The organism is Streptacidiphilus fuscans (assembly GCF_015690355.1).
Taxonomy (GTDB): domain Bacteria; phylum Actinomycetota; class Actinomycetes; order Streptomycetales; family Streptomycetaceae; genus Streptacidiphilus; species Streptacidiphilus fuscans.
Genome location: NZ_JADPRT010000004.1, coordinates 246001 through 303671 on the forward strand (window position 1 = coordinate 246001; position 57671 = coordinate 303671).

Sequence of the window (57671 nt, forward strand, 5' to 3'; positions counted from 1 at the left end):
GCGGACGGTCGGGCCCTTGTCCGGTCTGACGCCGCAGGAGACCCAGATCGTCCGCCTCGCCGCGCAGGGGCTCTCCAACCGGGACATCGCCGCCCAGCTCTTCCTGAGCTCCCGGACGGTCGGCTACCACCTCTACAAGGCCTATCCCAAGCTGGGCGTCGCCTCCCGGGGCGAGCTCGCCGCGCTGGTCTGACTGCCGGGCTGACCACGGGTCTGACTGCTCGTCTGACAGGAGCATCGACGGATGGACGACGCGAGCGTGACGGTTCGCCCTGCCCGCCCGGACGACGTCCCGGCCCTGGTCCGCCTCCGGCTGGCCAACGCCGAGCGGCACGTCGCGCTGGCGCCGGAGATCTACCGGCTCCCGCGCGAGGAGCTGGTGCGCGCGCACTTCGAGGAGCTGCTGGCGGCCGCGCCGGATTCCGCGCCCGAGTCGCCGCGCAGGATTCTGATATTCGTCGCCGAGCTCGCTGAAATCGCTGAGCTCGCCGAAATCGCCAAGCCCGCCGGTCAGGTGGTCGGGATGACCGAGCTGGTCCTGCTGCCCGACCCGCCGGACCATCAGATCCTGATCCCGCGCCGGGCGGCAGAGATCCACACCGTGGTCCTGGACGGGCACCGCGGCAACGGCGTGGGAGCCGCGCTGGTCGCCGCGACCGAGCGGCTGGCCGCCGAGTACGGGATCGAGATCCTCTACGCGGGCATCTTCACGCCTAACGCCGCTGCCACCCGCTTCTACAGCGCCGCCGGTTTCGGCCCGCGCGGCACGCTCCTGAGCAAGACGCTCGCGCCTGGACTCGCGTGACCGTGCGACACGACCGGGACGATGCAATGGCGTGCCGGAACGGGGACGGCGGGCGATGATCGGAGGGTGTCCGCCCCCTCCAGCGACCCTCGGCTCGACGGCAGCGTCGTCGCGATCGACGCGGGTCACCAGGCCGTGTGCTTCTACCGTCACTACCCGCACCCCGTGGCCGAGGTCTGGCTCCAGCTGTCGCGCCCGTCGCTGCTCCGGCACTGGCTCGCCGCGGCCGACCGGCTGGACCCGGCCGAGGGCGGCTCGGTGGTGCTCCGCTGGCTGAACACGGACCCCGAGGGGCGCACCGTCATCGCCACCGGAACGGTCACCGCCTTCGACCCGCCGTCGCTGCTGCAACTCGACCTCGACCCGCACGGCCGGGTCCGCTTCGAGCTCACCGACGAGGGCGGCGGCACGGCGCTCGCCTTCAGCGCGAGCCTGCCCGCGCCCATCGACGAACCGGCGCAGGTCCTCGCGGGCTGGCACCTCCACCTCGACTACCTTGCCCAGGCGCTGGCGGGCGGCGAGGTCGACTGGCAGGCCTGGGACCAGGCCACGGAGTGGGAGCCGCTCCGCGCCGCCTACGCCGAGGCGCTCGGCGCCGGCTAGGCCCGGACGGTCAGGCCCTTAGCCCCGCGTCCCTGCGGAGAGTTCGCGTTCGAGTGGGGTGCGGAAGCGGGGCGTGACCGTGGTCCCGGCCAGGAACGCGCCCATACGGTCGGCCTCCGTGGTGACGGCCGCCTCCGCCTCCCGGCCGACGTCCTCCAGGAGTCGCCAGACGACGGCTCCGTCCGGATCCTGTGCCCAGCCACCGACGACGCGACCGTCCCACCAGACGGTCGGGCCGATGTTGCCCGTCCGGTCGAAGAGCTGTGCGGCATGGTCGGGATCGGTGTACCAGCCCCGCTCGCGCCACCCCATGGCGGTCGGGTCGAGCGCGGGCAGCAGCGCCGCGCGGGGCTCCGGAGCGGGGGTGGGCTTCGCGTCGCCGGGCAGCACCCACCCCTCGACGGACCCGCCGGGCCCGCCGGACGCGTCATGGCCCTCCGTCAGGGCGACCTGCTCCGCGCCGACCCCGGCGAGCGCCTTGCGGACAGCGCCGAGCGTCCAGCCCGTCCACCACTTCAGGTCGTCCTCGGTGCCCGGCCCGTACGCGGCCAGCCAACGGCGGACCAGTTCGGCGCGCGCCTCCTCGACGGGCAGGAGCGGCAGCGGCGTGGCGGGGACCCAGCGGTAGGCGCTCGACGTCCAGCTTCCGCGCGGCCGGTCGCGCCGGATCCGGTTCTCGGCGGCGAGCACCCGCAGCACGCGCGAGGCCACGGTCTGCACCGCCTCGTACGGCTTGCCCACGCCCACCGTCACCCGCTCCTGCAACGCGGGCACGGCCGCGCCCAGTTGCTGGCCGGTCGCGGCCCCGAGCCGCTCCAGCGCCGCCAGCGTCGACTTCTCGGCCCCCGCGAGCCAGGCGGCGTCCCAACCGCCGCCCTCGCGCAGGAACTCCAGCAGCTTCTTCCGCTCCTTGGCGGCGATGTCGCGTGCGGTCGAGGAGTCGACGACGGGCGCGACGTCCACGGGGACGACGAAGAGCGTGCGGCGCATCGACAACAGCCGGACCAGCGTGACGTCGTCGTACAGAGCCTGCTCGACCAGCCCGACGCTGGGCTCCCGCAGCCGTGCGGCGAGCGAGAGGAAGACCGTCGCCGCGTCGGTGGCATGGAGCCCGACGACCGCGTCCGCAGCCTCCAACGGCGTGTCCCACCGGACGAGTTGCCGCGCCTGGATCCGTCGTCGCCGTTCGCCCGTGTCGATCTCAGCGGTCGCCATGGTCAGCACAGTACGGCCCGCCTCTGACAGTCGCCGTCGGCGGCGACCGTGTCGGCGACTGTGTTAGCGTCGAAGAGACGGAGGGATACTCCGTTCCGGACGAGGGCGTCGTACCCGGCAAGGACAAGACGACGCAGCAAGAGCGGTGCACCGAGCACCGCCCCCTACTGCGAGAGGTGTTCTGCCGTGGCCTGGCTGGTGCTCGTCGTCTCCGGCGTCCTCGAGACCGTCTGGGCGGTCGCGATGCAGGCGTCCAAGGGTTTCTCCCGCCCCCTCCCGACCGCCGTCTTCGGCGTCACCGTCGTGTTGAGCATGTGCGGACTCGCCTACGCCCTCCGTTCCGTCCCGCTCGGGACCGGCTACGCGGTCTGGGTGGCCATCGGCACGCTCGGCACCGCGATCTACGGGATGGTGGCGCTCGGCGATCCGGTGACCGTGGCCCGGGTTGCCTTCCTCGCCATGATCATCGGCGGTGTCGTCGGTCTGAAGATGGCCCACTGAGCGACCCGCTGCTCACAGCCGCCGCACAAAATCGCTTGGCCCGAGGCCGCCTCATGTTTGATCATCCACAGGTGATGGACCAGACCGTGCAGCAGTCCCTCGTCCGCGCCGCCGCCCGCAACAACGCCGACTGGTGCGAGGCGATGTGCCGTGCCCACGGCCTGCGCGGTGAGTACCGACTCGACGCCTGGACCAGCCGGGAGCGCACCCCGCGCTACTACCCGGACGCCGTCACCCTCACCGACCGGCTCGACGTCGACGACCTGCTCGCCCGCGTCGACCGCACGGCGCCCGGAGTCTCGGTCAAGGACAGCTTCGCCGCCCTCGACCTGGCCGGACACGGCTTCCAGCCGCTGCTCGACGCGTACTGGATCGCCCGCGAGCCGGAGCTTCCCGCCGCCACCTCGCCGTGGCAGCGGCTGCGCACGGCGGGGGAGTTGGCGGCGTGGGAGATCGCCTGGTGCGGCGAGGTGGCGGACCTCTTCCTGCCTCCGCTGCTGGAGGACCCGTCGGTGCTGGTCATGGCTGCCCCGGACCTTTCCGCCGGGGCCCTGCTCAGCCTCGGCGCGGGCGTCGTCGGCGTCTCGAACCTCTTCGTCGCCGCGGACCTGGGCGAGGCCGGCCGCGAGGCCATGCTGTTCCGCGCCTGGCACGACTGCCTCGCCGCGGCCTCGGTCCACTGCCCTGGCCTGCCCGTCGTCGGCTACGAGCGCGGCGCGGACCTGGCCGCCGCCGAGCGGGTCGGCTTCACCCGACTCGCACCGCTGCGCGTCTGGCAGGAAGGCGGGACCTTCACAGTTATTGATGGTTCGTCAGATTCTGACTAACCTCCGCTGGGAGCTCCACGCAGCGTGCTCGGTGGTGCGCTGCTTCCGCGTTGTGCTGCACTGCTCTGCGAGGAGGATCGGCCATGCCCGAGGTATCCGTCAGCGCCACGATTCCCGCTCCGGCGGACAAGGTCTGGGCGGTGCTCACCGACTTCGAACGCTTCGGCGAGTGGAACACCATCCACGTCGCCTTCCCCAACGGCGGTCCCGCGGAGCTCGCGGTCGGCGCCGTCTACGGCGAGAAGATGACCCTGATGGGCATGCCCGCCGAGGTCAGCTGGACCATCACCGAGGTCGCCGCCGGCAGCTCCCTCACCATGGACGGCAAGGGACCGATGGGCATCAGCCTGCACCAGCACTACGCGCTCGGCGCGGCGGCCGACGGGAACGGCACCAGCGTCACCGTCGACAGCGAGTTCAAGGGCGCGGCCGTCAACATGATGGCCGCCCGGATCAAGGACGCCACCACCAAGGCGCTCAACGAGTCCCTGGAGAAGCTGACCGGCCTCGTCGGCTGAGGCGGCCCGGTCTGTCCGTCAGGACTGCCCAGGGCGGCGAGTGGCTGCGGCCGCTCGCCGCCCTCGTCGCGCGCCACGCCGTGACGCCTCGCGTCGTCCGGGCGTTGTCGTACCCCGGTGCTTTGATGGGTGCTGTCACTCTCCCACTCCGGAGGCACGCATGGCGAAGTTGAGGGCCCACAACATCTCCGTCTCCGCGGACGGCTTCATGGCCGGTCCCGACCAGAGCGTGGACGCCCCCCTCGGGGTCGGCGCCCAGCGGCTGCACACGTGGGTCTTCGAGACCGAACGCGGGCGGCGGATGATCGGTCAGAAGGGCGGCACCGAGGGCGTCGACAACGCCTTCCTGCTGCGCGCCGACGAGAACATCGGCGCGACGGTGATGGGACGCAACATGTTCGGGCCGGTGCGCGGGGGCTGGCCGGACGAGTCGTGGCGCGGCTGGTGGGGCGAGGAGCCGCCGTTCCACCATCCCGTCTTCGTGCTGACGCACCATCCGCGCCCGTCGCTGGAGATGAAGGGCACGGTCTTCCACTTCGTCACCGACGGGCTCGACGCCGCGCTGGACCGGGCCTTCGAGGCCGCCGACGGCGCGGACGTCCGGGTGGGCGGCGGCGCGTCGACGCTCCAACAGTGCATGCGCAACGGGCGGTTGGACCTGCTGCACGTCGCGCTGGTCCCGGTCCTGCTCGGGGGCGGCGAGCGACTCTTCGACAATCTGGGCACCGGTACTGCGGACGGGTACGAGTGCGTGGAGTTCGTCAGCTCGCCCAGCGTCGCGCACCTGCTCTTCGAGCGCACGGGCGCGGAGGACGCGAACTGACCAGTAGCGTGAGCGCATGCGGACAGCACTCATCACCGGCGCGAGCGCCGGAATCGGCGCGGCCTTCGCGCGACGTCTCGCCAAGGACGGCCATGGCCTGGTCCTGGTCGCCCGCGACGCGTCACGGCTGACCTCCCTCGCGGAGGAGCTCGCCAAGGCGCACGGCGTCCCCACCGAGGTCCTCCCGGCGGACCTGGCCACGGACGCGGGCATCAGCGCCGTCGAGGCACGCCTGGCCGACGGAGACCGCCCGGTCGACCTGCTGGTCAACAACGCGGGCTTCGGCTTCAAGAAGGGCTTCCTCGACGTACCGATCGAGGACGAGCTGACCATGCTCAAGGTCCACATCGAGGCCGTGCTCCGGCTGACCCGTGCCGCCGTCCCCGGGATGCGCGACCGCGGCAAGGGGTACGTCGTCAACGTGGCGTCGGTCGCCGCCTTCGTGCCGCGCGGGACGTACGGGGCGAGCAAGTCGTGGGTGGTCCAGTTCACCGCGGGCGCGGACCGCGACCTGGCCGGCACGGGCGTGCGCCTCCAGGCGCTCTGTCCGGGGTTCACCCACACCGAGTTCCACCAGCGCGCGGAGATGGACATGTCCCGTGTGGGCCGGTGGCTCTGGCTCGACGCGGACTACGTGGTCGACCAGTCCCTGCGCGACCTGGCCCGGGGCAAGAGCGTCTGCATCCCGTCCCGCCGCTACCAGGCCGCGGTCGCGCTCTCCCGCAAGGCCCCGCTGGGCGCCCTCGGCGGCTTCTCCAACCGCATGGGCCGCCGCCGCACCGGGCGCTGACGCCCGCAGCCCCGCGCCCCGCCCGCCCCGCCGCGCGACGGGGCGGGCAACGCAGAAGCGGGGGGCACCACACGCCCGGGACCCCCCCCCGGCAGGGGCCGGCGCCCAGCGCAGACGCGCCAGGCACTTCTCCCGGTGAACCCACCGGGAGAAGTGCCTGCCGCAACGCCTGCCGCAACGTTTCTGCTGAGGCGTGGGGCGGTGCGAGCCGGACGGCTCAGACCGCGTCGTCCTCGCGGACCGCGCGGCGCGCGTCCGGGTCGAGGACGCCCCAGCTGATCAGCTGGTCGACCAGCAGCGAGGCCGGCTGGTCGTAGATGACGGCGAGGGTGCGCAGGTCGTCCTGGCGGATCGAGAGGACCTTGCCGTTGTAGTCACCGCGCTGGCTCTGGATGGTGGCCGCGTAGCGCTGCAGCGGGCCGGCCTTCTCCGACGGGACCTGGGCGAGGCGCTCCAGGTCGAGGACCAGGCGCGGCGGCGGCTCGGCCGCGCCACCAGGGGTGCTGCCGGGCAGCAGCTCCTGGACCGGGACGCCGTAGAACTCGGCCAGCTCGGCCAGGCGCTGGACCGTCACCGCACGGTCACCACGCTCGTAGGAGCCGACAACCACGGCCTTCCAGCGGCCCTGGGACTTCTCCTCTACGCCGTGCAGGGAGAGCCCCTGCTGGGTGCGGATCGCGCGCAGCTTGCCGCCAAGCTGTTTCGCGTAGTCGCTGGACAATGTGTCTCCCCGGACTCAGGTGCAAAGACGAGTGCTGTGAAGCGTTGAAGCTGTGAACACGTGCTTCGTCTGGTCTCCACGGCCCGGACGGCGCGAACCCGGCACATCCTCAAGATCTTCGGGCGCTTCGTCGCCTGGCCGTAACTGAGTGTGAGGTTACGCAGAGTGATAAGCGTTCGTCAAGCCGAACGGGGCACCCGTGCGAACCCCCGTTCGGCGCAGCGGGAGACGCAGGTCGGAGGGGGTGCGTGGGAGCGCTCGGTGATCGCCCTGGTAGGGTTGACGACGGTTCCCCACGTGCGTGTCAGCCCCGGCCGACGCCACGGGAGCCCCACCCGTAGACATCCTTTAAGGCCCGTCCCGTGAGGCGGGGAAGGAGGTCGGCTTCGGCATGACCACAGCTGCCCAGCGACAGGTTCTGGACCAGGGCGACATCGCCCGATCCCTGACCCGGATCGCACACGAGATCGTCGAACGCGCCAAGGGCGCCGACGACGTCGTCCTGCTCGGCATTCCCACCCGCGGTGCCCACCTGGCCCGCCGCCTGCACCGCAAGCTCGCCGAGATCACCGGCACCGAGCTCCCGGTCGGCACACTCGACATCACCATGTACCGGGACGACCTGCGGCTCAAGCCCGCACGCGCCCTGGAGCACACCGAGATCCCCGCCGACGGCATCGACGGCAAGCTCGTCGTCCTCGTCGACGACGTGCTCTTCTCCGGTCGCACCATCCGTGCCGCGCTCGACGCGCTGGCCGACCACGGCCGCCCCCGCGCGGTCCAGCTCGCCGTCCTGGTCGACCGCGGCCACCGCGAGCTCCCGATCCGCGCCGACTACGTGGGCAAGAACCTGCCCACCTCGCTGCGCGAGTCCGTGAAAGTGAAGCTGGACGAGACCGACGGGATCGACGCCGTCCTGCTCGGCGAGCTGGAGGGCACTGCCAAGTGAAGCGTCACCTCATCTCCACCGCGGACCTGACCCGCGAGGACGCGCTGTTGATCCTGGACACGGCCGAGCAGATGGCCCAGGTCTCCGCGCGCTCCGTCAAGAAGCTGCCGACGCTGCGCGGCCGGACGGTGGTGAACCTCTTCTTCGAGGACTCCACCCGCACCCGCACCTCCTTCGAGGTCGCCGAGAAGCGCCTCTCCGCGGACGTCATCAACTTCTCCGCCAAGGGCTCCTCGGTCTCCAAGGGCGAGAGCCTGAAGGACACCGCGCTCACCCTGCAGGCCATGGGCGCCGACGCGGTGGTCATCCGCCACGGCGCGTCCGGCGCGCCCAAGCTGCTGGCCGACTCCGACTGGCTGCACGGCAGCGTGGTCAACGCCGGTGACGGCACCCACGAGCACCCCACCCAGGCACTGCTCGACGCCTTCACCATGCGCCGCCACCTCAACCCGGGCGTCGGCCACGACCTGGCCGGCCGCCGCGTGACGATCGTCGGCGATGTGCTGCACAGCCGGGTCGCCCGCTCCAACGTGCGCCTGCTGCACACCCTCGGCGCCGAGGTCACCCTCGTCGCGCCGCCGACGCTGATGCCCTTCGGTGTCGAGACCTGGCCCTGCCAGGTCAGTTACGACCTGGACGCCGCGCTCGGCAAGGCCGACGCGGTGATGATGCTGCGCGTCCAGCGGGAGCGGATGAACGCGGCCTTCTTCCCCACCCAGCGCGAGTACACGCGCCGGTACGGTCTGGACGCCCGCCGCCTGGCGCTGATGCCGGAGCACGCGCTCGTCATGCACCCCGGCCCGATGGTGCGCGGGATGGAGATCGAGTCGACCATCGCCGACTCCGACCGCGCGGTCATCGTGGAGCAGGTCGCCAACGGCGTCAGCGTCCGCATGGCCGTCCTCTACCTGCTGCTCGGCGGCTCCGAGCCAGCCATCACGACTTCGTCTGCGAACACCCCCGAGGAGACCGGCAAGTGAGCACCACGAACTACCTGATCCGCAATGCCCGCATCCTCGGCGGCGACCCGCAGGACATCCGCATCACCGACGGCGTGATCGCCGAGATCGGCGCGAGCCTGGAGGCCAAGGGCGAGCGGGAGATCGCGGCCGACGGCCTGATCGCCCTGCCCGGCCTGGTCGACCTGCACACCCACCTGCGCGAGCCGGGCCGTGAGGACGCCGAGACCGTCCTCACCGGCACCCAGGCCGCCGCCAAGGGCGGCTTCACCGCCGTCCACGCGATGGCCAACACCTTCCCGGTCGCCGACACCGCCGGTGTCGTCGAGCAGGTCTGGCGGCTCGGCCGCGAGTCCGGCTACTGCGACGTGCAGCCGATCGGCGCCGTCACCGTCGGCCTGGAGGGCAAGCAGCTCGCCGAGCTCGGCGCGATGGCCGACTCGGCCGCGCAGGTCCGCGTCTTCTCCGACGACGGCAAGTGCGTGGACGACGCGGTGATCATGCGCCGCGCGCTGGAGTACGTGAAGGCCTTCGGCGGCGTCGTCGCCCAGCACGCGCAGGAGCCGCGGCTGACCCAGGGCGCGCAGATGAACGAGGGCGTCGTCTCCGGCGAGCTGGGCCTGGCCGGCTGGCCGGCCGTCGCCGAGGAGTCGATCATCGCCCGCGACGTGCTGCTCGCCGCGCACGTCGGCTCGCGCCTGCACATCTGCCACCTCTCCACGGCGGGTTCGGTCGAGATCATCCGCTGGGCCAAGTCGAAGGGCTGGGACGTCACCGCCGAGGTGACCCCGCATCACCTGCTGCTGACCGACGAGCTGGTCCGCTCCTACGACGCCGTCTACAAGGTCAACCCGCCGCTGCGCACCGAGGCCGACGTGATGGCCCTGCGCGAGGCGCTGGCCGACGGCACGATCGACATCGTCGCCACCGACCACGCGCCGCACCCCGCCGAGGACAAGGCGTGCGAGTGGGCCGCCGCGGCGATGGGCATGGTCGGCCTGGAGACCGCGCTCTGCGTGGTCCAGTCCGCGATGGTCGACACCGGCCTGATGGGCTGGGCCGAGGTCGCCGAGCGGATGTCCGCCAAGCCCGCCGCGATCAGCGGCATCCCGGGACACGGACGTCCCGTCTCGGTGGGCGAGCCGGCCAACCTGGTGCTCTTCGACGCGGACTACCGTGGCGAGGTGAACCCGGACGCCTTCGCCACCCGCAGCCGCAACACCCCCTTCCGCGGCATGGACCTGCCCGGCCGCGTCGTCGCCACCTTCCTGCGCGGCAACGCCACAGTGCTCGACGGTGAGCTCGTATGAACCTGACAGAACGTGTCGTCCCGTCCTTGCAGATAGCGGAGACCCCGCACTCCGCGCCGGTCACCCACGCGGGCGACCTGGTCGGTTGGGTCATCGGCATCCTGCTGGTCATCGCCCTCGTCTACTGGCTGATGCGCCAGGGCTGGCAGTGGCGCAAGACCGTGCAGTCCGGACTCCCGGACCTCACCGCCATCCCGGCCAGGACGACCGAGACCATCCTGGAGTCCGAGGGCCGGTACGTCGGCACCACCACCGCCGGCAACTGGCTGGACCGGGTCGTCGCCCACCACCTGGGCGACCGCAGCCTGGTCGAGCTCACCCTGAGCGCCGAGGGCCTGAAGGTGGTCCGCCCGGCCTCGCAGGACTTCTTCGTCCCCGTCGACGACCTGCGTGGCGCGCGCCTGGACAAGGGCCTGGCGGGCAAGGTGTTTCCGGAGGGCGGCCTGCTGGTCGTCACCTGGCGGCTGGGCGACAAGGAGCTCGACTCCGGGTTCCGCGCCGACCGGTCCGCGGACCACGAGAACTGGGTCACCGCGATCGAGGTGCTGATCAAGGCACACGAGAAGGTCACCCGCACACACGACTTGAACGAGAACGACGAACACGTGGAAGGCGCATGATGACCGCACCGGCATCCCCCACCACGGCACGACGCGCGGCGCGCGTCCCTGCCGCATACGTCCTCGAGGACGGGCGGATCTTCCGCGGCCAGGCGTACGGCGCCATCGGCGAGACCTTCGGCGAGGCCGTCTTCAACACCGGCATGACGGGCTATCAGGAGACCCTGACCGACCCCTCGTACCACCGCCAGATCGTGGCGATGACCGCCCCGCAGATCGGCAACACCGGTGTCAACGACGAGGACCCGGAGAGCGCCCGCATCTGGGTCGCCGGCTACGTCGTGCGTGACCCCAGCCGGGTCTCCTCCAACTGGCGTGCCAAGCGCTCGCTGGACGAGGAGCTCAAGGCCCAGGGCATCGTCGGTATCAGCGGGATCGACACCCGCGCCCTCACCCGCCACCTGCGTGAGGTGGGCGCGATGCGCGCCGGGATCTTCTCCGGCGAGGCGCTGGCCGACGACGCGACCATGCTGGAGCGTGTCCGCCAGGCCCCGCAGATGGAGGGCGCGGACTTGTGCGGCGAGGTCGCCACCGACGAGGTCTACGTCGTCCCGGCCGTTGGTGAGAAGAAGTTCACCGTGGCCGCCCTGGACCTGGGCATCAAGGGCATGACCCCGCACCGGATGGCCGAGCGCGGCATCGAGGTGCACGTGCTGCCCGCCAACGCCACCGCCGAGGACGTCTACGCGGTCGGTGACAACGGGAACGGGCCGGACGGCGTCTTCTTCTCCAACGGCCCGGGCGACCCGGCCACCGCCGACGGCCAGGTGGCCGTGCTGCGGGAGGTGCTGGGCCGCAAGACGCCGTTCTTCGGCATCTGCTTCGGCAACCAGCTGCTCGGCCGCGCGCTCGGCTTCGGCACCTACAAGCTCAAGTACGGCCACCGCGGCATCAACCAGCCGGTCCAGGACCGCACCACCGGCAAGGTCGAGGTCACCGCGCACAACCACGGCTTCGCCGTGGACGCCCCGCTCGACAAGGTCTCCGAGACGCCCTTCGGCCGCGTCGAGGTCTCCCACGTCTGCCTGAACGACGACGTGGTCGAGGGCCTGCAGTGCTTCGACCAGCCCGCGTTCAGCGTCCAGTACCACCCGGAGGCGGCGGCCGGTCCGCACGACGCCGCCTACCTGTTCGACCGCTTCTTCGCTCTGATGGAGGGCCAGCGTGCCTAAGCGCACCGACATCCAGTCCGTTCTGGTCATCGGTTCCGGCCCGATCGTCATCGGTCAGGCGGCCGAGTTCGACTACTCCGGCACCCAGGCCTGCCGCGTCCTCAAGGCCGAGGGCCTGCGGGTGATCCTGGTCAACTCCAACCCGGCCACGATCATGACCGACCCGGAGATCGCCGACGCGACCTACGTCGAGCCGATCACCCCGGAGATGGTCGAGAAGATCATCGCCAAGGAGCGCCCCGACGCCCTCCTGCCGACCCTGGGCGGCCAGACCGCGCTCAACACCGCGATCTCGCTGCACGAGGCGGGCACGCTGGAGAAGTACGGCGTCGAGCTGATCGGCGCCAACGTTGAGGCGATCAACAAGGGCGAGGACCGCGAGCTGTTCAAGGGCGTCGTCGAGGCCGTCAAGGCCAAGATCGGCCACGGCGAGTCCGCCCGCTCGGTCATCTGCCACTCGATGGAGGACGTCCTGGCGGGCGTCGAGACGCTCGGCGGCTACCCCGTCGTCGTCCGCCCCTCCTTCACCATGGGCGGCGCCGGCTCCGGCTTCGCGCACGACGAGGAGGACCTGCGCCGCATCGCCGGGCAGGGCCTGACGCTCTCGCCGACCACCGAGGTGCTCCTGGAGGAGTCCATCCTCGGTTGGAAGGAGTACGAGCTGGAGCTGATGCGCGACAAGAACGACAACGTCGTGGTCGTCTGCTCCATCGAGAACTTCGACCCGATGGGCGTGCACACCGGTGACTCGATCACCGTCGCCCCGTCGATGACGCTGACCGACCGCGAGTACCAGATCCTGCGCGACATCGGCATCGCCGTCATCCGCGAGGTCGGCGTCGACACCGGCGGCTGCAACATCCAGTTCGCGGTCAACCCCGACGACGGCCGGGTCATCGTCATCGAGATGAACCCGCGCGTCTCGCGCTCCTCGGCGCTGGCGTCCAAGGCGACCGGCTTCCCGATCGCCAAGATCGCGGCCAAGCTCGCCGTCGGCTACACCCTCGACGAGATCCCGAACGACATCACCGAGCAGACCCCGGCCTCCTTCGAGCCGTCGCTCGACTACGTGGTCGTCAAGGTCCCGCGCTTCGCCTTCGAGAAGTTCCCGTCCGCCGACGCCACGCTGACCACGACCATGAAGTCGGTCGGCGAGGCGATGGCACTGGGCCGCAACTTCCCCGAGGCGCTCCAAAAGGCTCTGCGCTCGCTGGAGAAGAAGGGCTCGCAGTTCTTTTTCGGCAAGCACAGTGACTTCGCCACCGACGTCAGTGAGTTGGGCGACAAGGCGGAGCTGCTGGCCAAGGCCGCGATCCCGACCGACGGCCGGATCAACACGGTCATGGACGCGATCCGCGCCGGCGCGACGCCGGAGGAGGTCTTCGAGTCCACGAAGATCGACCCGTGGTTCGTCGACCAGCTCTTCCTGATCCACGAGATCGCCGAGGAGCTGGCCGAGGCCGCCGAGCTCGACCCGGAGCTGCTGCGTCACGCCAAGCGCCACGGCTTCTCCGACCAGCAGATCGGCGAGATCCGCGGCCTGAACGCCGACGTGGTCCGCGAGGTCCGGCACGCGCTGGGGATCCGCCCGGTCTTCAAGACCGTCGACACCTGCGCCGCCGAGTTCGCCGCCAAGACCCCGTACTTCTACTCGTCCTACGACGAGGAGTCCGAGGTCGCGTCGCGCACCAAGCCCGCGGTGATCATCCTGGGCTCCGGCCCGAACCGCATCGGCCAGGGCATCGAGTTCGACTACTCCTGCGTCCACGCCTCCTTCGCGCTCAGCGACGCGGGCTACGAGACCGTGATGGTCAACTGCAACCCGGAGACCGTCTCGACGGACTACGACACCTCCGACCGCCTGTACTTCGAGCCGCTGACGCTCGAGGACGTGCTGGAGATCGTCCACGCCGAGCAGCAGGCCGGTCCGGTCGCGGGCGTCCTGGTCCAGCTGGGCGGGCAGACCCCGCTCGGCCTCGCCCAGGCGCTCAAGGACAACGGCGTCCCGGTCGTCGGCACCTCGCCCGAGGCGATCCACCTCGCCGAGGAGCGCGGCGCGTTCGGCCGGGTGCTGGCCGAGGCCGGTCTGCCCGCGCCCAAGCACGGCACCGCCTTCTCCTTCGACGAGGCCAAGGCCATCGCCGACGAGATCGGCTACCCGGTCCTGGCCCGCCCGTCCTACGTGCTGGGCGGACGCGGCATGGAGATCGTCTACGACGAGGCCTCGCTGGCGGACTACCTCAAGCGCCACGCCGGTCTGATCTCCGATCACCCGGTGCTGATCGACCGGTTCCTCGACGACGCGATCGAGATCGACGTCGACGCCCTCTACGACGGCGAGGAGCTCTACCTCGGCGGCGTGATGGAGCACATCGAGGAGGCCGGTATCCACTCCGGCGACAGCGCCTGCGCGCTGCCGCCGATCACGCTGGGCGGCCACGACATCAAGCGCCTGCGCGCCGCGACCGAGGGCATCGCCCGCGGCGTGGGCGTCCGCGGCCTGATCAACATCCAGTTCGCCATGGCCGGGGACATCCTCTACGTGCTGGAGGCCAACCCGCGCGCGTCCCGGACCGTGCCGTTCACGTCCAAGGCGACGGCGGTGCCGCTGGCGAAGGCCGCCGCGCGGATCTCGCTGGGTGCGTCGGTCGCCGAGCTGCGCGCCGAGGGTCTGCTGCCGAAGGAGGGTGACGGCGGCACGCTGCCGCTGGACGCCCCGGTCGCGGTCAAGGAGGCCGTGATGCCGTGGTCGCGCTTCCGCGACATCCACGGTCGCGGCGTCGACACGGTGCTCGGCCCGGAGATGCGCTCGACCGGTGAGGTCATGGGCATCGACTCCGTCTTCGGCACCGCGTACGCGAAGTCGCAGGCGGGTGCGTACGGCGCGCTGCCGCTGAGCGGTCGGGTCTTCGTCTCGGTGGCCAACCGCGACAAGCGCAACCTGGTCTTCCCGGCGCGCGCCCTGGTCGGCCTCGGCTTCGAGATCCTGGCCACCAGCGGTACGGCGGAGGTGCTGCGCCGCAACGGCATTGACGCGACGGTCGTGCGCAAGCACAGCGAGGGGCAGGGCCCCGAGGGTGAGAAGACGATCGTCCAGATGATCCACGACGGGGAGATCGACCTGATCATCAACACCCCGTTCGGGACGGGCTCCCGGCTGGACGGCTACGAGATCCGCACGGCCGCGGTGTCGCGGTCGGTTCCGTGCCTCACCACCGTCCAGGCGATGGGCGCGGCGGTCCAGGGCATCGACGCTCTGCGGAGCGGGGATGTGGGTGTGCGCAGCCTGCAGGAGCACGCGGCCCAGCTGAACGCTTCTCGATAGTGCAACATCCGCGCGGGGGACTGTGCGGCTCAGCTATGGCTGGCCGCGCCCACGCGGCGTAGCCGCAAGTCCGCACAGCCCCGCGCCCCTGAGGTGCAACCTAAGGCCAGGCTTTCGTGTACAAGCTCTTTTTCAATCTCGTCTTCAAGCGACTGGACCCGGAGAAGGCCCACCACATGGCCTTCTTCTGGATCCGGCTCGCCTCGTCGATCCCCGGGCTCCGCAACCTCGTCGCGGCCGTTCTCGCTCCGCGCGACCCCGCGCTGCGGACCCGGGCGCTGGGGCTGGACCTTCCCGGTCCCTTCGGGCTCGCCGCCGGGTTCGACAAGAACGCCGTCGGGATCGACGGGCTGACCATGCTCGGGTTCGACTACGTCGAGATCGGCACGGTCACCGCGCAGGCGCAGCCGGGGAACCCCACGCCCCGCCTCTTCCGCCTCATCGAGGACCGCGCGCTGATCAACCGGATGGGGTTCAACAACGAGGGCTCCGCCGCCGTCGCGGCGCGGCTCGCCGCGCGGCCGAAGAGCGCGAAGGCCGTCGTCGGCGTCAACATCGGCAAGACCAAGGTCGTGCCGGAGGCCGAGGCCGTCGGCGACTACGTGACCAGCACCGAGCGGCTCGCGCGTCACGCCGACTACTTCGTCGTCAACGTCAGCTCCCCGAACACGCCCGGCCTGCGCAACCTGCAGGCCGTGGACCAGCTGCGGCCGCTGCTCAGCGCCGTGCGGGAGACGCTGGACGCGAACACCGACGCCCACGTCCCGCTGCTGGTGAAGATCGCGCCGGACCTCGCGGACGCCGACGTCGACGCCGTCGCGGACCTCGCGCTCGAACTGAGCCTCGACGGGATCATCGCCACCAACACCACCATCGGCCGCGGCGGTCTGCGGACCGACGCGGCGAAGGTCGAGTCCATCGGCGCGGGCGGCCTCTCCGGCGCGCCGCTCAAGGCCCGTGCCAACGAGGTGCTGACGCGTCTGCACGCGCGCACCGAGGGCCGGATCACGCTGGTGGCCGTCGGCGGCATCGAGACCGCCGAGGACGCCTGGCAGCGGATCCTGGCCGGGGCCAGCCTGGTGCAGGGCTACTCGGCCTTCATCTACGAGGGCCCGTTCTGGTGCCGTCGGATCCACAAGGGCCTCTCGGCCCGACTCGCCGCCAGCCCCTATGCGACGCTGGGGGACGCGGTCGGCGCTGCCGTCCGCAGCTGACCCTGCGTCCCGAGGGTCCTCAGGAAAGGCGAGCAGGCGCGATGGCACACCCGCTGCAACGACAGGCCGAGATTGTCGAACTGTCGCCCGTAGGTGCCTACCACCGGCTGGTGCTGCGGGCCGAGGACATCGCGGAGCGCGTCCTGCCCGGACACGTCGTCGCCGTCGCGGTCGGCGGGCCGGACTCGGCGATGCTGATGCGGCGCGCCTTCTTCGTCCACCGGGCCGACCCGGACGAGCAGACCCTGGAGATCGTCTTCTCCGAGCAGGGCGGCTCCGACCAGGGGCGTGGCACGCGCGAGCTGGCCCAGGCCCGGGTCGGCGGGACGCTGGACATCGTCGCGCCGCTCGGCAACGCGTTCCCCGTCCCGAACGGGCCGGTCTCGGCGCTGCTGGTGGCCGGCGGCCACGGCAGCGTGCCGCTGTTCGGGCTGGCGGACCTGATCCGCGAGCACGGCGGCTCGGTCAGCTTCATCCTGGGCGCGCCCGACGCGGGCCGGCTCTTCGGCGTCGACCGGGCCAAGGAGCTGACCCCGGACGTGCTGGTCACCACCGAGGACGGCTCCTACGGGATACGCGGTCACGTGACGCTCCCGCTGGCCGAGGCGATGAAGGCGATCGACGCCGGAGTCGTCTACGCCTCCGGGCCGACGTCCGTGCTCCGAGCCGTCACCGAGACGGCCACCAAGCTGGACGTGCGCTGCTTCACCGCCGTCGAGGAGACCATGGCCTGCGGCGTCGGCATCTGCGGCGTCGGGACCTGCCTGGCCTGCGTGCTGCCGGTGGTCGGCGACGACGGCGTGAGCCGCTTCGCGCGGGCCTGCGTCGAGGGGCCCTGCTTCGACGGGACGCGGGTCCGCTGGGACGACATCGGGACCGTCCCGCCGGACGTCGAGGGCGCCGCGGCGATGGACCTCGGCGTGACGGGAGCCTACTGAGATGACCGACGCGACCACCTTCGTGGCGCCGCTGGAGGGCGGTTCGGTCGACATGACCGCGCCGTTCGGGGGCGGCGGCACGCTGCCCAACCCGGTGACCACGGCCTCCGGCTGCGCGGGCTACGGCCGCGAGCTCGCCAAGTTCCAGCCGCTCGCCGAGCTCGGCTCGATCACCACCAGGACGGTCACGCCGCAACCCCGCTCCGGCCGCGCCACGCCGCGGATGGCGGAGACGCCCAGTGGCCTTCTGAACGGGATCGGTCTCCCGGGCGTGGGCATCGCGCACTTCGTCGAGAACGAGCTGGCCTGGCTGGCCGAGCGCGGCGCGCGGGTGGTCGTCTCGATCGCGGGGGAGCGGGTCGACCAGTTCGCCGAGTGCGCCCAGTGGTTGAACGACGGCCCGGCCGTGGTCGGTCTGGAGGTCAACCTGGCCTGCCCGGACGCCGACAACCAGGGCCTTGCCTTTGCCCGCAACCCCGCCACCGCCCACGACGTGATCCAGGCCGTACGCGAGGTCGCCGACCCGGCGCTGCCCGTCTACGCCAAGCTGACGCCGGACGTCGCGTCGGTCACCGACATCGCCAAGGCCTGCGTCCGGGCCGGGGCGGACGGACTGTCGATGATCAACACGCCGCTCGGCATGGTGATCGACACCGACACTCTCCGGCCGCGGCTGTCCACGACCGCCGGAGGCCTCTCCGGCCCGGCGATCCGACCGATCGCGGTCCGCTGCGTCTACGAGGTCCACGCGGCGATGCGGGCGGGGGAGATCACCACCGTGCCGATCACGGGCATGGGCGGGATCCGCGCCGGCCTGGACGCCCTGGAGTTCGTGCTGGCGGGGGCCTCGGGCGTGGCCGTCGGCACGGCGATCTTCCACGACCCGGGCGCGCCGCTGCGCGTCCTCGCGGAACTGCGCGAGGCGCTCGCCGCCCGCGGCTTCGCCAAGCTGACCGACGCCGTCGGTCACGCGCACCAGTAGTCCACCGCACCACAGATCACCTAGGGAGAACATCGTGACCGCCCCCTTCGGCGCCCGGCTGCGCCAGGCCATGGACGACCGCGGACAGCTCTGCGTCGGCATCGACCCGCACGCCTCGCTGCTCAGCGCCTGGGGCCTGGGCGACGACATCGCCGGCCTGACGACCTTCTCCCGCACCGTCGTCGAGGCGCTGGCCGACCGCGTCGCGGTGCTGAAGCCGCAGGCGGCCTTCTTCGAGCGGTTCGGCAGCAAGGGCGTCGCCGTGCTGGAGCAGTGCGTCGCCGACGCCCGCGCCGCCGGTGCGCTGGTCGTGATGGACGCCAAGCGGGGCGACATCGGCTCGACCATGGCCGCCTACGCCGAGGCGTTCCTGGACGGGGGCAGCCCGCTCTTCTCGGACGCGCTCACCGTCTCGCCCTACCTGGGCTTCGGCGCCCTGAAGCCCGCCGTGGACCTGGCCCGCAAGAACGGCTGCGGCCTGTTCGCGCTGGCGCTGACCTCCAACCCGGAGGGCGCGTCCGTGCAGCGTGCCGTCGGCGCCGAGGGACGGACCGTCGCGCAGTCGGTCCTGGCCCAGCTCGCGGCCGAGAACGCGGGAGTGCAGCCGCTCGGCTCCTTCGGCGCGGTGGTCGGCGCGACGCTGACCGACGTCGACGAGGCCGACCTGGCCATCAACGGCCCGTTGCTCGCTCCCGGTGTGGGCGCGCAGGGAGCGACCATGGCCGACATCCCGCGCGTCTTCGGGCGGTCGGCGCGCAACGTCGTGCCGAGCGTCTCCCGGGACGTGCTCAAGCACGGCCCGTCGGTCCAGGGGCTGCGCGACGCGGCCCAGCGTTTCGTGGACGAGGTCCGTACGGCCGTCGCCTGAAAGGCTTCTGTCGGTGCGTCGGCTCCCGGATGTTTGTCGGGTGATCACCGCTGGAAAACAAATATTCGGCAGTGGAACAGAGAGAAACAGCGGTAGATCGGCGACGGAGCGTGTGCGTGCGACCACCGAATGGTGGCGAATCGCGTCGCGCGCGCCGCAGGACTCGTGAAGATGTCGTGAATGAGCGGTGAGGGCGCTGAGCTGCGCGTTCGCCGCTCGTTCCGTTTTGTGGCGAAATTTCCGCCCGGTTCGGAGCAGAAGCGGTCCTGAGCAGGACTTTTCTGCTCTTTTCCCTGACGGAAGGCCGCAACAGGGGTAGTGTCCGGCCATAGGTCGTCGAGGAGCCTCCGCACCAAGCGCGGGTCTCGTTGCTCTCGCAGGTCAGAGCCGCTAGGTTCCTCGTCGGTCCTGCACAAGTCCTGTTCCATTCATTCGAAGTACTGAGGTGAACGGCGTGGCACTTCCGCCCCTTACCCCTGAGCAGCGCACGGCTGCGCTCGCCAAGGCAGCTGAGGCTCGCCGGGAGCGCGCCGAGATCAAGAACCGGCTCAAGCACAGCGGCGCCTCCCTGCACGAGGTCATCAAGGCGGGCCAGGAGAACGACGTCATCGGCAAGATGAAGGTCTCCGCCCTGCTCGAGTCGCTCCCCGGAGTCGGCAAGGTCCGGGCCAAGCAGATCATGGAGCGTCTCGGCATCTCCGAGTCGCGTCGCGTCCGCGGCCTGGGTACGAACCAGATCGCGTCGCTGGAGCGTGAGTTCGGCGGCGCCAACGCCTGAGGGCGCTTCCGAGTCACGCCCGTGCGCCGGTCCGTCGGGTCCGAGTGGTTCGAGAACCTCCTCGATTCCTGGATAATCGGTGCATGAGTGAACGTCCGCGGCTGACCGTGCTCTCCGGCCCCTCTGGGGTCGGCAAGAGCACGGTCGTCGCTCATATGCGCAAGGCACACCCGGAGGTCTGGCTCTCCGTCTCCGCCACCACCCGCAAGCCGCGGCCGGGGGAGAAGGACGGCGTCCAGTACCACTTCGTGGACGACGACCAGTTCGACAAGCTGGTCGCCAACGGCGAGCTGCTGGAATGGGCCGTCTTCGCGGGCAACCGTTACGGCACGCCGCGCCAGGAGGTCCTGCGCCGTCTGGGGTCCGGTGAGCCCGTGCTGCTGGAGATCGACCTGCAGGGCGCTCGCCAGGTCCGGGAGTCCATGCCGGAGGCCCAGCTGGTCTTCCTCGCGCCGCCGTCCTGGGACGAGCTGGTCCGCCGGCTGACCGGCCGTGGCACCGAGGCGCCCGAGGTGGTCGAGCAGCGTCTCGCCGCCGCCCGGGTGGAGCTCGCCGCCGAGAGCGAGTTCGACACGACCCTTGTCAACACCTCCGTCGAGGATGTAGCGGCCGAGCTGCTAGCCTTGATGCGCGTAGTCTGATTTTTTTGAGACTCTCCTTTTCTTCAGTTCGGAAGGTTCCCGCGTGTCCTCTTCGATGACAGCGCCCGAAGGCATCATCAACCCGCCGATCGATGAGCTGCTCGAGGCCACCGACTCCAAGTACAGCCTGGTGATCTACGCGGCCAAGCGCGCCCGTCAGATCAACGCCTACTACTCGCAGCTCGGCGAGGGCCTGCTGGAGTACGTCGGCCCGCTCGTCGACACCCACGTGCACGAGAAGCCGCTGTCGATCGCGCTGCGCGAGATCAACGCCGGTATGCTCACCGCCGAGGCCGTCGAGGCGCCGCAGTAGTCGGAGCCTGGCCCTTGGGCAGGCCCAAAGCTCGGAACGCCGCGGAACGTCGGATCACCCCCGATGTTCCGCGGCGTTTTCTGTGCTGTGATGGCGGTTCTGGAAGTCGTTGATCGGAGTGGGTCGGGGTGTCCGGTAAGAACGTGGTCCTCGGGGTCAGCGGTGGGATCGCCGCCTACAAGGCGTGCGAGCTGCTGCGGCGCTTCACCGAGTCGGGGCACTCGGTGCGGGTGGTGCCGACCGCCTCGGCGCTGCACTTCGTCGGCGAGGCGACCTGGTCCGCGCTGTCCGGGCAGCCCGCCTCGACCGAGGTGTGGGAAAGCGTCCACGAGGTCCCGCACGTGCGGATCGGCCAGCACGCCGACCTGCTCGTTGTCGCGCCCGCCACCGCCGACATGCTGGCCAAAGCCGCGCACGGCATCGCCGACGACCTGCTGACCAACACGCTGCTCACGGCACGCTGCCCGGTCGTCTTCGCGCCCGCGATGCACACCGAGATGTGGGAGCACCCCGCCACCCAGGAGAACGTCGCCACCCTGCGCCGGCGTGGCGCGGTGGTGATCGAGCCCGCCGTCGGCCGCCTGACCGGCGTCGACACCGGCAAGGGCCGCTTCCCCGACCCGGAGGCGATCTTCGAGCTCTGCCAGCGGGTGCTGGCCCGTGGCGCGGACGCGGTGCGGCCCGACCTGGCGGACCGTCATGTCGTGGTCTCCGCCGGGGGCACCCGTGAGCCGCTGGACCCGGTCCGGTTCCTCGGCAACATCTCCTCCGGCCGCCAGGGCTACGCGATCGCCGCGGTCGCCGCCGCGCGCGGAGCCAAGGTGACGCTGGTCGCCGCCAACACCGAGCTGGCCGACCCTGCGGGCGTTGACGTCGTCCGCGTCGGCACGGCGCTGGAGCTGCGGCAGGCGGTGCTGACGGCCGCCGCGACGGCCGACGCGGTGGTGATGGCCGCGGCGGTCGCCGACTTCCGCCCGGCCGAGTTCGCCGCCCAGAAGATCAAGAAGGTGGAGGGCGTCGAACCGGCCCCGGTCGCCCTGGTCCGCAACCCGGACGTGCTGGCCGAGATCTCCGCCGAGCGCGCCCGGCCGGGCCAGATCGTGGTCGGCTTCGCCGCCGAGACCAACGACGCGCTCGACCACGGCCGCGCCAAGCTCGCCCGCAAGGGCTGCGACCTGCTGGTGGTCAACGAGGTCGGCGAGGACCGCGCCTTCGGCAGCGCCAACAACGAGGCCGTGGTGCTCGGCGCGGACGGCTCGGAGACGCCGGTCCCTTACGGCCCGAAGGCGGCGCTGGCGGACACGCTGTGGGATCTCGTGGCGGCCCGGTTCGCGTGATCGGCGGCTGATCCGGGCCGGGTCCCGCTCGTCCACCTCGGAGCGGGCCGGTCCTCCGCGGTCGAACCGTCCCTTTGTCGTACGGTTTCGGCATTCGAGTGTCCGCGTGTGATCCAGAAAATGAGATCGGTTGGACCCAAGCCGCGCTCAGTTCGTTACACTCCGGACAGTAGTCTCCAAGTCTTTCCGGACCGCCCGGGCAATTCGGCCCGAGCGGTTTAGTCAGCAGCCGCTGCAACCCAGGGAGCGCTGTGTCTCGCCGCCTGTTCACCTCCGAGTCCGTGACCGAAGGTCACCCGGACAAGATCGCTGACCAGATCAGCGACACCATCCTCGACGCCCTGCTCAAGGACGACCCCACCTCGCGGGTCGCTGTCGAGACGCTGATCACCACCGGCCAGGTCCATGTCGCGGGGGAGGTGACCACCGCGGCTTACGCCCCGATCGCACAGCTGGTGCGCGACAAGATCCTGGAGATCGGTTACGACTCCTCGAAGAAGGGCTTCGACGGAGCCTCCTGCGGTGTCTCCGTCTCCATCGGCGCCCAGTCGCCGGACATCGCCCAGGGTGTCGACACGGCCTACGAGAACCGGGTCGAGGGCGACGAGGACGAGCTCGACAAGCAGGGCGCGGGCGACCAGGGCCTGATGTTCGGTTACGCGTGCGACGACACGCCCGAGCTGATGCCGCTGCCGATCTACCTGGCCCACCGCCTGTCGGCCCGCCTGTCCGAGGTGCGCAAGAACGGGACCATTCCGTACCTGCGTCCGGACGGCAAGACCCAGGTCACCATCGAGTACGACGGTGACAAGGCCGTCCGCCTCGACACCGTGGTCGTCTCCTCGCAGCACGCCTCGGACATCGACCTGGAGTCGCTGCTGACCCCGGACATCCGCGAGTTCGTCGTGGAGCCGGAGCTCAAGGCGCTGGCCGAGCGCGGCATCGCGCTGAACGTCGACGGCTACCGGCTGCTGGTCAACCCGACCGGTCGCTTCGAGATCGGCGGCCCGATGGGCGACGCCGGCCTGACCGGCCGCAAGATCATCATCGACACCTACGGCGGCATGGCCCGTCACGGTGGCGGCGCGTTCTCGGGCAAGGACCCGTCCAAGGTCGACCGCTCCGCCGCGTACGCGATGCGCTGGGTGGCCAAGAACATCGTCGCGGCGGGCCTGGCCACGCGCGCCGAGGTCCAGGTCGCCTACGCGATCGGCAAGGCCGAGCCGGTCGGTCTCTTCGTGGAGACCTTCGGCACCGAGACCGTCCCGGTGCTGAAGATCCAGGAGGCCGTCACCAAGGTCTTCGACCTGCGCCCGGCCGCGATCATCCGCGACCTGGACCTGCTCCGCCCGATCTACTCCCAGACCGCCGCCTACGGCCACTTCGGCCGCGAGCTGCCGGACTTCACCTGGGAGCGCACCGACCGCGTCGACGCGCTGAAGAAGGCCGTGGCCGAGTAAGGCAACGCTTGAACGCAAGGAGAGGGTGCGGGCTGATGCCCCGCACCCTCTCCTTTTGCGTGCTCAGACCCGGGAGAAGGCCCGACCGGCCAGGTCGAGCGCGATGACCCTGCCGTCGGCGTCGCGAGTGAAGCAGCCGCGCTGTCCCTTGAGTCCGCCGCCGGTGACGATGTACTCGTCGCCGTCGCCCGGGAGCAGGCCCATCGACTCCGGCGGGTAGTCCGCGGGCGCCTCGCCGCCGAGCGCGGCGCGGAGTTCCGGCTTGATGGCCGCCGCCAGGGTCATGCCCTGGTCGTCCGCGTCGAGGGTGAGGGTCATCGCGTCGCTGTCGTAGCGGCCCACCAGTTCGGCGGCGCGGGCCGGATCGTGGGGGATCGGCTCGGGGTCGCGGTCGACCAGGCCGAGGTGGTGCTCCAGGGTCCAGCGCAGGATCTCCTGGTTGGCGTTCATGCCGTCCGTCGCGTTCGCCAGCGAGACCACCGCGAAGTCGCGCTCCGGGACGATCAGCAGTTCGGACATCTGCCCGCTGGCCGAGCCGCCGTGCCCGAAGGCCCGCACCCCGCCCACCTCGCGCAGGAACCAGCAGATGCCGAACGCGTCGCCGAGGGAGCTGGCCTTCAGCTCGACGGTCGGCTGCTGCATCCGCCGCAGGCTCTCGGCGGTGAGGATCCGCTCGCCGCTCTCGGTGCGGCCGTCGCCCAGGTGGAAGCGCGACCAGCGGAGCAGGTCGGCCACCGTGGTCAGCAGGCCGCCGCCGGGGTTGTTGTAGCGCGGGCCCTTCCACATCCGGGAGACCGCGACCGCGCCGTCCGCGTCCGGTTCGTGGCCGACGACGAAGCGTCGGGTGATCACGTCGCCGACCAGGTAGAAGCTCTCGGTCATGCCCACCGGCTCCAGGACCAGCTCGGTGACGGCCTGTTCGAAGGTCTGGCCGGTGACGCGCTCGATGACGTGGCCGAGGAGGTTGTAGCCGCCCTGGCTGTAGGAGGCGCGGGTGCCCGGCTCGGCGATCATGGACAGCTCGGCCAGCCGGGCCACGAAGGCGGCCAGCGCGTCGTCGCCCTCGCCGGTGTCGATGACCAGGTTCCAGTCCAGGCCGGAGGTGTGGTTGAGCAGGTGCATCACGGTGATCCGCGCGGTCGCGGCCTCGTCCGCCAGGGCGAGCTCGGGGACGTAGGTGCGGACCGGCGCGTCCAGGTCGACCCGGCCCTGCTCCGCGAGGCGCATCAGCGCGGTGGCCGTGACGCTCTTGGAGATGGACGCGATCTGGAAGAGGGTGTGGCCGTCGACGGTGAGAGGGTTCTCCAGGCTGGTCACGCCGTGGCAGGCGTGGATCTCCAGGCCGTCCGCCCAGACCCCGACGGCGAGGCCCGGAACGCCGAACTTCTCGGCCGTCTCCTCGACGAATGCGGTCAGCTGCTGCTCGCTCATGGTGGTCCGCCCCTTGCGGTCGTGGATGCTGCTTCGTGGGACTTGCACTGTGTTCAAGTAGGACGCTACGCCGCTCTTGAACATTGTGCAAGTGATGCGGGGAGCGCAGCTTGAACATCGTGCAAGTAACATGACCCCATGCCCCGCGACACATTGACCCGCGATCAGATCGTCCAGGCCGCCGTTGAACTGCTCGACGCCGAAGGGCTGGAGGGTCTCAACATGCGCGCCCTCGGCGCGCGCCTCGGTTCGGCCGCGACCGCCGTGTACTGGCACGTCGGCAGCAAGGAGAACCTGATCGCGCTGGCCGGCGACCGGGTCTGGCACGAGATCGCGCTGCCCGACGTCGAGGCCGTCGGCTGGCGCCGGGCGGCGGAGGAGATGGCGAGCGGGCTGCACACCATGCTGGCCCGGCACGGCTGGATGGTGCAGGCCTTCGGCGCGCAGCCGATGTTCGGCCCGGGCAAGGCGCGCCACGACGACCACAACCTGGGCATCTACGAGGCGGCCGGGCTCACCGGCGTCGAGGTCGACCAGGCATCCGCGTCCGTCTTCACCTACGTGCTCGGCAACGCCCTGGGCCTCGCCGCCGCGGCGTCGCTCGCCCGCAGGCTGGCCCAGGCGGGGGACGGCGAGGCGCGGATGGCCGAGGCGATGAAGGACGCGAAGGAGGTCGCGGCCCAGTTCCCGAGGCTGCGCGCCCGTCTCGACACGTCGTCGGCCGACTACGGATCGGGGCCGGACGACGCGTTCGTCTTCGGTCTGCGCGCCCTGCTCGACGGGTTGGAGAGCCGGATTTCGGCAGACGGAGCGTAGTGCGGCGCTGACGGTGCGCAAGCCGAGGGGTGAGCCCCACCACACGCCGTAGGGGGTGTACTACCGCCGATAGGAGACCCTATGGGCTGGTTGCTGCACCGACATCCCAAAATGTCCGATTTGCAAACGATCGTGCGTCGTAGATAGGGGGGTTGCCCACCCCTCGGCAGCCCCTGCACAGTGGTGGACGTCGGGCCGCGCCGGACGGGCACAGCCCCCGGGAACGTCGGACCGACCATCTCGCAGAACCGCGACCGTAGGCACTCCCTTGCCTGCTGCGGGACGCGAGAGACCTACCCCCTAGCAAGGAGATTTGCTTCAGTATGGCTATCCGCATCCCGTCGCTGCGTACCCTGTCCGTCTCCCTCGCCGGCACCGCCGCCCTCGCCTCCGTCGCCGTCATCGGCGCCTCCGGCATGGCCTCCGCTGCCGCTCCGACCGACGCACAGTCCGTCGCGGCCTCGATCGTTCCCGCGGACCAGCTCGCTTCCTTCGACGCGATCATCTCCCACGAGAGTGGCTGGAACGTGAACGCGACCAACGCCTCCTCCGGTGCCTACGGCCTGGGCCAGGCCCTGCCGGCCTCCAAGATGGCCTCCGCCGGCGCCGACTGGCAGACCAACCCGGCGACCCAGATCAAGTGGGCGCTGAGCTACATGAACTCCACCTACGGCAGCCCGAACGCCGCCTGGTCCTTCTGGCAGGCCCACAACTGGTACTGATCGGCCCTTGCCGACGGTTCCTCCCGGTCCCTTCCCGGGGCCTTCGGAGGAGTGACTCACTCCTCCTCGGCGCAGATGGCGGAGACGAACTCCGCGACGCGCGCCTGCGGCAGATGCCGCGCCACGTCCGCCTCGCTGATCATCCCGATCAGCTTGTGCTCCGGATGATTGATCACCGGAAGCCTGCGGACCCGGTGCTGCTCCATCACCCGTAGCACCTGCTCGATGTCGTCGCTGCCCTCGATGGTCAGCGGGCGACCCCGGGCCAGCTCCCCGGCCGTGGTGACGGCCGGGTCGAGACCGGCCGCGATGCACCTCACGACGATGTCGCGGTCGGTGATGATGCCCATGAGGCGGTCGTTCTCCCCGCAGATGGGCAGCGCGCCCACCCCGCGGTCCCGCATGAGCTTGGCCGCCACGGCGAGCGACTCGTCCTCGGTGACGCACTGGGCGCCTGCGTGCATGATCTGGTCTGCTGTGGTCATGATGCGGCCTCCTGTGTCGCGTGGCCTGCAGCACTCTCCTCCGGTTCCCCCGTACTTCGGTTCCTCCCCGCACTTCTCATCGTAGGCTGGCTAGGCTCGGCCGGGTGATCACTCGTACCCCCGTCGTCCGGACCGAACGTCTGCAGCTGTTCCGCCCGACGGCGGACGACCTGGCGGCCGTCGTCGCGGTCCACTCCGATCCCGAGACCAACCGCCACAACCCCCACGGCCCCACCCCGCCGAACGCCTGCGAGCAGTGGCTGCACGCCTGGATCGAGCAGTGGGAGCAGCGGGGGATCGGCTATTTCTCGGTCGGCCTCGCCGACGCGTCCGACGAGATCGTCGGCTTCGCCGGGGTGAAGTTCGCGCCGATCCGGATCGCCGGACGCGACGAGTTCACCGCCTTCAACCTCTACTACCGCTTCCGGCCCACCGCGTGGGGGCGCGGCTTCGCCGCCGAGGCGGCGGGCGCGGCGCTGGAGTACGCGCGCCCTCTCCATCCGGACGTGCCGGTGTACGCGCTGATCCGGAACGACAACACGCCGTCGCTGCGCCTGGCCGCGCGCCTCGGCTTTCACAGCACCCAGGAGGTGGACACCGAAGGACGAGGTGTCCACCTCCTGGCATGAGCAGGGCGCGAGTGAACGGCGCACGCTGACCACTGGACGAAGACTGCTGACTCCCTGTGAATTGGCAGGGACAGAGGTGACGGACCTGCCAAAGCGGGCAGGACTTGGGGCGAATGTCCCGGTAGGTTCGCCTTTCTGATGGGTCGCGAGCTCGGGGAACTCCCAGGCTTGTCCCAGGCCCCGACAGGTCGGCGGGCCACGCTGTCGCGACATGAAGGTGCTTCCCCGGCGGCGTAGGGCCGCCCTGTCGTATGCCGTAGTGGGCGTTGTGCTGGTGGCGGGCGCGGGCGGCGCCTACGCGGCCGTGGACGACGGCAGTTCCACCGCGAAGACCCAGACCAAGACCGCGACCGTCGCCCAGGGCACGGTGGAGTCGACGGTCGACGGCTCCGGTTCGCTGGTCTCACCCTCCGACGCGGGGGTCAACTTCGTCACCGGTGGCACGCTGACCGAGGTCGCGGTGGCCCCCGGCGAGAAGGTCACCCAGGGAGAAGTCCTGGCGAAGGTCGATCCGACCACCGCGGACGAGGCGCTCAGCGCCGCGCAGACCGCGCTGACCTCGGCTCAGGCGAACCTGGCCAGTGTGGAGGCGGGCAACAACTCCACCCCGGCCACGGGTTCGGGCGCGACCGGATCCGGTGGCGGCGCGGGGGCACGTTCGGGCGGTGGGCAGGGTGGCGGGGCAGGTGGTTCCGGCGGTTCTACAGGCTCCCGCCCCGGTGGCACCCCGTCGTCCGGCCGCTCCGGCTCACCGAGGCCGCGTCCGCCGAAGCCCAGCGGCACGCCGTCGGCCGGCCCGTCCACGAGGCCGACCGCGCCCGCGTCCTCCTCCCCGTCCGCGTCGGCCTCTCCAAGCGCCTCACAGTCGGCCTCGCAGGCGGTCTCGCAGGCGGTCTCGCAGGCGGTCTCGCAGTCGGGCGCGGCCGGTGGCGTGGTCCAGGCCGCCGCCATGTCCGACGTGCTGGCGGTGACCGCCGCCAGCGCCACGCCCACCGTGAACCCGGTGCAGTTGGCCGACGCCGAGGAGCAGGTGACCTCGGCTCAGAACGCCGTGACCGCCGCGAAGGCGGAGGTGGCCGGCACGGTCATCACCGCGCCGCTGAGCGGCACGGTTGCCTCGGTGGCCGGCAAGGTCGGCCAGACCGTCTCCGGCTCCGGCGGCGGCTCCTCGTCGAGCTCCGGTTCCGGCTCCGCTTCGAGCTCACCCTCCGGGTTCGTGGTCATCACCAACCCCACCGGGATGGAGGTGAGCGCCGACTTCTCGGAGGCCGACTCGCTGAAGTTGCAAGCGGGACAGTCCGCCACGGTGACCCTGAACGCGTCCGGCGCCACGCTTCAGGCCAAGGTGCTGTCGATCAGCTCGATCCCCGTGAGCAGCAGCTCCTCCGGCTCCGGGGGCGGAGGCGGCGGCGGTGGCGGCGGTTCCTCGACCGCGGTGCGGTATGCCGCGACGATGGTCGTCACCGGTGACACCAGCAACCTGCAGACAGGCCTCAGCGCCAGCGTCCAGGTGGTCACCAGCAGCGCCGCGGACGCCCTCTATGTGCCGACCACGGCGGTGACCGGTGCCGGCGGTACCAGCGGCAGCATGGTGACCCTCGTCCGCGCCGACGGCAGCACCACCAGGGAGCCGGTCACGCTGGGCGTCGAGAGTGACACCGCGGTGCAGATCACCAGTGGCGTCAGCCTGGGCCAGAAGGTCGAGCTGACGGTGGTCTCGGCCGGCGGCAGCAACGGCTTCCCGAGCGACGCGTTCCCCGGCGGGGCCGGCAACTGAGCGGCGCGGGCGGCTGAGGGGTCGGCGGGCCGGATGCACAGCCTGATGACAGGCTCTCCGGCGTGGGCTGACAGGTGGGACTCCTAGCGTCAGGGAACGAACCACCCCCTGACTCCAGGAGACCACTGCATGTCCACCTCACTCTCGGAGCCGCTCCCCTCGGGTGCCCCGAGCCATGACCCCGGGAAGGCCGATGAACCGGGCCGACCCGTGCGCGGATGGCGTCGGCTCCTGTTCGGCTCCGGCTCGCAGCCGCGCTGGGTACGACCGGCGTTCTGGGGGCTGCTGCTGGTCACCGCGGTCCTCTACCTCTGGGGACTGGGCGCGTCCGGCAACGCCAACTCCTTCTATGCGGCGTCGGTCTGGGCCGGTACCAAGAGCTGGAAGGCGCTGTTCTTCGCGGCCCTCGACCCGAGCAACGCGATCACCGTGGACAAGCCTCCGGCGGCCCTGTGGGTGATGGCGCTCTCCGGGCGGATCTTCGGCTTCAACAGCTGGAGCATGCTGGTTCCGCAGGCGCTGGAAGGCGTCCTCGCGGTCGGGCTGCTCTACTCGGCGGTACGCCGCTGGTTCGGCCCGGCAGCCGGACTGATCGGCGGATTCGTGCTGGCCTTCACACCGGTCGCGGCGCTGATGTTCCGGTTCAACAACCCCGACGCGATGCTGGTGCTGCTGATGGTGCTGGCCTGCTGGGCGATGGTCCGGGCGGTCGAGAACGGACGGGTGCGCTGGGTGGTGCTTGCCGGCGCCGCCGTGGGCTTCGCCTTCCTGGCGAAGATGATGCAGGGCTACGTGATCATCCCGGCGCTGGCGCTGGCCTACCTCTGGGCGGCGCCGGTCTCGTTGGGCAAGCGGTTCCTGCACATGCTCTGGGGAGCGCTGGCGATCGTCGTGTCGACCGGCTGGTTCGTCCTCGCGGTCGCGCTGTGGCCGGCCTCGTCGCGCCCGTTCATCGGCGGGTCCAGCAACAACAGCGAGTGGCAGTTGGCCATCGGTTACAACGGCCTCGGCCGCGTCTTCGGCGGTGACGGCAACCCCAGCAGCGGCGGCGGGGGCGCGGGCCCCGGCGGCGGAGGCGGCGCGAGCGGCATGTTCGGCGGCGCCACCGGGATCACCCGGATGTTCAGCTCCACCTTCGGCGGCGAGATCTCCTGGCTGCTGCCGACCGCCCTGATCGCGCTGGTCGCGCTGCTGGTCTTCGCCTGGCGTGCCCCGCGCACCGACCGGGTGCGGGCGGCGGCGCTGCTGTGGGGCGGCTGGCTGGTCGTCAACGGCGTCCTCTTCAGCTTTATGAGCGGGATCATCCACCCCTACTACACGGTGGCGATCGCCCCGCCGATCGCGGCGCTGGTCGGCATCGGCGCGGCCGAGATGTGGCGTCGCAGGGACGACGTCCGGGCCCGGACGGTGCTGGCGCTGATGACGGCGGCGGCCGGGGTCTGGGCGTTCGTCCTGCTGGACCGGGACGCGTCCTGGCTGCCGTGGTTGCGGTGGGCGGTGCTCGTCCTGGCCCTGGCCGGTGCGGCGGCGCTGGTGGCGGTCGCCCAGGCGCGGCGCGCGATGGCGGTCACCGCTGTCGTGGTCTCGCTGGTCGGCGGCCTCGGCGGCGGAGCCGCGTGGGCCGTGGCCACCGCGTCCCAGCCGCACAGCGGCTCCATTCCCACCTCCGGGCCCAGCGGCGCCGGAGGGGCGGGCGGGTTCGGCGGCGGTATGCCCGGCGGCGGTCAGGGCGGCGCGTCGGCGGAGATGCGGAAGTACATCCAGGAGACGTTCGGCGGCCGCGCGGGCGGGACGGGTGGCTCGGGCGGCGCCTCCTCGTTCGGCGGCGGCATGGGCGGTCCGGACGGCGGCACCGCCAACTCCGCGCTGGTCAAGCTGCTGAAGAGCACGAACACCCGCTGGGCGGCGGCCACGGTCGGCTCGCAGCAGGCGGCGAGCCTGGAGCTCACCAGCTACAAGGCCGTGATGGCGATGGGCGGCTTCAGCGGTAGCGACAACTCGCCGACGCTGGCCCAGTTCGAGCAGTACGTGGCCCAAGGCGAGATCCACTACCTGATCGCCGGAGGCGGGATGTCCGGCGGGACGTCGGGCAGCGCGACCGGGGGCACGTCCGGCGGTGGCCGGAGCACCGGCGGCTCGACCGGAACCGCCGGCTCGACCGGCTTGCCCGGGTCCGGCGGTTCGAACGCTCCGGGCGGCGCAACGAGCGGCGCACCGTCCCGGACGGCCAGTGGGGAGTTCCCCGGCGGGCCGGGTGGGTTCCCCGGCGGCGAGGGCGGTTTCGGCGAGACGCGCGGTGGGTCGGGCGGATTGCCCGGCGGCGCAGCGGGCGGCGCGGGAGGCGGCGCAGGAGGCATGTTCGGCGGGACCAGCAGCAACCAGATCAGCCAGATCGAGTCGTGGGTGAAGGCCCACTACAAGGCGATCACGGTGGGCGGCCAGACCGTCTACGACCTGACCCAGCCCAAGAGCTGACACTGCATCACCCCAGGGGCCGGTCCGCGCACGCGGGCCGGTCCCGTCGTGTCCGCGCGCACGGCCGCTCCAGGCGGTGCCGAGGGCTGGATCAAAGGTCTGAATGGTGGTTCACTTCTTTCATGGCCTACCGCGAGACCCCCGCCGTGCGACGTCGCCTCGACGCCGCACGCGACCGGCTGGTCGCCGAGGCCACGGACGTCGTGGCCGAGGTGGGCTGGGCCGGGGCGTCGGTGACGGCGGTGGCCGCTGCCGCCGGGATGTCGGCGGGCTCCGTCTACCAGCACTTCTCGTCCAAGGCGGCGCTGGCCGTCGAGGTCTTCCGGCGCGCCTCCGGGCGTGAGGTGGAGGTGCTCGGCGAGGTGCTGCGGGACGGCGGCGGGGATCCGGTCGAGCGGCTCGCGCACGGGGTCGAGGTCTTCGCGCGGCGCGCGATGGAGCGTCGCGGGCTGGCGTACGCGCTGCTCGCCGCGCCGGCCGACCCGGCCGTCGGCGCGGAACGGCTGGAGTACCGCCGCCGCTACCGTGCGCTCTTCGCGGAGGTGGTCCGCGAGGGCGTCGCAGCTGGGCTGCTGCCGGAGCAGGACCCCGGGATCACCGCCGCCGCGCTCACCGGCGCGATCGGCGAGATCCTCGTCGATCCGCTCGTCGACCCGTCGGACGCCGCCGAGCGCCTGGTCGCCGAACTGCGTGCCCTGTCCCTGCGCTGTGCGGGCGCCTCGCCCGCCCCTGCCTGATCTCGACCGACGGAGGATCCGATGAGCACCGCCGCTGACCTGCCGCTGCGCAGCGAGCCGAGCGCCCGTACGCACGAGGTGACCAACCAGGTCCCGCCGCTTGCGGGCCATGACGTCGCCGCGGACCCGGTGCTGATCGAGGGCCTGCGCCGCGAGGGCGCGGGCTGGTACGAGGAGGACCTGCACCGGGTCGGGCGGCTGGCCGGCAGCGAGGAGGTCCAGCACTGGGCCGACCAGGCCAACCGCCACGAGCCCGAACTGCGCACCCATGACCGGTACGGCAACCGCATCGACGAGGTGGAGTTCCACCCCGCCTACCACCAGCTGATGGACGTCGCCGTCCGCGAGGGCATGGCGGGCGCGCCGTGGGTCGACGCCCGTCCCGGCGTCCATGTCGCCCGCGCCGCCGCCTTCATGACCTGGAGCACCGCCGAGGCCGGGCACGGCTGCCCGATCTCGATGACCTACGCCGTCGTCCCCGCGCTCCGGGCGCAGCCCGAACTCGCCGCCCAGTACGAGCCGTTGCTGGCCAGCCGGGTCTACGACCCCGGGCTGCGCGCCCCGCTCGGCAAGCGCGGGCTGCTGGCCGGGATGGGCATGACGGAGAAGCAGGGCGGGACCGACGTCCGCGCCAACACCACCACCGCCGTCGAGCGCCCGGACGGCACCTGGCGGCTGCGCGGCCACAAGTGGTTCACCAGCGCGCCGATGAACGACGTGTTCCTGGTCCTGGCGCAGGCGCCCGGCGGGCTCTCCTGCTTCCTGGTGCCGCGCGTGCTGCCGGACGGCAGTCGGAACACCTTCCGGATCCAGCGGCTCAAGGACAAGCTCGGCAACCGCTCGAACGCCAGCAGCGAGCCGGAGTTCGACGACACCGTCGCCTGGCTCGTCGGCCCGCAGGGGCAGGGCGTGCGGACCATCATCGACATGGTCACCATGACACGGCTCGACTGCATCCTGGGTTCCGCCTCCGGCACCCGCGCCGCGCTGGCCCAGGCGGCGCACCACGTCCGGTACCGGTCGGTCTTCGGCGCCAAGCTGATCGACCAGGCGTTGATGCGCAACGTCGTCGCCGACCTGGCGCTGGAGTCCGAGGCGGCCACCACGCTCGCGCTGCGCGTCGCGGGCGCGGCCGACCGGGCCCAGCGTGGCGACGCGGGAGAGCGGGCCTTCCTGCGGCTCGCCACCGCCGTCGGCAAGTTCTGGGTCTGCAAGCGTCAGCCCGCAGCCGTGGTGGAGGCGCTGGAGTGCCTCGGTGGCAACGGTTATGACGAGACGTCGGGAATGCCCCGGCTGTATCGCGAGGCCCCGCTCAACGGGATCTGGGAGGGCTCCGGCAACGTCCAGGCCCTCGACGTGCTCCGCGCGCTGGCCCGCGAGCCGGAGTCGCTGCACGCCTTCGCCGCCGAGATCGAGGCCGCCAAGGGCGCCGACGCCCGCCTCGACGCGTCCTGGGACGCGGTCCGCGCGGAGCTCGCCGATCCGGAGCAGGCCGAACTGCGCGCCCGCCGCCTGGTCGAGCGCCTGGCACTGACGCTCCAGGCCTCGCTACTGGTCCGGCACGCGCCGGCGGCCGTCGCCGACGCGTTCTGCGCCTCGCGGCTCGGCGCGGACCGCTCGCTGGTCTTCGGCGCACTGCCGACCGGGCTGGACCTCGCGGCCGTGATCGAGCGGACGCCGACCGGTCTGGGTGGCTGAGGCCTGAGGGCCCTTTGGCGACCGGGGCCTGGCGGTGGCCGGCCGGCGGCGGGGAGCCGGCAAGCGGGATCTGACAAGCTGTGCACCCGTGACCACCTGGAACAGGACCCTGGACGCGGCCGGGGTGCACGAGCCCGCCCTCCGGGCCGACTACACCGCGCAGCGCCGCGCGATCTCCCGGTACCGGCCTGAGGCGTACCTCGCGGTCCGGCTGCTCGTGCCCGCCGCGCTGGTACCGCATGTTGTTGTGGCGACCGCGTTCATGCACCGCAACGACGACGTGCTCGACTCGGAGGACGGGTCGGCGGACCGGGAGGTCCGCCGCGCGGAGTACGGGAAATTCGCCGCGTCCGTGCTGGACGCGCTCGCGGGCGGCACTCCGGCCGGACCGGAGGCACAGCTGCTGCGCGCGCTCGCGCACACCGCGTCCGTCCGGCCCGAACTGCGCGAGGCCGTCGAGGAGTTGCTCCGGAAGGAGCCCGTCGACCTGGACTTCGACGGCTTCACCACCGAGTCCGACTACCAGGGTTACCTCGACGCGTACGCGTTGCCCGCGCTGATGGTGATCGCCTGTCTGCTCGGTCCCGCCCCGGCCCCGCCGGACGGGCGGTTCCGGGACGCCTGCCGCACGTTCATCGACGGCAGCCAGCGGCTCGACTTCGTCAACGACCTCGCCGAGGACCTGGCCTCGGGCCGGTTGACCGTGCCGACCCAGCTGATGGACGACTTCGGCGTCACGCGTGCGGATCTGGCCGGGGGAGCGTCCTCCGGGACTGCGGCGCTGATCGCGCACCTGCTGGGGCTGGCCCGTACGACCCTGGCGCAGAGCCACGCGCTGGTCGCGCTGGTCCCGCCCGAGAACCGGCCGATGATCCGCGCGCTGATCGGTCTCGAGGAGCTCACCGCGGTCGCCGCCGCCCGCAAGGGCCCTGCGCTGCTTCAGGGTTCGGCCCGTCCGTCCGTGCCCTCGGCGCTGGCGCTGCTGCTGCGCGAGTACCGCGAGGCCAGGCGGGTTCGCAGGGGCCGATCCGGCACGCGGTAGGTTGTCCGACCGTGCGCGTCGCCGGGAGCGGCCTCGCGCACGGAGCGGAACACGAAACGGGGGACGAGTGGTGGCACGGACCAAGCCTGGGCGGACGTCGCAGAAGAAGCAGAAGAACGGGCAGCCCGAGCGCCGCGGGCTGGAGTGGGACGGCCCCGCGCGCGGGCGGAGCAGGATCCCGAGCCGGTCCGCCGCGCGTGAGGGGTTCAGCTGCAGCGGAGTCATCGCGTTCTTCGCGGTGCTGGCACTCACCATCGGCGCCTGCGTCGGCGTGGTGATCGCCGTCGAGGGCATCGGCACGCAGCTCGGCCTGCGCGAGAGCCCGGTGCTGCAGATGACGATCATGGACTGCGTGGTCGTCCCGAGCGGCAAGTCGACGACCACCAACTGCGAGGGCTCGGGAGATCCGGGCCGCAGCGGCGTCACCTCCGGCCTGTGGAAGATCGACGACGCGGACGCCGACTACCGTTTCGGCACGCGCCTCGACGTCCGGTGCACCCCTTCGGGCGACTGCACAGTGATCAGCATGGGCGGCTTCGCCGAGGACCTGGCCGGGCTGGCCGTCGCGCTCTTCTTCGCGTCGATGGGGTTGCTCAGCTGGGTGCTGCTGACCGGGAACATGTTCGCCCCCAGGCGGCTCGCGCTGGCGCGCCAGTGGCTGGGGCAGTTCCGGCGGATCACGCGCCGGGTCACGCTGGGCTGGTTCGGCGTGCTCGGCGCGATGCTGGTGGCGGCGTTCGTCCTGGGTGTGCTCGGCTGACCAGGTGTGCCGAGCTGACCGGCGCGCGTACCGTGGAGATGTTCCCGGGGGGTACGCCACCTTGGCACCACGGAAGGCGGCCCGCGATGAGCCTGCTCCACCGACACAAGACGCCCGCAGCCAAGCCCCGTGTCGACGACATCGTCGACTCCGAGGGCGGCGGCTTCCACCACGCCGCACGGCAGCCGATGGTTGACGTGGCGCCCTACGCCAGCGACGGGCGTTACCGGCTGGTCCGGCTGGGCGACCACACCGAACCGCTGGCCCGCGAGGAGTTCGTCCCGCGGATCCACCAGCTCTACCCGCAGCTCGACCTCGACGACGCCGAGATGGTCCATTGGGCCGATCGGCCCTGGGAGTGGCCGACCTGGCACCCCGGCCAGGCCTGAGGTCTCGCCGCGGCCCGGTTCACCCGTGCGGACCTGAGCGCGCGCTCGGCCCGGAGACGACGCCGTCTCCGGGCCGGGCCGTCGTGCGGCGCGTCCCGACGGCCCGACGGGAAATCCTGTGGTCACCGGCCGGGAACCCGTCCGTGCGATCTTGCCCGTGCGATCTTGTCCGAACGGGTTTCCTTGGACCGTCAGCTGTGATTCCCTGTGTTCTTCCGTGCCCGTGCGACGCGTGTTCGCACTGGTACCTGCCGGTTTCCGTGCTACCCCGATCGGCGGGCGCTCCGCGAGCGGCGTGCGGGGAAGGTGGGAAGATTGGGGAGCAGGAGCGATCTCCCCTCGGGCTCCGGGCGGTTACCTGACCATGCGATCAGACGAGCAGGGCGGCGGTCCCGGTGCCCGCCGCGCGGCGGCGGGCGGGCAGGCGCGTCCCGGTGGACTGCTGACCATCCCGATCGCCACCGCGCTGATCGAGGACGACGGCCGGATCCTGCACTGGAGCGCCGACGCCGAGCTGCTGCTCGGCTACACCGCTACCGACGCCGTCGGTCGCTACGCGGCCGACCTGCTGACCACCCCCGAGAGCCGTCCTGAAGTGGTGCAGCTCTTCGAGTCGATAGTCGCCGGACGGAGCTGGTCCGGCGTCTTCCCGGTCCGGCACCGGGACGGGCATCTGGTCAACCTGGAGTTCCGCACTCATCCGCTGACCGGCCCGAACGGGCACCCGCTCGTCCTCGCCGTCGCGTCCGACGTGCGCTCGCTGCGCCGGCTCCAGTCGAACCTGGCGGTGCTCGACAGCTTCTTCACCCAGTCGCCGGTCGGCATGGCCGTCTACGACGACAAGATGCGCTTCGTTCGGCTCAACCACGCGCTGGCCGAGATCAACGGCCTCACCATCGAGCAGCACCTGGGCCGCACCATCTCCGAGGTGCTGCCGGGTCTGAACGGCGAGGAGATCGAGGCGGTGATGCGCAGCGTGCTGACCAGCGGCGAACCCGTCGTCGATGCGCGCTCGCACGGCACCACCCCTGGTGATCCCGAGCACGAACACGCTTGGTCGGCGGCGTACTTCCGGCTGGAGGAGCCGACGTCGGGCCGGGTGCTCGGGGTCAGCTCGACCATCGTGGACGTGACCGAGCGGTACCTGGCCGAGTCGCGGGCGGGGCGGGCGCGCGAGCGGCTGCAGATCCTCTTCGACGCCAACTCCCGGATCGGCACCACGCTCGACCTGGTGCGGACGGCACGCGAGCTGGCCGACACGATGGTGCCGAAGGTCGCCGACCTGGCCGCCGTCTTCGTCCTGGAGCGCCTCGTCTCCGGCGATCCGGACGCGGACGAGGAGGGCCACGAGCCCGGCGGCGCGGGGCGGGCCCACCCGCACGCGCATCACCACGTCCACGGCGGCGACGGCGACGGGGACGACGCGGCGGTCGGATCGATCGGATCCTCCCCGCCGATCGACCGGGTACGCAGACTGGCCGTCGCCTCCGCGGGCACCGGACCGGCCAGGCAGGCGGGCTCGGCCGACATCGCCGTCTTCGACATCCCGCCCGACTCGGCCTACGCCGTCGCGATGGCCACCGGACGGACCGTCACCCTGCCGCCCGACCAGCCCGGCCGCCTGCTGGCGACACTGCTCGGCGCGAACGGCCAGCACAGCGCCGCCGCTCCGACCGGCGCCGGCCCGGCGTCCAGCAGTACCGCGTTCGGCAGCACAGCGTTCGGCAGCCCGGTGTTCGGGAGTGCGGAGCCGACCGTCGAGCAGATGGTCCGTCAGTTCGCGGACCACGCAGCAGGTTCGGCGTCGGCAGCGCAGGACGGGGACGAACTGGGGCCGGTCCGGATCACGCCGCTGGTGGCCCGGGGCTCCGTGCTCGGGATGGTCGTCTATCTGCGCCGCCCGGGCCCTGAGGCGTTCGAGAGCGAGGACGTGACCCTCGGCGACGAGCTCGCTGCCCGCGCCGCAGTCGCCATCGACAACGCCCGGCTCTACCTGCGCGAGCACCAGACCCTGCTGGAGCGGCAGCAGACGCTCGCCCAGGCCAACGCCGCCCGCGAGCGGCTGGCCCTGGTCAACGAGGCGACCAAGCGCATCGGCACCACTCTCGACCTGCAGCGCACCGCCCTGGAGCTGGGCGAGGTCGGCACCCAGGGCCTCGCCGACGCGGTCGTGGTCGAGGTGCTGGAGGAGCTGGTCAGCGACACCGGGGAGGCCGCCGGGCCGCGTGGACCGGCCGACCGCTCCGCGTTGCTGCGTCGCCTGGCGTTCCACACCCGCCCCGGCGCGGGCATGAACCCGGTGGCCCCGGTCGGCGACGTGCACCGGTTCCACCCCGCCACGCCCTACGCCTGGTGCCTGGCGCACCGGCGTCCGGTGCTGGTGCCGCAGGTGGACGAGCAGGCGCTGCGCTGGTTCGACGCCGATCCCGCCCGCGCGCAGGCCGTCCTGGACGACGGCATCCGCACCTTCATGGTGGTGCCGCTGATCGCGCGCGGCATGGCGCTCGGCGTCGCGGCGTTCTACCGGACCGTCACCGACCGCCCCTTCGACGCCGAAGACCTGGCGCTGGCAGGGGAGTTGGCGGCCCGCGCGGCCGTCTCCATCGACAACGCCCGGCTCTTCACCCGCGAGCGGGACGCGTCCCTGGCGCGCGAGCAGGCGCTTGTCGAGGCGCACGAGGCTCAGGCCAGGCTGGCCCTGCTCAACGACGCCTCCACCCGCATCGGCACCACGCTGGACCTGCAGCGGACCGCCGAGGAGCTGGTCGAGCTGGTCATCCCGCGGTTCGCCGACTTCGTCACCGTCGACCTGCTCGACTCGGTCGTGGAGAACGGTTTCGGCGACGACGAGCCGCACATCCCCGAGGACGGGCGTGTGCTGTTGCGCGCCGTGGCCGTCGGCGAGGTCAACGGCATCGACATGGTCGGGGCCGCCGACCAGGTCGGCCAGGCGTCCCAATCCGCCGCCGTCTACGCCGAGAGCCTGCGCACCGGCCGCTCCATCCTGATCGACCAGGTCGACGAGAGCGCGCTGCACCGGATCACGGCCCACCCGGACCGGGTGGAGCCCGCGTTGAAGGCGGGCGTCCACTCGTATCTGATGGTCCCGCTGCTGGCCCGCGGCGCGGTGCTGGGCGGGGCCGAGTTCATCCGGATGGTCAACCCCGTCCCGTTCTCGCCGGAGGACGTCGCGCTCGCCGAGGAGTTGGCCGCGCGGGCGGCGATCGCCATCGACAACGCCCGCCTTTACCGGCGCGAGCGCAACACCGCGCTGATGCTCCAACACGCGCTGCTGCCGCAGGAGATCCGGACCACCCCCGGCCTCGACATCGCCTACCGCTACCTGCCCGCCAGCGTGATGAGCGAGGTCGGCGGCGACTGGTTCGACGTGGTCCCGCTGACCTGCGGCCGGGTCGCCCTGGTCGTCGGCGACGTGATGGGCCACGGCATGCAGGCCGCCGCCAGCATGGGCCAACTGCGCACAGCGGCACGCACGTTGATCGCCATGGACCTGGCTCCTGACCGGGTGCTGCGCCGCCTGGACGAGACGGCGGCGGCGGTCGGCGAGGGCCAGTTCGCCACCTGCGTCGTGGCGGTCTTCGACCCGGTTGACGGCAGCGTCTCCATCGCCTGCGCCGGTCACCTTCCGCCGGTGCTGGTCGACCCGGACGGCACTGCCAGGCTGCTCGAACTGCCGACGGGCGCCCCGCTCGGGGTGGGCGGCGTGCCGTTCCGCAGCGTCGAGTTCACCCTGGCCGGGGACGCGGTGCTCTGCCTCTACACCGACGGCCTGGTCGAACGGCGCGGCCGGGACCTGGACGTCGGCCTGGACCTGCTGTGCCGGACCGTCGCCGAGAAGCGCGCCTCGCTGGAGGAGCGCTGCGACGCCGTCCTCGACGCGCTCACCGCGCGCAGCAGCGAGGACGACATCGCCGTCATCATGGCCCAGGCGCTGCGCCGGCAGACCGACTGGATCGCCACGCTCGAACTCTCCGGCGACCCCGAGGTCGTCGGCAAGGCCCGGCACTTCGTCCGCGCCACCCTGGCCGGGTGGGGCCTGGACTCGCTCTCCGACGTGGCGGAGCTGCTGGTCAGCGAGGTCGTCAGCAACGCCCTGCTGCACGCGGACCAGCCGACCCAACTGCGCCTGATCCGCGACCGGGTGCTCACCATCGCGGTCACGGACACGGACGCCCGCGCCCCGCGCCTGCGCCACGCGTCCATGGAGGACGAGGGCGGCCGGGGCATGCACCTGGTCAACGAGCTGGCCCGGCGCTGGGGCAGCCGAGCGCTCGCGAACGGCAAGGTGGTCTGGATCGAACTGGAACTGCCCCACTGGGTCACCGGCCCGACGGAGACCCCCGCAGGCGGGGACGGCGACGGGCTGGTGACGAACGGCCTGTAGGACGGACGGCCCGTGGGACGGACGGCCCGTGGGACGAGCAGCCCGTGGGACGAGCGGACGTGTCGGGGTCAGCCGTTGATCGGGGCGATGACGGCGGCCGTGCCGTAGGCGCAGACCTCGGTCCCGTTCCCGGCGGCGTCCGAGACGTCGAACCGCATCATCAGGATGGCGTTGCCGCCGCGTGCGCGGGCCTGTTCGATGAGTCGGTCCATGGCCTGGTTGCGGCTCTCGACCAGCGTCTTGGTCAGCCCGCGAAGCTCGCCTCCGGCCAGGGACTTGAGCCCGGCGCCGATCTGGGTGCCGATGTTGCGGGAGCGGACGGTGAGGCCGAAGACCTCGCCGATGATGCGCTCCACCTTGTAGCCGGGGATGTCGTTGGTGGTGACCACCAGGACATCGGGGGTGTGCTGTCCGCCGCCGTACTCGTCGATGTTCGCCATGTGCCGCATTCTTCCCCGGTCCACGCCGCTGTGGCAGCAGGCACGACGGGGACCGTGCTGGACTGTTACGGGCGTGGCAGGCGGCCGTTGCAGTCGGCCGGAGACTGAGCGCGCGTCAGCTCAGGCCGCGGAACGCGGAAATCGTGGTGCTCGACGCCGTGTAGAGGGTGGACCCGGAGAGTGCGAGAGTCCAGGACTGCGTGCCGGGACCGGACGAGCGGCTCCAACGGGTGCTGCCGTCGGAGGTGTTGAACACGGAGACGCCGCCCGAGGAGGACATGGGTGCCGCGATCAGGTCTGCATCCACGACCATCGCCGGGCCGGTCGTCCCGCCGAGCCCGAAATACTCGACCGTAGGCGTGCTGTGCCACAGCTGCCTTCCGGTCTGCAGGTCGAGCGCGAACAGGGAGCTGTCGCCGGACGAGACGATGACCTTGCTGCCCACGACCCAGGTGGTCTCAATGCCCTCGGGCGCGTCCAACGCGGTCCACAGCCGGGCACCGGTGGCAGGGTTCAGCGCGATCATCTTGGTGTCGCCGACGAGCAGCACCCCGGTGGACGCCGTGAGATTCAGGGATGGCCCTGCGGCCAGCAGGTTCGGCACGGCCCACAGTTGACGGCCGGTGCGTGCGTCGAGGGCGGAGACAGTGCCGGAGTCGTAGAGCAGGAACCGGGTGCCGTCGGAGACGACCTTCCTTTTGTCGGAGACGGTCGTACTCGACCACAGCACCCGACCGCTCGCCAGCTCCACGGCGACCAGGGTGAAAGTGAGGGTGGTGTCCAGGCCCGACAGCAGGGCAACACCTCCCGCGCTCGCCTCCAGGCGGTCGATGGTGGCGCCGTTCGAGGGGACGACGGGGCTGCAGTAGAGCTGCCTGCCACCGGCGTCGAGCGCGGCCAGACGGAGGGTGTCCGTATTGACCGTGCCGAGCAGCAGGCTGCCCGTCACGCCGAGCCAGCTCATTGCGGGGTTGAAGGAACTCGGGGGCGCGTTGATCTTTCCGGTCCAGGCGGGGGCGCCGGTGGCGGAGTGGAAGGCCTGCGCCTTCGAATCGTCCCAGCAGACCAGCACGTCACCGAGGAGTTGCAGGGCGGCGGTGTTGCTCACGGAGGCGGGTTGCTGCCACAGCGGCGCGGGCCCGGTCGAGACCGTGGGGCCGGAGTTGGCGTGAATCCCGAGCGTTCCGAGCAGCCTGTCGCCCCAGCCGGTGTTCAGCGCGTACGCCACTCCGCCGCCGACCGCGAGCAGCGCCGCGCCGCCACCGGCTGCGGCCATCCTGAGCACGCGCCGCCGATCTGGACCGGGGGCGGGGGCGGGGGCGGGACCAGGGCCGGGGGCGTGAGCCTGGGCGGGGACCGGTACGGAGCTCGGGGCCAGGGTCGAGGTGGGCAGTGAGGCGACGGGCACCGGCGGCGCGGACAGCATCCGCTCGGCATACTGCCGACGCTCGGTCAGTTGCCGCTGCAGGGCGGGGACCACGAGCGCGCCGGAGTCGATGGGGCCGAGAGCCTCCAGCAGCTGCGGGACGGTTGGGCGGCGGCTCGGGTCCTTGTCCAGGCAGGCGGCCAGGAGTGGGGCCAAAGCTGCTGGTACGCCCTCCAGTTGGGGTGGCTCGTGGACGACCCGGTAGAGCACCGCCGGGGTCTGGCCCGCGCCGAAGGGGTGCGCACTGGTGGCCGCGTGGACCAGCACGCAGCCGAGCGAGAAGACGTCCGCCGGAGCCCCGGCGGTGTGACCTGCCGTGAGCTGTTCGGGGGCGAGATAGCCGGGGGTGCCGACCGCCGCGCCGGTACGGGTGATCTGGGTGCCCCCGGAGCCGTCGACGGCCCGGCTGATGCCGAAGTCGATCACCTGCGGCCCCTCCGCCGCGATCAGCACGTTGCCCGGCTTGAGGTCCCGGTGCACCAGGCCTGCGCCATGGATCGCCGCCAACGCCTCGGCGAGGCCCGCGCCGAGCGCGCGCAGAGCCGGCTCGGCGAGCACGCCGAAATCGCGCACCACCTCGTGCAGGGTGGGCGCGGGCACGTACGCCGTGGCCAGCCAGGGCGGCACCCCCTGGGCGTCGGCGTCCAGCAACGGCGGCGTCCGGAACCCGTTCACGCGCTGCGCAGCCGCGATCTCACGCTGGAACCGGGCACGGAAGTCCGGAGTCTCGGTGTGCTCGGGGCGGATCACCTTCAGCGCCACCAGCCGCGCGTCAGGCGAACGCGCCAGATACACCTGCCCCATGCCGCCCTCGCCGAGCAGTTCGAGCAGCTCGTACGGCCCGATGCGCGTCACGACTTCCCCGTCGGCTGCCATGGCGTCGAGCGTAGCCGAAGTATCTGACAGCCCACCAACTCCGGGGGCAGGCCCGGAATCGCAGTGGATCTGCGACACGACCGACGGAACGACCGGCCTCGATGGAGCGGGCGAGATGGGAGGCTTGGGCCTCGACGGGACCACGGGACCACAGTGTCGAGGGGACGAGGGCTGCATGTCGGACGGTCAGGAACCGGCGGAGGCCGCCGCCGGTGAGGTGGGGACCGAGGAGCGCAGGCTCCGAAAGGACCTGGGGTTCTGGGGGCTCACGTCCATCGGGTTCTCCAATATCGTCGGGTCCGGATGGCTCTTTGCCGCGATGTACGCGGCGCAGACGGCTGGTCCGGCCTCGCTTCTGGCCTGGCTCGGAGCCGGGGTGCTCTGCGGGCTGGTCGCGCTCGTGATGGTGGAGCTCGGCGTGTCCCGGCCGGAGGGCGGGGGGACCGTGCGCTGGCCGCTCTTCGCCAGCGGGCGGCTGGTCGGGACGCTCATCGGCTGGTCGACGCTGCTGTCGGTGGGCGGGACCGCCGCCGAGATCAGCGCGATCATGCGGTACGCCGGGCACTACCTGCCCTGGCTGTACAGCAACGGCAGCCTCACCGGGCGGGGGCTGGCCGTGGCGCTGGGGCTGAGCGTGCTGCTCACCGCGCTGAACTGGTTCGCGGTCCGGCTCTTCGCGCGGTTCAACAACCTGGTGTCGATCTTCAAGATCCTCGTGCCGGTGATCACCGTGACCGCGCTCTTCGCGTCCGGTTTCCACTCCGGCAGGTTGACCGCCCCGGCGCACGGAGGGTTTGCCCCCTACGGGTACGCGTCCGTGCTCAGCGCGCTCGCGGCCGGCGGCATCGTCTACTCGCTCAACGGCTTCCAGGCCCCGCTGGACTTCTCCGGCGAGGCGCGCAACCCCCGGCGCACCATGCCGGGTTCGGTCCTCGCTGGGATCGGGTTGGCGCTGGTGCTGTACCTGGCGCTGCAGTTGGCGTTCCTCTACACCGTCCCCGAGCGCCTGCTGGGCCACGGCTGGTCGGGCGTCAGCTTCGACTCGCCGTTCGGCGAGCTCGCGCTGATCCTCAACCTGCAATGGCTGTCCAGCCTGCTCTACGCGGACGCGGTCGTCTCGCCGGGCGGGTCGGCCTACGTCGGGGTCGGGATCGACGCCCGCCACACCTACGCCCTGGCGAAGAACGGCACCCTGCCGCGCTTCTTCATGCGCGTCAGCGGACGCGAAGGCGTCCCGCACCGGGCACTGCTCCTCAACCTCGCCGTGATCGCCGTCTTCCTGCTCCCGTTCAACGGGTGGCAGCAGATCGTCAGTGTGATGGGCGACATGTATCTGCTGATCTACGCCGCCTCCGCGGTCGCCGTGGCGGTCTTCCGAGGTCGTCCCGACGGGCGACTGCGCGGCTGGATTCCCGGGCTCGCCTGGATCGCGCCGCTCAGCTTCATCGTCTCCAGCGAGTTCGTGTACTGGTCCGGATGGCACGATCTGCGTCTGGCGTTGCCGATGGTGCTCATCGGCCTGCCGATCTTCCTGCTGCTGCGGCCGGAGCACCGCGAGGAACCCCTGCGTGCGGAACTGCTGCGTGGCGTCTGGCTTGTGTTCTACCTGTTGGCACTGACACTGCTGTCCTGGCTGGGCTCGTTCAAGGGCTCGGACCGGCTCCCCGCGCCGTACGACTCGATCACGGTCGCCGTGGTCTCGCTGGGGGTGTTCGTCTGGGCGGTGCGGGAGGGGCGCAGTCTGCCCGTCGCGGCGCCCGAGGCCGCTGGGGAGGGGGATCAGCCGGGCTGACCGTCGGCAGCGGGGTCGTGCAGGGGGGGTGTCGACCTGCGCCGACCGATTTTGACATCTCTTTACAACCCCGCCTCTCGCTGGGTCGTCTCTCTCGTCGCTCATCCCGAATGAGAAGGAGACGCACGACATGCGCAGCAGGACACCCGCTGGAATCGCGTCCGCCGCGATAGCCCTCGCCGCCGCCGCGGTGGCGTTCGCGCCGCAGGCGAACGCCGCGACCGCGGAGGCCGCGACGGCCACGCCGCTCTGCTCGGCCTCGCAGCTCACCGCCGCGCTCGGGGGCGGCGACGCCGGAGCCGGTCAGATCTACACCTACCTGGTTGTCACCAACCACAGCTCGTCGGCCTGTCAGGTCACCGGGTACCCGGGCCTGTCCATGCTGGACGCCCACGGCGCCCAGATCGGCGTGCCCGCGACGCGCGAGAGCATGACCTACAACTCCGTCGTGCTCGCGCCGGGCGCGTCGGCGAGCGACACCATCCACACCGTCAACCGGCAGACGAACAACCCGGGCGAGTGCCTGCCGACCTCGACCGACCTGCGGATGTACGCGCCGGGCAGCAAGGTCGCGCTGACCTTCGCGGGCAAGATCACCGACTGCGACCACACGTTCTCGGTCACCCCGTTCGGCCCCGGCAACACCGGAAACCCGTCGAACGGGCCGCAGCCCACGCAGACCCCGACGGGAGTCCCGTCCGCCACGCCGACCCAGGGCGCCTCGGGCGGCAACGGCGGCGGTACCGGCACCCCGACCCCTTCGGCGTCGGCGAGTGCCGAGGTCACCGCGGTGCCGAGTGGCGCCCCGGACACCGGCTTGGCGTCGACGTCGTCCGGGAGTGGCGACACCGGGCTGATCGTCGCCGGTGCTGCCGGCGTGCTGGTGCTGGGCGGCGCGGGTGCGGCGGCGCGTCGCCGGTCGCGCTCCCGGGCGCGGGGCTGATGGCGGCTCAGTTGCGGCAGTACGGGGTGCGGGGAGCGGTCGCGGCGCTGGTCGCGGCGGCCGCCCTCGTGCTGGCCGGCTGCGGCTCTGGCTCGTCCGGCGGCGTGGCCGGGGCCACGCCGAGTGATCCCGGAGGCAGCACCATGGCGTCGTCGACCGCGCCTGCCTCCGCCGCTCCGCTCGCGCGGTCCGTCCCGGCCCGGCTGCGGATTCCCGCGATCGGCGTCGACACGTCCGTCATGCAGGTCGGGCTGAACCCCGACGGCACGGTGGGCGTGCCGCCGATCGAGGCGAACGCGCCCGCCGCCTGGTACAACGGCTCTCCGACACCGGGGCAGACCGGCCCGTCCGTGATCCTCGGGCATGTGACGGTCGGCAGCTACGGGGACGGCATCTTCCTGCACCTCGGCCGGCTGCATGCGGGCGACCAGGTGGAGGTGACGCTGCAGGACGGTGTGACCGCCGTCTTCCGAGTCGATTCCGTGCAGACCGTGGGGAAGTCCAACTTCCCTACAAATGCCGTGTACGGGAACGTCGACCACCCCGCGCTGCGTCTCATCACGTGCGGCGGACCGCACCTGAGTGGCGGCGGCTATCCGGACAACGTGATCGTCTACGCCTCTCTCAGCGGATCCTGACACCCGACCGCCGCCCGGCTCGATGTAAGGAGAGCGGTCATCGCGTCACACTCCGAGGAGGACGCAGCCGACCTGTTCCGCAGCCTCTACCCGCGGCTCGCGGGCTGGTGCCGTCGTCTGGTCGACGACGACGGCACTGCCCACGAGATCGCCGCGGAGGCGTTCACCCGGCTGTGGGCCCGCTGGACCAAGGTGGAGGAGCCGACCGGCTTCCTCTATGTGACCGCGGCCAACCTGGTCCGCGACCATTGGCGCAGACTTGAGCGCGAGCGGCGGGCACTTCGGCATGCCGGAAGGGAGGAAGCCGTGAAACAGCAGCCGGACGCGGCGGACGACCCGTCCGTCCGCATCATGGTGGAGTCCCTCCCCGAGCGACTGCGTGACCCGGTGCTGCTGTACTACTTCGCGGACCTTCCGGTGCGGGAAGTCGCGGTACGACTCGGCCGCAACGAGGGCACCGTCAAGTCCGACCTGCACGCCGCCCGCGAACTGCTCCGCGCGACCCTTGGGGGACTCCATGAACGGACCCGCTGACCCACGCGGCCACGCGGGCGACCCCGACGAGCGCGACCTTCCCGAGCGCGATCCTGTCGGGCCCGAGTCCGACCTGCCCGGGCCCGGCATGCCTGAGTCCGACGGCCCTGAGGCCGGCATCCCTGAGTCCGACGGACCGGAGCCGCTGGGTGACCTCGGTGATCCTGGCGACATCACCGACCTCGGGGACATAACCGACCTCGGCGACCTCGGTGATCTCGGCGACCTGCTGGGGCTGCCGATCGAGCCGATGCCCATCCCCGACGGCGCGTTCGCGCAGATCCGGCGGCGCGCCGTGCGGCGGAAGCGCAAGCGGGCGCTCGTCGGTGCGACCGCGTGCGTCGCCGTGCTCGGCGTCTCCCTCTACTTCGTCGGCGTACCCGCCCCGCAGGGGCCGGGAGAGGTGGTCACCCCTCCAGCCTCCGCGACCCAGGCCGCTCCCACGCCCTCCCCGGTCGCCACGTCCCCCATCCAAAGCGCGACGCCCAGCGCCACACCCACCACTGCGCCCAGCCCCAGCGCGAGCCCCAGCACCTCCGTGCCCACACCGCAGGTGAGTGCCTCGGCGACACCAGGGGTCGGACCCACGAGCTCCGGTTCCGGCGGCGGGGCGACGACACCACTCTGCACGGCCGCGCAGCTCGGCGCGGCGCTGGGCAGCGGGAACGCGGGCGCGGGCCAGATCTACACCTATCTCGTCGTCACCAACCGCAGCTCAACGGCCTGCCACGTCACCGGCTACCCCGGCCTGTCCATGCTGGACGCGCATGGCACCCAGATCGGCGCGCCGGCGACCTACGAGCACATCGCGTACAGCCCCGTCGTCCTCATGCCGGGCGCGTCAGCGAGCGACACCATCCACACCGTCAACCGGCAGACCAACAGCCCCTCGGAGTGCCTCCCCACCTCCACCTCGCTGCGGATCTACCCGCCCGGCAGCCGCGCCTCGCTCGTCTTCCCCGGCCAGGTGACCAACTGCGACAACCTCTTCTCGGTCACCCCGTTCGGCCCGGGCGTCACCGGCAACCCGCCCAACTGACAGGACGGGTGCGGTCGGTGGGGGCAGCGGTCAGAGGCAGAGCTCGAAGACGGTGTCCTCGAAATCCGGGAACGCCTGGGCAGCCTGCTCGATCACCGCTGCCGCCGACCGCTCCCGGTCGGGAGCGAAGCGCCGCGCGACCCTCGTGAACTCCTCGCCGGGGCCGGGTATCCAGTCGGCGGCCGGGGTGCCGATGGCCTCCTTGGGGCCGAAGCCCCCGGCGAACAGCCAGAGCAGGTCGGCGAGATCGCGCGCCACGACGCCGGTCTCGCCCTCCGAACCCATGAAGACGACCGGCTGGTCGGCGAGCGGGAGGCCCGGGCGGACCAGCCAGAACGCCGCGTATCCGCCGGAGCCGTCCTGGCCGAAGATGCGGAAGGCGTCGCCGTCCACCTCGGGGTTGCCCGTCCAGGCGCGGAACCAGTCCGTGGCGTCCTCGGCGGTCAGGAAGGCAGGGTAGGGCTCAAAATCGACGCCGTTGCCCTCGACGTACGCGAAGGGGAGGGCCAGGGCCGTGGCCAGCGCGGCGGGGAGGGTGAGGTCTGCTTCGGTGGAGGTCATGGCTGGACGCTAGACCCTCCCACTGACAGCACGCGCGCCGACCCCTGGAGGCCGTGCCCGAGAGGAGGAGGCACTCCACGGACACGGCCGGCTGGTGGGGGTGACGAGCAGTCAGGGGGCGCGGGCGTCCATCGCCCGCGCCCCCTGAGGCGGTGTCAGGCCGCGAGGGCCAGCGTGCGGCGGACGGAGCCGGTGAGGGCGTAGTAGAGCCCGCCGGCGACGATCAGTCCGACGCCGAAGGAGATGTCCGCGCCGCCGAGGGCCTTGGCGACCGGGCCGGTGTAGAACGACAGCGCCATGAACGGGACCATCGCCACGATGCCGACCACGTACGAGGTCAGACCTGCCGGGGACCAGCGGCCGTACTCGCCGTCCGGGTCGAAGATGGCCTGGATGTCGTAGTGCCCGCGCCGGACCGCGTAGAAGTCGACCAGGTTGACGGCCGTCCACGGGACCAGGAAGTAGAGCATCAGCAGCAGGAAGTTGTTGAAGCTCGCCAGGTAGTTCGACGGCAGCGACAGCGCGACGACCAGAACGATCAGCTCGATCGCGACGATGCCCACGACACGCGTCCGGATGGTCGGCCGGACCTTCTTGAACGCGTCGACCGCGCTCGTCGAGGTGAGCATCGCTCCGTAGGCGTTGACGCCCATGATGCCGATGATGGCCACGACCGAGACCAGTACGGCGAAGGTGCCGAAGCCTGGCAGCAGCGCGTTGCCGACGGTGCGGACCGCCGCGACCGCGTCCGCGCCGGGCAGGCGGGAGCCGAGCAGCGCGCCCAGCGACATCAGCCAGACCGCCGACCCGGCCGCGCCGAGGTAGGTCCACCAGATCACCTTGCGGGCGGGGACGTCCTCCGGCAGGTAGCGGGAGTAGTCGGAGACGTAGACGGCGTAGCTGATCTGGTAGCCGGCCGCGGCGGAGAAGACGACCAGGAACGTCGTCCAGGAGAACCCGCCGCCCGAGCCGCCCGCGTGGCCGTGCGCCCAGTGGCCGAAGACCGCGTAGACGGTGAGCACGCCGAAGACCACGATCAGGAGGTACGTCAGCCAGCGCTCGACCAGGTGGATCAGGTCGTGCCCGACCACCGCCAGCACCACGGCCAGCGCGATCAGCAGCGGGTACCAGAGCCAGGTGCCGCCCGGCAGGACAGTCCGCAGCCCCTCGGTCGCCAGCACCACGTTGAAGACGTTGAAGCCGACGTAGACGAAGACCACCGCGGCGAACGGCAGCACCGCGCCGCGCAGACCGAACTGCGCGCGGGACTGGATCATCTGCGGCAGGCCCATCCGCGGCCCCTGGTTGGCGTGGAACGCCATGAAGAACGTGCCGAAGCACGCGCCGAGGACCACGGCGAGGATCGACCAGCCGACCGGCAGGCCCAGCGTCGGGCCGAGGAATCCGGTGACCATGGTGGTCAGCACGAAGTTGCCGGTGAACCAGAACGGGCCCTGGTGCCAGACCTTGCCGTGGCGCTCCTCCGGCGGGACGTAGTCGATGGAGCGGACCTCGATCAGGCCTCCGCCACCGCCTGCGGCGCGCTGCGCGCGGGACTCGTGCGCGGCGCCGGCCGCGTGCGCCGCGTTGCCGGACGGGCGTCCGCCCGGCGCTCGGGTCTCATCGGAGACGGCCATGTGCAGCCCCTCGGGACGGTGGCCGCCTGTGGGTGCGGCCAGGATGGACATCCCGGTCGGAAATCCGCCGGTTGGCACACCTTGTCACTCGTGGCGGGTCGTGGTTCCGCTCCGTTTGGGAGCGCCTGGCCATGGAGGCGTTCCATGATGGACAGCGGCGCGTAAGAATGAATCCATGCTTACTGTACGTGGCCTGCTGGCCGAACCGGGGCTCGGACTGCGCGCGGTGGCGGGCCTGGCGGGCCTTGACAGGCCGCTCGCGTCCGCGCACGTCAGCGAGGTGCCGGACCCCGCGCCGTGGCTGCAGGGCGGCGAGCTGATGATGACCACCGGCATGCTGCTCAGCCCCGAGCATGCGGAGGGTTACCTCGGCCGGATCGCGGAGGCCGGGGCCAGCGCCGTGGCGCTCGGCCTGGGCGTGGAGCTGACGTTCCACGAGGCCCCGCAGTGGCTGGCCGAGGCCGCCGACCGGCTGGACCTGCCGCTGCTCGAGGTGCCGCAGCAGACCCCGTTCATCGCGGTCACCAAGGCCGTCTTCGCCCGGCTCGCCGAGGACCAGTACGCCGAGTTGGCCAAGGCGCACGACGCCCAGCGCGCGCTCACCGCCGCGGCGGCGCGCGGCGGCGGCCCCGCGCCCTTGCTGGCGGCGCTGGCGCGCTCCACCGAGCGCTGGGCGGTGGTGACCGATCCGCTCGGGCATCCGCTGGTCGCCGAGCCGACTGCGGCGGCGGAGCGGGCCGGACTGATCGACCCCGAGTTGGAGCGGCTGCGCGCGGCGGGCCTCCGGGGCGGCGCGGTCGTCTCCGGGCCGGAGGGCGAGGTGCGGGCGATGCCGCTCGGGGTGGACCGGCTGCTCGGCTTTCTGCTGGTCGGCGGCGTGACCGCGCCCGGGACCTACGAGCGCGCGCTCGCCGCCACGGCGGCCTGTCTGCTCTCCCTCGACGCCGAACGGACGGCCGCGGCGGAGCGCCTCGCCCGGGAGGCACGCGGCGCGGCGCTGCGTCGGCTGGTGACCGAGGAGCTCTCCGCCGAGCTGGCGGGCGGCCTGCTGCGAGCTGCGCGCGGCGGCGCTGCGCCGGAGGCGGGCGGTCCACCCGGTCGGCGGCTGCGGATCGGCGCGCTGCGCGCGGAGGACGAGGCGGGCGACACGGCACCGCTGCTCGACCGGATCGCCCTGGTCGCGCCCGGCGTCGCGGCGTTCGACCTGGTGGAGGCGAACGTGGGAACGGGTGGCAGCTCGGCGGCTGAGCGCGTCGCGGTGGCACTGCTGCCGGAGGACGGCGACATCGAGGCGGCGCTGCCGCTCGGCGAGCTCGGCGACATCCGCGTCGGCGTCAGCGCGGGCGTCCGGCCCGAGGAGGCACCGGCCGCGCTGCGGCAGGCCCGCTACGCGCTCGGCGTCGGCCGGCGTACCGGAAGCCGCGTCACGGACGCTGCGGGCGCGGGCAGTTCGGGCCTGCTGCTGTCGCTCGGCGGCCCGACGGTGCTGGCGGGCTTCGCCTCGGCGGTGCTCGACCCGCTGGAGGACATCCTCGACGGCGGTCAGACCCTCCCGACCCTGCGCGCCTTCCTCGACGCCAACGGCGCCTGGGAGACCGCCGCGGCCGACCTCGGCGTCCACCGCCACACGCTGCGGCACCGGATCCGCCGCATCGCCCAGGCCAGCGGCCGGGACCTGGAGTCGGCGACCGAGCGGATGGACCTGGCCCTGGCGTTCCTCGCCCGCGACCTCGCGGGGGAGTGAGGAGGGAGCCGGCGCGAGCTGTCAGACCGGGGTGCCAGGATGCCGTCACAAGCGCGCACGTGCCCGCCGGCACAGCGCACGAGGACATCGCCGTACATCGCACGAGGACATCGCATGAGAGCGAGCGACGCCATGACGCACCCCGCATCCGCCCCGGTCGACCTGGTCCATCTCGCCGACGAGGGCGGGCATTTCATCGTCCGTATCGTCGGCGAGCCGTCGCCGCTGACCGAACACGGCTCCCTGCGCGCGGAGGTGCTCGCCTCGGCGAGCTTCGTCGACGCCCGGCTGGACCTCTTCTTCCTCCTTCCCCGCTACCTGGACCTGTGGGAGGAGGCGCTGAGCGACCTCGTTCCGGGACGGTCCGCGGGCATCGACTCGGGGCGCGGCCTCAGCTTCGAGCTGCGCCGGCACGAGAACGGATGGGTCTCCGTGTCGCTGCACGATCCGGACCGGATAACCCTCGGCCTGGGCTTCCGGCCAAAGGGGGACTGGGTCCAGGAGCACCTCGACCGGCTGGAGCAGGTGCGCCGGTTCTGGGCTGATGCCTGACGCCCGCGGCCTCACGCTGTACGAAATGGAAGCCCGCCCCCACGCCCATGTCCGTAATGGACAGGCGCAGGGGGTCCTGTCCCTGCCTATCGTTCCCACGAGGCCGAGGCTCCCCGTCCGCCGTCGCGCGGCGGGGCGTGGTTCGGCCGTAACGTGATCGTCCGAAGGAGTGCAGCGCATGCCCTCGTCGCCCTCGTCCGCAACCCCGCCGACCGGCCCCGTGCCCGTCGGTCCCGTGGACTCCTCGACCACCCCCCGCTACGCCGGGCCCGCCACCTTCGCCCGGCTGCCGCGCCGGGACCAGGTCGAGCGGGTCGACGTCGCCGTGGTCGGCGTGCCGTTCGACTCCGGTGTGTCCTACCGGCCCGGCGCGCGCTTCGGGCCGACCGCCGTGCGTGAGGCCAGCCGGCTGCTGCGCCCGTACAACCCGGCCCAGCAGGTCGCGCCGTTCGCCAAGCAGCAGGTCGCGGACTGCGGCGACATCGCGGTCAACCCGTTCGACATCACCGACGCGCTGGCCACCGTCGACGCCGCCGTCAGCGAGCTGCTGGCCGAGGGTGCGAAGCCGATCACCATCGGCGGCGACCACACCATCGCCCTGCCGCTGCTCCGCGCCGTCTCGCGGGTGCACGGCCCGGTCGCGCTGATCCACTTCGACGCCCACCTGGACACCTGGGACACCTACTTCGGCACCCCGACGACGCACGGCACCCCCTTCCGCCGCGCCGTCGAGGAGGGCCTGCTCGACACCGACGCGCTCACCCACATCGGCATCCGCGGCCCGCTCTACGGCGAGGAGGACCTGATCGCCGACGCCAAGCTGGGCTTCGGCATCGTGTCGACGATCGACGTCGCCGACCGCGGCGTGCCCGAGATCGTCGCGGGCGTCCGCGAGCGGATCGGTGACCGGCCGCTCTACGTGTCCGTCGACATCGACGTGCTCGACCCCGCGCACGCCCCGGGCACCGGCACGCCCGAGGCGGGCGGTCTTACGAGCCGTGAGCTGCTGGCGATCCTGCGCGGCCTGGCCGGTCTCAACCTGGTCGGCGCGGACGTCGTCGAGGTCGCCCCGGCCTACGACCACGCCGAGATCACCGCCGTCGCGGCCTCGCACACCGCGTACGAGCTGATCTCGCTGCTGGCCCCGCGCTGAGCGGGTTCAGGAACTGGACGGCGGGGAGGATGAACCGGTGACCGAATCGGTGAAGCGTGTGACAGATGACGGCAGTTCGGCGACCACGCGGGTCGCCTGCTGTCAGCTCGCTCCAGTGCTGGGCGAGTCGGCGGCCAATCGCGCCGCCACCCTGGCGGCGATCGAGTCCGCGGTCGAGGCCGGGGCGCGGATCGTGATGCTGCCCGAACTCCCGGTCAGCGGCTACGTCTTCGCCGACCCGGTGGAGGCCCTCGCGCTGGCCGAGCCCGTAGACGGCCCGACCGTCACCGCGTGGGCGGAGGCCGCCGCGCGCCACGACATCGTCGTGGTCGGCGGCCTCTGCGAGGCGGCCCCGGACGGGACACTGCGCAACTCGTCGGTCCTGCTGGACCGTTCGGGCCTGCGGGCGGTCTACCGCAAGGCGCACCTGTGGGACGCGGAGAAGCTGTTCTTCACCCCCGGCGACGCCGCCCCGCCGGTCGTCGACACGCCGCACGGCCGGATCGGCATGATGATCTGCTACGACCTCGAGTTCCCCGAGTGGGTGCGCAAGTCCGCGCTGGCCGGCGCGGAACTGCTCTGCGCGCCGGTCAACTGGCCCGTCGAGCCGGTGCCCGAGGCGGAGCGTCCGGCCTGGGGTGCTCACATCCGCGTACAGGCGGGCGCGATGGCCAACCGCCTGCCGATCGCCGTTGCCGACCGCGCGGGCCGCGAGCGCGGCGTCGACTGGATCGGCGGCTCGGTCGTCGTGAACGCCGACGGCTGGCCCCTCGTCATGGCCGAGGCGGGCACGGACGCGACCCAGATCCTCATCGCGGACATAGACCTCGCGGACTCCCGCGACAAGCAGATCAGCGAGCGCAACGACGTCCACGCCGACCGCCGCCCCTGGTTGTACTAGGTCCGTTGCGGGGTGTTGGCCGATCCGCCGCCCCGCACCCTGGCCTGCCCCTCCGACACGCTGCGGCGCCGGGGCACCGGGTGACGGGCGGGCCCTCGCACCGGCGATATCGTGCGAACTGCCCGCCTGACTCGACCGAACTCCACCGAGTCCACCTGAGTCCGGCCCGTCCTTGCCCGAAACGACCGGAGGAGCGCCCGTGCGCGTCGTCATCGCCGGAGGCCACGGCCAGATCGCCCTGCAACTGGCCCGCGAGCTGGCCCGACGTGGGGACACCGCGGTCGGCCTGATCCGCAAGCCGGAGCAGGCGGACGACCTGAAGGCCGCGGGCGCGGAGCCCGTCGTGCTCGACCTGGAGCGGTCCACCGTCGAGCAGGTCGCCGCCGTGCTGCGCGAACAGCGGGCCGACGCGGCGCTGTTCGCCGCAGGCGCCGGGCCGGGCAGCAGCGCGGAGCGGAAGTACACCGTGGACCGGGACGGTTCCGTGCTGCTCGCGGGCGCGGCCGAGCTGGCGGGCGTCCGCCGCTTCCTGCAGATCTCCACGATGGGCGCCGGCCAGCCTCCGGCCGCGGGCTCGGACGACATCTGGGCCGCCTACATCGAGGCCAAGACCCAGGCCGAGGACGACCTGCGCGCCCGCGACCTCGACTGGACCGTCCTGCGCCCCGGCCGCCTGCTCGACACCCCGTCGATCGGCGACGTCACCCTGGCCGTGCCGCCGCTTCAGCGTGGCTCCGTTCCGCGCGCGGACGTCGCGCTGGTCCTCGCCGAGCTGCTCGTCACCGGAGCCGGTGCGGGGCGGACGTTGGAGCTGACGTCCGGACCGACGCCGGTCGCCCAAGCGGTGCGCGACCTGGGCTGACACCGCACAGCGGTGCCGACCGGCGAGCGGCTCGGAGCTGTCGGTGTCATCTGGTAGGACTGGTGGAGCGATGACCCACTCCGACCCTTCCCCGCCCCCACCGGATGCCGGTGACGCCGCCGACTCCGGCGAGCAGCTCGAACTGATCAGGACCGAGCTGCGGCGCGCCAAGTCGCGTCCGAAGCCCAAGCCGACGGCGGAGACGCTGCCGGTGGCGCGGGTCGTTGTGGACAAGGGCCTGTCGCACCTCGACCAGTTCTTCGACTACTCCGTTCCCGCCCGTCTGGACGCCACCGCGCAGCCGGGCGTCCGGGTCCGGGTCCGGTTCGGTGGACGGGTGGTCAAGGGGCAGGGCCGGCGCGAGGGCGGCAAGCTCGTCGACGGATACATCGTCGCGCGGCTTGCGGAGAGCGACTTCGCAGGTCCGCTCGCGCCCCTGGCCCAGGTGCTGTCCGAGGAGCGGGTGCTCACGCCCGAACTGCTCGCCCTCTGCCGCGCGGTCGCGGACCGATACGCGGGCACCCTCGCCGACGTCCTCCAACTCGCCGTGCCGCCCAAGCACAACCGACCCGAGGCCGAGCCCGCGCCCGAACCCCCGCCGCGCCCGGACGCGCCGGAGCCGGGCAGCTGGTCGCGTTACCAGGACGGCGCATCGTTCCTGCAGGCCCTGGCCGAGGGCGAGTCGCCGCGCGCCGTCTGGTCCGCGCTGCCCGGCCCGACCTGGCCCGACGAGCTGGCCCGCGCCGTCGCGGCGACACTGGCCTCCGGACGTGGCGCGCTCGTGCTGCTGCCGGACGGCCGCGCCGTCGCACGCGTCGACGCGGCGCTCAGGGAGCTGCTCGGTGAGGATCAGCATGTGGCGCTGACAGCCGAGTTGGGCGCGGAGGAGCGGTACCGTCGCTGGCTCTCCGTCAGCCGGGGCGTGGTGCGTGCCGTCGTCGGCACCCGGGCCGCGATGTTCGCGCCGGTCGCCGACCTGGGTCTCGTCGCCGTCTGGGACGACGGTGACAGCTCGCACAGCGAGCCGCACGCGCCCCAGCCGCACGCCCGCGACGTGCTGCTGCTGCGCGCCGTCGAGGCCGGTGCGGCCGCGCTGGTCGGCGGCTTCGCCGTCACCGTCGAGGGCGCGCAGCTGCTCCGCACCGGCTGGGCCCGCCCGCTCGCCGCGCCGCGCACGGAGCTACGGGCAGCAGCCCCGCTGGTCCGCACCGTCGGCGACCACGACCAGGCCGCCGACGCGGCGGCGCTCGCCGCCCGCCTCCCGACGCTCGCCTGGCGGGTCGCCCGGGACGCGCTCGCCCACGGCCCGGTGCTGGTCCAGGTGCCGCGCCGCGGTTACGTCCCCAAACTCGCCTGCGCCCGCTGCCGCGAGCAGGCCCGGTGCGCCCACTGCGCGGGCCCACTGGAGGCCCGCGACGCCAGCGGCCCGCTCACCTGCACCTGGTGCGGGCGACCCGAGGCCGACTGGCACTGCCGCGAGTGCGGAGGCTTCAAGCTCCGCGCCCAGGTCTTCGGCGCGCGACGCACGGCCGACGAGT

At 71.9% G+C, this 57671-nt stretch carries 53 protein-coding genes and 1 riboswitch (2 of these 54 only partly in view); of the genes, 45 read left to right on the top strand and 8 right to left on the bottom strand.

Annotation, left to right across the window (positions count from 1 at the left end; all coding sequences use genetic code 11):
* The 3 genes from I2501_RS11735 to I2501_RS11745 all read left to right on the top strand — a co-directional run.
* Positions 1-193, top strand: the 3' portion of a protein-coding gene (locus I2501_RS11735; protein WP_196193856.1) for an ATP-binding protein. It extends 2603 nt beyond the left edge of the window; only the last 193 of its 2796 coding nucleotides appear in the window; its start codon lies off the left edge, out of view; its stop codon occupies positions 191-193.
* Positions 194-244: 51 nt separating this feature from the next.
* On the top strand, positions 245-805 hold the full coding sequence (locus I2501_RS11740) for a GNAT family N-acetyltransferase (RefSeq protein WP_196193857.1): 561 nt from the start codon (positions 245-247) through the stop codon (positions 803-805).
* A gap of 66 nt (positions 806-871) precedes the next feature.
* A complete protein-coding gene (locus I2501_RS11745; RefSeq protein WP_196193858.1) occupies positions 872-1408 on the top strand; it encodes an SRPBCC domain-containing protein in 537 nt (178 codons plus the stop codon).
* 18 nt (positions 1409-1426) lie between these two features.
* On the opposite strand, the gene I2501_RS11750 is transcribed toward I2501_RS11745, so the two are convergent.
* On the bottom strand, positions 1427-2623 hold the full coding sequence (locus I2501_RS11750) for a winged helix DNA-binding domain-containing protein (protein ID WP_196193859.1): 1197 nt from the start codon (positions 2621-2623) through the stop codon (positions 1427-1429).
* 73 nt (positions 2624-2696) lie between these two features.
* Positions 2697-2761: riboswitch (guanidine-III (ykkC-III) riboswitch) on the top strand.
* A 48-nt stretch (positions 2762-2809) separates the two neighbouring features.
* Here I2501_RS11750 and I2501_RS11755 point away from each other — a divergent pair.
* The 5 genes from I2501_RS11755 (at position 2810) to I2501_RS11775 (ending at position 6082) form a co-directional block, all read left to right on the top strand.
* Entirely contained in the window at positions 2810-3124 is a 315-nt protein-coding gene (locus I2501_RS11755; protein ID WP_196193860.1) for a DMT family transporter, read from the top strand.
* 74 nt (positions 3125-3198) lie between these two features.
* The gene (locus I2501_RS11760; protein WP_196194134.1) at positions 3199-3951 is read left to right on the top strand and encodes a hypothetical protein; all 753 of its coding nucleotides are present in this window, start codon (positions 3199-3201) and stop codon (positions 3949-3951) included.
* A gap of 83 nt (positions 3952-4034) precedes the next feature.
* Entirely contained in the window at positions 4035-4469 is a 435-nt protein-coding gene (locus tag I2501_RS11765) for a type II toxin-antitoxin system Rv0910 family toxin (RefSeq protein ID WP_196193861.1), read from the top strand.
* A 160-nt stretch (positions 4470-4629) separates the two neighbouring features.
* Complete coding sequence (locus tag I2501_RS11770; protein ID WP_196193862.1) at positions 4630-5292, top strand: dihydrofolate reductase family protein; 663 nt, start codon at positions 4630-4632, stop codon at positions 5290-5292.
* A gap of 16 nt (positions 5293-5308) precedes the next feature.
* Positions 5309-6082 (top strand): SDR family NAD(P)-dependent oxidoreductase, encoded by a 774-nt coding sequence (locus I2501_RS11775; protein ID WP_196193863.1) that lies wholly within the window; start codon positions 5309-5311, stop codon positions 6080-6082.
* Positions 6083-6299: 217 nt separating this feature from the next.
* Here I2501_RS11775 and bldD read toward each other — a convergent pair whose 3' ends face one another.
* Entirely contained in the window at positions 6300-6803 is a 504-nt protein-coding gene (gene bldD / locus I2501_RS11780; protein WP_037606436.1) for a transcriptional regulator BldD, read from the bottom strand.
* A 391-nt stretch (positions 6804-7194) separates the two neighbouring features.
* Between bldD and pyrR the strand changes: the two genes are divergently transcribed.
* The 15 genes from pyrR to metK all read left to right on the top strand — a co-directional run bounded on the left by pyrR (position 7195) and on the right by metK (position 23669).
* Entirely contained in the window at positions 7195-7752 is a 558-nt protein-coding gene (gene pyrR, locus I2501_RS11785; protein ID WP_196193864.1) for a bifunctional pyr operon transcriptional regulator/uracil phosphoribosyltransferase PyrR, read from the top strand.
* Positions 7749-8732 (top strand): aspartate carbamoyltransferase catalytic subunit, encoded by a 984-nt coding sequence (locus I2501_RS11790; protein WP_196193865.1) that lies wholly within the window; start codon positions 7749-7751, stop codon positions 8730-8732. The genes pyrR and I2501_RS11790 overlap by 4 nt, the downstream gene beginning before the upstream one ends.
* Positions 8729-10021: a dihydroorotase gene (locus I2501_RS11795; protein ID WP_196193866.1), complete on the top strand. Its 1293-nt coding sequence runs from the start codon at positions 8729-8731 to the stop codon at positions 10019-10021. The genes I2501_RS11790 and I2501_RS11795 overlap by 4 nt, the downstream gene beginning before the upstream one ends.
* A complete protein-coding gene (locus I2501_RS11800; protein WP_196193867.1) occupies positions 10018-10641 on the top strand; it encodes a PH-like domain-containing protein in 624 nt (207 codons plus the stop codon). The genes I2501_RS11795 and I2501_RS11800 overlap by 4 nt, the downstream gene beginning before the upstream one ends.
* Entirely contained in the window at positions 10641-11813 is a 1173-nt protein-coding gene (gene carA, locus I2501_RS11805) for a glutamine-hydrolyzing carbamoyl-phosphate synthase small subunit (RefSeq protein WP_196194135.1), read from the top strand. The genes I2501_RS11800 and carA overlap by 1 nt, the downstream gene beginning before the upstream one ends.
* Positions 11806-15138 (top strand): carbamoyl-phosphate synthase large subunit, encoded by a 3333-nt coding sequence (carB, locus tag I2501_RS11810; RefSeq protein ID WP_196193868.1) that lies wholly within the window; start codon positions 11806-11808, stop codon positions 15136-15138. Before carA ends, carB begins: the two co-directional genes overlap by 8 nt.
* A gap of 116 nt (positions 15139-15254) precedes the next feature.
* Positions 15255-16352, top strand: coding sequence for a quinone-dependent dihydroorotate dehydrogenase (locus tag I2501_RS11815; protein ID WP_196193869.1), 1098 nt, complete (start codon positions 15255-15257; stop codon positions 16350-16352).
* Positions 16353-16393: 41 nt separating this feature from the next.
* Positions 16394-17290, top strand: coding sequence for a dihydroorotate dehydrogenase electron transfer subunit (locus tag I2501_RS11820; RefSeq protein ID WP_196193870.1), 897 nt, complete (start codon positions 16394-16396; stop codon positions 17288-17290).
* A gap of 1 nt (position 17291) precedes the next feature.
* Positions 17292-18272, top strand: coding sequence for a dihydroorotate dehydrogenase (locus I2501_RS11825; RefSeq protein ID WP_196193871.1), 981 nt, complete (start codon positions 17292-17294; stop codon positions 18270-18272).
* A 34-nt stretch (positions 18273-18306) separates the two neighbouring features.
* On the top strand, positions 18307-19140 hold the full coding sequence (gene pyrF, locus I2501_RS11830; protein WP_196193872.1) for an orotidine-5'-phosphate decarboxylase: 834 nt from the start codon (positions 18307-18309) through the stop codon (positions 19138-19140).
* A gap of 454 nt (positions 19141-19594) precedes the next feature.
* A complete protein-coding gene (mihF, locus tag I2501_RS11835) occupies positions 19595-19918 on the top strand; it encodes an integration host factor, actinobacterial type (RefSeq protein WP_196193873.1) in 324 nt (107 codons plus the stop codon).
* Positions 19919-20001: 83 nt separating this feature from the next.
* A complete protein-coding gene (gmk, locus tag I2501_RS11840) occupies positions 20002-20559 on the top strand; it encodes a guanylate kinase (protein ID WP_196193874.1) in 558 nt (185 codons plus the stop codon).
* A gap of 43 nt (positions 20560-20602) precedes the next feature.
* On the top strand, positions 20603-20872 hold the full coding sequence (gene rpoZ / locus I2501_RS11845; RefSeq protein ID WP_042382490.1) for a DNA-directed RNA polymerase subunit omega: 270 nt from the start codon (positions 20603-20605) through the stop codon (positions 20870-20872).
* A gap of 128 nt (positions 20873-21000) precedes the next feature.
* Positions 21001-22209, top strand: coding sequence for a bifunctional phosphopantothenoylcysteine decarboxylase/phosphopantothenate--cysteine ligase CoaBC (gene coaBC, locus I2501_RS11850; RefSeq protein WP_196193875.1), 1209 nt, complete (start codon positions 21001-21003; stop codon positions 22207-22209).
* A 251-nt stretch (positions 22210-22460) separates the two neighbouring features.
* On the top strand, positions 22461-23669 hold the full coding sequence (gene metK, locus I2501_RS11855; RefSeq protein WP_196193876.1) for a methionine adenosyltransferase: 1209 nt from the start codon (positions 22461-22463) through the stop codon (positions 23667-23669).
* Between the two features lie 63 nt (positions 23670-23732).
* Here the strand turns inward: metK and I2501_RS11860 are convergent, their stop codons facing one another.
* Positions 23733-25100, bottom strand: a complete 1368-nt coding sequence (locus I2501_RS11860; protein ID WP_196193877.1) for a serine hydrolase domain-containing protein — start codon at positions 25098-25100, stop codon at positions 23733-23735.
* A gap of 138 nt (positions 25101-25238) precedes the next feature.
* Between I2501_RS11860 and I2501_RS11865 the strand changes: the two genes are divergently transcribed.
* Positions 25239-25916 carry a TetR/AcrR family transcriptional regulator gene (locus I2501_RS11865; RefSeq protein ID WP_196193878.1) on the top strand — a complete coding sequence of 226 codons (678 nt, stop codon included), beginning with the start codon at positions 25239-25241 and terminating at the stop codon, positions 25914-25916.
* A gap of 323 nt (positions 25917-26239) precedes the next feature.
* Positions 26240-26638, top strand: a complete 399-nt coding sequence (locus I2501_RS11870) for an aggregation-promoting factor C-terminal-like domain-containing protein (RefSeq protein WP_196193879.1) — start codon at positions 26240-26242, stop codon at positions 26636-26638.
* A 56-nt stretch (positions 26639-26694) separates the two neighbouring features.
* Here the strand turns inward: I2501_RS11870 and I2501_RS11875 are convergent, their stop codons facing one another.
* A complete protein-coding gene (locus tag I2501_RS11875; RefSeq protein ID WP_196193880.1) occupies positions 26695-27123 on the bottom strand; it encodes a CBS domain-containing protein in 429 nt (142 codons plus the stop codon).
* 104 nt (positions 27124-27227) lie between these two features.
* Between I2501_RS11875 and I2501_RS11880 the strand changes: the two genes are divergently transcribed.
* The 9 genes from I2501_RS11880 (at position 27228) to I2501_RS39205 (ending at position 41035) form a co-directional block, all read left to right on the top strand.
* On the top strand, positions 27228-27752 hold the full coding sequence (locus I2501_RS11880; RefSeq protein WP_196193881.1) for a GNAT family N-acetyltransferase: 525 nt from the start codon (positions 27228-27230) through the stop codon (positions 27750-27752).
* A gap of 259 nt (positions 27753-28011) precedes the next feature.
* Entirely contained in the window at positions 28012-29529 is a 1518-nt protein-coding gene (locus I2501_RS11885) for an efflux RND transporter periplasmic adaptor subunit (RefSeq protein ID WP_196193882.1), read from the top strand.
* 129 nt (positions 29530-29658) lie between these two features.
* Positions 29659-32004 (top strand): glycosyltransferase family 39 protein, encoded by a 2346-nt coding sequence (locus I2501_RS40210; RefSeq protein ID WP_196193883.1) that lies wholly within the window; start codon positions 29659-29661, stop codon positions 32002-32004.
* 122 nt (positions 32005-32126) lie between these two features.
* A complete protein-coding gene (locus tag I2501_RS11895; RefSeq protein WP_196193884.1) occupies positions 32127-32741 on the top strand; it encodes a TetR/AcrR family transcriptional regulator in 615 nt (204 codons plus the stop codon).
* Positions 32742-32762: 21 nt separating this feature from the next.
* Positions 32763-34439 (top strand): acyl-CoA dehydrogenase family protein, encoded by a 1677-nt coding sequence (locus I2501_RS11900; protein ID WP_196193885.1) that lies wholly within the window; start codon positions 32763-32765, stop codon positions 34437-34439.
* An 88-nt stretch (positions 34440-34527) separates the two neighbouring features.
* Positions 34528-35481 carry a phytoene/squalene synthase family protein gene (locus I2501_RS11905; protein ID WP_196193886.1) on the top strand — a complete coding sequence of 318 codons (954 nt, stop codon included), beginning with the start codon at positions 34528-34530 and terminating at the stop codon, positions 35479-35481.
* A gap of 70 nt (positions 35482-35551) precedes the next feature.
* Positions 35552-36241, top strand: a complete 690-nt coding sequence (locus I2501_RS11910) for a hypothetical protein (protein ID WP_196193887.1) — start codon at positions 35552-35554, stop codon at positions 36239-36241.
* An 86-nt stretch (positions 36242-36327) separates the two neighbouring features.
* Positions 36328-36630 carry a hypothetical protein gene (locus I2501_RS11915; RefSeq protein ID WP_236046151.1) on the top strand — a complete coding sequence of 101 codons (303 nt, stop codon included), beginning with the start codon at positions 36328-36330 and terminating at the stop codon, positions 36628-36630.
* A 364-nt stretch (positions 36631-36994) separates the two neighbouring features.
* Positions 36995-41035 carry a SpoIIE family protein phosphatase gene (locus tag I2501_RS39205; protein ID WP_236046152.1) on the top strand — a complete coding sequence of 1347 codons (4041 nt, stop codon included), beginning with the start codon at positions 36995-36997 and terminating at the stop codon, positions 41033-41035.
* Positions 41036-41103: 68 nt separating this feature from the next.
* Here the strand turns inward: I2501_RS39205 and I2501_RS11930 are convergent, their stop codons facing one another.
* Both I2501_RS11930 and I2501_RS11935 read right to left on the bottom strand, forming a co-directional pair.
* Positions 41104-41475 (bottom strand): YbjQ family protein, encoded by a 372-nt coding sequence (locus I2501_RS11930; RefSeq protein ID WP_196193888.1) that lies wholly within the window; start codon positions 41473-41475, stop codon positions 41104-41106.
* A 115-nt stretch (positions 41476-41590) separates the two neighbouring features.
* Positions 41591-43777: a protein kinase domain-containing protein gene (locus I2501_RS11935; protein WP_196193889.1), complete on the bottom strand. Its 2187-nt coding sequence runs from the start codon at positions 43775-43777 to the stop codon at positions 41591-41593.
* 175 nt (positions 43778-43952) lie between these two features.
* Between I2501_RS11935 and I2501_RS11940 the strand changes: the two genes are divergently transcribed.
* The 5 genes from I2501_RS11940 (at position 43953) to I2501_RS11960 (ending at position 48723) form a co-directional block, all read left to right on the top strand.
* Positions 43953-45569: an APC family permease gene (locus tag I2501_RS11940; protein WP_196193890.1), complete on the top strand. Its 1617-nt coding sequence runs from the start codon at positions 43953-43955 to the stop codon at positions 45567-45569.
* Positions 45570-45699: 130 nt separating this feature from the next.
* Positions 45700-46512, top strand: a complete 813-nt coding sequence (locus tag I2501_RS11945) for a DUF4232 domain-containing protein (RefSeq protein WP_196193891.1) — start codon at positions 45700-45702, stop codon at positions 46510-46512.
* Complete coding sequence (locus I2501_RS11950) at positions 46512-47150, top strand: class F sortase (RefSeq protein WP_196193892.1); 639 nt, start codon at positions 46512-46514, stop codon at positions 47148-47150. Before I2501_RS11945 ends, I2501_RS11950 begins: the two co-directional genes overlap by 1 nt.
* Before the next feature lie 39 nt (positions 47151-47189).
* Positions 47190-47684 (top strand): RNA polymerase sigma factor, encoded by a 495-nt coding sequence (locus tag I2501_RS11955; RefSeq protein WP_196194138.1) that lies wholly within the window; start codon positions 47190-47192, stop codon positions 47682-47684.
* On the top strand, positions 47668-48723 hold the full coding sequence (locus I2501_RS11960) for a DUF4232 domain-containing protein (RefSeq protein ID WP_196193893.1): 1056 nt from the start codon (positions 47668-47670) through the stop codon (positions 48721-48723). The genes I2501_RS11955 and I2501_RS11960 overlap by 17 nt, the downstream gene beginning before the upstream one ends.
* A 30-nt stretch (positions 48724-48753) precedes the next feature.
* On the opposite strand, the gene I2501_RS11965 is transcribed toward I2501_RS11960, so the two are convergent.
* Positions 48754-49284, bottom strand: a complete 531-nt coding sequence (locus tag I2501_RS11965) for an SMI1/KNR4 family protein (protein ID WP_196193894.1) — start codon at positions 49282-49284, stop codon at positions 48754-48756.
* Positions 49285-49439: 155 nt separating this feature from the next.
* Positions 49440-50921, bottom strand: a complete 1482-nt coding sequence (locus I2501_RS11970) for a purine-cytosine permease family protein (protein ID WP_196193895.1) — start codon at positions 50919-50921, stop codon at positions 49440-49442.
* Between the two features lie 175 nt (positions 50922-51096).
* Between I2501_RS11970 and I2501_RS11975 the strand changes: the two genes are divergently transcribed.
* The 6 genes from I2501_RS11975 to I2501_RS12000 form a co-directional block, all read left to right on the top strand.
* Entirely contained in the window at positions 51097-52665 is a 1569-nt protein-coding gene (locus tag I2501_RS11975) for a PucR family transcriptional regulator (protein ID WP_196193896.1), read from the top strand.
* A 114-nt stretch (positions 52666-52779) separates the two neighbouring features.
* The gene (locus I2501_RS11980) at positions 52780-53217 is read left to right on the top strand and encodes a DUF5959 family protein (protein ID WP_196193897.1); all 438 of its coding nucleotides are present in this window, start codon (positions 52780-52782) and stop codon (positions 53215-53217) included.
* A 178-nt stretch (positions 53218-53395) separates the two neighbouring features.
* Positions 53396-54370 (top strand): agmatinase, encoded by a 975-nt coding sequence (gene speB, locus I2501_RS11985; protein ID WP_196193898.1) that lies wholly within the window; start codon positions 53396-53398, stop codon positions 54368-54370.
* 37 nt (positions 54371-54407) lie between these two features.
* Entirely contained in the window at positions 54408-55271 is an 864-nt protein-coding gene (locus I2501_RS11990) for a nitrilase-related carbon-nitrogen hydrolase (protein ID WP_328806325.1), read from the top strand.
* A 199-nt stretch (positions 55272-55470) separates the two neighbouring features.
* On the top strand, positions 55471-56133 hold the full coding sequence (locus I2501_RS11995) for an NAD(P)H-binding protein (protein WP_196193899.1): 663 nt from the start codon (positions 55471-55473) through the stop codon (positions 56131-56133).
* A gap of 70 nt (positions 56134-56203) precedes the next feature.
* Positions 56204-57671, top strand: partial view of a primosomal protein N' gene (locus tag I2501_RS12000; protein WP_196193900.1) — the 5' portion only. It continues 650 nt past the right edge of the window; only the first 1468 of its 2118 coding nucleotides appear in the window; it begins with the start codon at positions 56204-56206; its stop codon lies beyond the right edge, outside the window.

Coding starts and splice junctions, on each gene's coding strand:
- I2501_RS11860 (WP_196193877.1), bottom strand. CDS start 25,100: ATGAGCGAGCAGCAGCTGACCGCATTCGTCGAGGAGACGGCCGAGAAG.
- I2501_RS11865 (WP_196193878.1), top strand. CDS start 25,239: ATGCCCCGCGACACATTGACCCGCGATCAGATCGTCCAGGCCGCCGTT.
- I2501_RS11775 (WP_196193863.1), top strand. CDS start 5,309: ATGCGGACAGCACTCATCACCGGCGCGAGCGCCGGAATCGGCGCGGCC.
- I2501_RS11950 (WP_196193892.1), top strand. CDS start 46,512: ATGGCGGCTCAGTTGCGGCAGTACGGGGTGCGGGGAGCGGTCGCGGCG.
- I2501_RS11875 (WP_196193880.1), bottom strand. CDS start 27,123: ATGACCACAGCAGACCAGATCATGCACGCAGGCGCCCAGTGCGTCACC.
- I2501_RS11740 (WP_196193857.1), top strand. CDS start 245: ATGGACGACGCGAGCGTGACGGTTCGCCCTGCCCGCCCGGACGACGTC.
- gmk (WP_196193874.1), top strand. CDS start 20,002: ATGAGTGAACGTCCGCGGCTGACCGTGCTCTCCGGCCCCTCTGGGGTC.
- I2501_RS11970 (WP_196193895.1), bottom strand. CDS start 50,921: ATGGCCGTCTCCGATGAGACCCGAGCGCCGGGCGGACGCCCGTCCGGC.
- I2501_RS40210 (WP_196193883.1), top strand. CDS start 29,659: ATGTCCACCTCACTCTCGGAGCCGCTCCCCTCGGGTGCCCCGAGCCAT.
- I2501_RS39205 (WP_236046152.1), top strand. CDS start 36,995: ATGCGATCAGACGAGCAGGGCGGCGGTCCCGGTGCCCGCCGCGCGGCG.
- I2501_RS11960 (WP_196193893.1), top strand. CDS start 47,668: ATGAACGGACCCGCTGACCCACGCGGCCACGCGGGCGACCCCGACGAG.
- carA (WP_196194135.1), top strand. CDS start 10,641: ATGACCGCACCGGCATCCCCCACCACGGCACGACGCGCGGCGCGCGTC.
- I2501_RS11800 (WP_196193867.1), top strand. CDS start 10,018: ATGAACCTGACAGAACGTGTCGTCCCGTCCTTGCAGATAGCGGAGACC.
- I2501_RS11975 (WP_196193896.1), top strand. CDS start 51,097: ATGCTTACTGTACGTGGCCTGCTGGCCGAACCGGGGCTCGGACTGCGC.
- I2501_RS11930 (WP_196193888.1), bottom strand. CDS start 41,475: ATGGCGAACATCGACGAGTACGGCGGCGGACAGCACACCCCCGATGTC.
- I2501_RS11825 (WP_196193871.1), top strand. CDS start 17,292: ATGACCGACGCGACCACCTTCGTGGCGCCGCTGGAGGGCGGTTCGGTC.
- I2501_RS11895 (WP_196193884.1), top strand. CDS start 32,127: ATGGCCTACCGCGAGACCCCCGCCGTGCGACGTCGCCTCGACGCCGCA.
- I2501_RS11765 (WP_196193861.1), top strand. CDS start 4,035: ATGCCCGAGGTATCCGTCAGCGCCACGATTCCCGCTCCGGCGGACAAG.
- pyrR (WP_196193864.1), top strand. CDS start 7,195: ATGACCACAGCTGCCCAGCGACAGGTTCTGGACCAGGGCGACATCGCC.
- I2501_RS11870 (WP_196193879.1), top strand. CDS start 26,240: ATGGCTATCCGCATCCCGTCGCTGCGTACCCTGTCCGTCTCCCTCGCC.
- I2501_RS11760 (WP_196194134.1), top strand. CDS start 3,199: ATGGACCAGACCGTGCAGCAGTCCCTCGTCCGCGCCGCCGCCCGCAAC.
- I2501_RS11820 (WP_196193870.1), top strand. CDS start 16,394: ATGGCACACCCGCTGCAACGACAGGCCGAGATTGTCGAACTGTCGCCC.
- I2501_RS11770 (WP_196193862.1), top strand. CDS start 4,630: ATGGCGAAGTTGAGGGCCCACAACATCTCCGTCTCCGCGGACGGCTTC.
- I2501_RS11750 (WP_196193859.1), bottom strand. CDS start 2,623: ATGGCGACCGCTGAGATCGACACGGGCGAACGGCGACGACGGATCCAG.
- I2501_RS11940 (WP_196193890.1), top strand. CDS start 43,953: ATGTCGGACGGTCAGGAACCGGCGGAGGCCGCCGCCGGTGAGGTGGGG.
- I2501_RS11965 (WP_196193894.1), bottom strand. CDS start 49,284: ATGACCTCCACCGAAGCAGACCTCACCCTCCCCGCCGCGCTGGCCACG.
- I2501_RS11900 (WP_196193885.1), top strand. CDS start 32,763: ATGAGCACCGCCGCTGACCTGCCGCTGCGCAGCGAGCCGAGCGCCCGT.
- I2501_RS11935 (WP_196193889.1), bottom strand. CDS start 43,777: ATGGCAGCCGACGGGGAAGTCGTGACGCGCATCGGGCCGTACGAGCTG.
- I2501_RS11915 (WP_236046151.1), top strand. CDS start 36,328: ATGAGCCTGCTCCACCGACACAAGACGCCCGCAGCCAAGCCCCGTGTC.
- speB (WP_196193898.1), top strand. CDS start 53,396: ATGCCCTCGTCGCCCTCGTCCGCAACCCCGCCGACCGGCCCCGTGCCC.
- I2501_RS11980 (WP_196193897.1), top strand. CDS start 52,780: ATGAGAGCGAGCGACGCCATGACGCACCCCGCATCCGCCCCGGTCGAC.
- I2501_RS11945 (WP_196193891.1), top strand. CDS start 45,700: ATGCGCAGCAGGACACCCGCTGGAATCGCGTCCGCCGCGATAGCCCTC.